This is a genomic window from Sulfitobacter sp. JL08, from assembly GCF_003352045.1.
Classification (GTDB): domain Bacteria; phylum Pseudomonadota; class Alphaproteobacteria; order Rhodobacterales; family Rhodobacteraceae; genus JL08.
The window spans coordinates 3,128,536-3,186,206 of sequence record NZ_CP025815.1 but is presented as its reverse complement, the minus strand read 5'-3'; the positions used below and the strand labels follow the sequence as shown (position 1 = coordinate 3,186,206).

Annotated in this window: 55 protein-coding genes (2 of these 55 only partly in view); 43 read left to right on the top strand and 12 right to left on the bottom strand. The window is 59.1% G+C overall.

Annotated elements, in window-relative coordinates; all coding sequences use genetic code 11:
• The 4 genes from C1J05_RS15695 to C1J05_RS15680 form a co-directional block, all read left to right on the top strand.
• Positions 1–2,193, top strand: the 3' portion of a protein-coding gene (locus C1J05_RS15695; protein WP_114871074.1) for an aminotransferase class I/II-fold pyridoxal phosphate-dependent enzyme. It extends 546 nt beyond the left edge of the window; only the last 2,193 of its 2,739 coding nucleotides appear in the window; its start codon lies off the left edge, out of view; the stop codon is at positions 2,191–2,193.
• Between the two features lie 13 nt (positions 2,194–2,206).
• Positions 2,207–3,667, top strand: coding sequence for a biotin carboxylase (locus C1J05_RS15690; RefSeq protein WP_114871073.1), 1,461 nt, complete (start codon positions 2,207–2,209; stop codon positions 3,665–3,667).
• An 18-nt stretch (positions 3,668–3,685) separates the two neighbouring features.
• On the top strand, positions 3,686–4,699 hold the full coding sequence (locus C1J05_RS15685) for a C45 family autoproteolytic acyltransferase/hydolase (RefSeq protein ID WP_114871072.1): 1,014 nt from the start codon (positions 3,686–3,688) through the stop codon (positions 4,697–4,699).
• Between the two features lie 163 nt (positions 4,700–4,862).
• Complete coding sequence (locus tag C1J05_RS15680; RefSeq protein ID WP_114871071.1) at positions 4,863–5,516, top strand: sugar transferase; 654 nt, start codon at positions 4,863–4,865, stop codon at positions 5,514–5,516.
• On the opposite strand, the gene C1J05_RS15675 is transcribed toward C1J05_RS15680, so the two are convergent.
• Together C1J05_RS15675 and C1J05_RS15670 are read right to left on the bottom strand one after the other, a co-directional pair.
• Positions 5,486–7,576: a DEAD/DEAH box helicase gene (locus C1J05_RS15675; protein ID WP_114872367.1), complete on the bottom strand. Its 2,091-nt coding sequence runs from the start codon at positions 7,574–7,576 to the stop codon at positions 5,486–5,488. The two genes, C1J05_RS15680 and C1J05_RS15675, sit on opposite strands and share 31 nt — an antisense overlap.
• Positions 7,577–7,823: 247 nt before the next feature.
• The gene (locus C1J05_RS15670; RefSeq protein ID WP_114871070.1) at positions 7,824–8,648 is read right to left on the bottom strand and encodes an IclR family transcriptional regulator; all 825 of its coding nucleotides are present in this window, start codon (positions 8,646–8,648) and stop codon (positions 7,824–7,826) included.
• Positions 8,649–8,859: 211 nt separating this feature from the next.
• Here C1J05_RS15670 and bhcA point away from each other — a divergent pair, with 211 nt between their 5' ends.
• From bhcA to bhcD, 4 genes are all read left to right on the top strand, one after another.
• A complete protein-coding gene (gene bhcA, locus C1J05_RS15665; protein ID WP_114871069.1) occupies positions 8,860–10,050 on the top strand; it encodes an L-aspartate--glyoxylate aminotransferase BhcA in 1,191 nt (396 codons plus the stop codon).
• 3 nt (positions 10,051–10,053) lie between these two features.
• Positions 10,054–11,016 carry a beta-hydroxyaspartate dehydratase BhcB gene (gene bhcB, locus C1J05_RS15660; protein ID WP_114871068.1) on the top strand — a complete coding sequence of 321 codons (963 nt, stop codon included), beginning with the start codon at positions 10,054–10,056 and terminating at the stop codon, positions 11,014–11,016.
• 12 nt (positions 11,017–11,028) lie between these two features.
• Positions 11,029–12,195, top strand: coding sequence for a 3-hydroxy-D-aspartate aldolase BhcC (bhcC, locus tag C1J05_RS15655; protein WP_114871067.1), 1,167 nt, complete (start codon positions 11,029–11,031; stop codon positions 12,193–12,195).
• A gap of 66 nt (positions 12,196–12,261) precedes the next feature.
• Positions 12,262–13,251, top strand: coding sequence for an iminosuccinate reductase BhcD (gene bhcD / locus C1J05_RS15650; RefSeq protein WP_114871066.1), 990 nt, complete (start codon positions 12,262–12,264; stop codon positions 13,249–13,251).
• Positions 13,252–13,257: 6 nt separating this feature from the next.
• On the opposite strand, the gene C1J05_RS15645 is transcribed toward bhcD, so the two are convergent.
• The gene (locus C1J05_RS15645; protein ID WP_114871065.1) at positions 13,258–14,274 is read right to left on the bottom strand and encodes a phosphotransferase family protein; all 1,017 of its coding nucleotides are present in this window, start codon (positions 14,272–14,274) and stop codon (positions 13,258–13,260) included.
• A gap of 103 nt (positions 14,275–14,377) precedes the next feature.
• Here C1J05_RS15645 and C1J05_RS15640 point away from each other — a divergent pair, with 103 nt between their 5' ends.
• The 6 genes from C1J05_RS15640 (at position 14,378) to C1J05_RS21750 (ending at position 21,197) form a co-directional block, all read left to right on the top strand.
• Complete coding sequence (locus C1J05_RS15640; protein ID WP_114871064.1) at positions 14,378–15,613, top strand: acyl-CoA dehydrogenase family protein; 1,236 nt, start codon at positions 14,378–14,380, stop codon at positions 15,611–15,613.
• Between the two features lie 65 nt (positions 15,614–15,678).
• The gene (locus C1J05_RS15635) at positions 15,679–17,520 is read left to right on the top strand and encodes a glycerophosphodiester phosphodiesterase (protein WP_114871063.1); all 1,842 of its coding nucleotides are present in this window, start codon (positions 15,679–15,681) and stop codon (positions 17,518–17,520) included.
• Positions 17,507–18,085, top strand: coding sequence for a hypothetical protein (locus C1J05_RS15630; protein WP_254684623.1), 579 nt, complete (start codon positions 17,507–17,509; stop codon positions 18,083–18,085). Before C1J05_RS15635 ends, C1J05_RS15630 begins: the two co-directional genes overlap by 14 nt.
• A gap of 48 nt (positions 18,086–18,133) precedes the next feature.
• Positions 18,134–19,117, top strand: coding sequence for a membrane dipeptidase (locus C1J05_RS15625; RefSeq protein ID WP_114872365.1), 984 nt, complete (start codon positions 18,134–18,136; stop codon positions 19,115–19,117).
• Between the two features lie 50 nt (positions 19,118–19,167).
• Positions 19,168–20,766 (top strand): hypothetical protein, encoded by a 1,599-nt coding sequence (locus C1J05_RS15620; protein ID WP_114872364.1) that lies wholly within the window; start codon positions 19,168–19,170, stop codon positions 20,764–20,766.
• On the top strand, positions 20,763–21,197 hold the full coding sequence (locus C1J05_RS21750; protein WP_205388974.1) for a DUF3726 domain-containing protein: 435 nt from the start codon (positions 20,763–20,765) through the stop codon (positions 21,195–21,197). Before C1J05_RS15620 ends, C1J05_RS21750 begins: the two co-directional genes overlap by 4 nt.
• Here C1J05_RS21750 and truA read toward each other — a convergent pair.
• The gene (gene truA, locus C1J05_RS15610; protein WP_114871062.1) at positions 21,194–21,985 is read right to left on the bottom strand and encodes a tRNA pseudouridine(38-40) synthase TruA; all 792 of its coding nucleotides are present in this window, start codon (positions 21,983–21,985) and stop codon (positions 21,194–21,196) included. The two genes, C1J05_RS21750 and truA, sit on opposite strands and share 4 nt — an antisense overlap.
• Positions 21,986–22,084: 99 nt before the next feature.
• Here truA and C1J05_RS15605 point away from each other — a divergent pair, with 99 nt between their 5' ends.
• From C1J05_RS15605 to C1J05_RS15580, 6 genes are all read left to right on the top strand, one after another.
• Positions 22,085–23,500, top strand: a complete 1,416-nt coding sequence (locus C1J05_RS15605; protein WP_114871061.1) for a YcjX family protein — start codon at positions 22,085–22,087, stop codon at positions 23,498–23,500.
• Positions 23,497–23,943 (top strand): GNAT family N-acetyltransferase, encoded by a 447-nt coding sequence (locus tag C1J05_RS15600; RefSeq protein WP_114871060.1) that lies wholly within the window; start codon positions 23,497–23,499, stop codon positions 23,941–23,943. The genes C1J05_RS15605 and C1J05_RS15600 overlap by 4 nt, the downstream gene beginning before the upstream one ends.
• Before the next feature lies 1 nt (position 23,944).
• A complete protein-coding gene (locus tag C1J05_RS15595) occupies positions 23,945–24,958 on the top strand; it encodes a YcjF family protein (RefSeq protein WP_114871059.1) in 1,014 nt (337 codons plus the stop codon).
• Positions 24,959–25,026: 68 nt separating this feature from the next.
• Complete coding sequence (locus tag C1J05_RS15590) at positions 25,027–25,737, top strand: VIT1/CCC1 transporter family protein (RefSeq protein ID WP_114871058.1); 711 nt, start codon at positions 25,027–25,029, stop codon at positions 25,735–25,737.
• Positions 25,738–25,930: 193 nt separating this feature from the next.
• Positions 25,931–28,834, top strand: a complete 2,904-nt coding sequence (gene ileS / locus C1J05_RS15585; RefSeq protein WP_114871057.1) for an isoleucine--tRNA ligase — start codon at positions 25,931–25,933, stop codon at positions 28,832–28,834.
• 103 nt (positions 28,835–28,937) lie between these two features.
• Positions 28,938–29,405, top strand: a complete 468-nt coding sequence (locus C1J05_RS15580) for a hypothetical protein (protein ID WP_254684622.1) — start codon at positions 28,938–28,940, stop codon at positions 29,403–29,405.
• A 23-nt stretch (positions 29,406–29,428) separates the two neighbouring features.
• Here C1J05_RS15580 and C1J05_RS22025 read toward each other — a convergent pair whose 3' ends face one another.
• On the bottom strand, positions 29,429–29,563 hold the full coding sequence (locus C1J05_RS22025; protein ID WP_302622779.1) for a hypothetical protein: 135 nt from the start codon (positions 29,561–29,563) through the stop codon (positions 29,429–29,431).
• 264 nt (positions 29,564–29,827) lie between these two features.
• Between C1J05_RS22025 and C1J05_RS15570 the strand changes: the two genes are divergently transcribed.
• Entirely contained in the window at positions 29,828–30,283 is a 456-nt protein-coding gene (locus C1J05_RS15570) for a methylated-DNA--[protein]-cysteine S-methyltransferase (RefSeq protein WP_114871055.1), read from the top strand.
• Between the two features lie 3 nt (positions 30,284–30,286).
• Here the strand turns inward: C1J05_RS15570 and C1J05_RS15565 are convergent, their stop codons facing one another.
• From C1J05_RS15565 to fsa, 4 genes are all read right to left on the bottom strand, one after another.
• Positions 30,287–30,988: a CDP-alcohol phosphatidyltransferase family protein gene (locus C1J05_RS15565; RefSeq protein ID WP_114872362.1), complete on the bottom strand. Its 702-nt coding sequence runs from the start codon at positions 30,986–30,988 to the stop codon at positions 30,287–30,289.
• A 145-nt stretch (positions 30,989–31,133) separates the two neighbouring features.
• Positions 31,134–32,054 (bottom strand): tyrosine recombinase XerC, encoded by a 921-nt coding sequence (locus C1J05_RS15560; protein ID WP_114871054.1) that lies wholly within the window; start codon positions 32,052–32,054, stop codon positions 31,134–31,136.
• Positions 32,051–32,758 (bottom strand): DUF484 family protein, encoded by a 708-nt coding sequence (locus C1J05_RS15555; protein ID WP_114871053.1) that lies wholly within the window; start codon positions 32,756–32,758, stop codon positions 32,051–32,053. Before C1J05_RS15555 ends, C1J05_RS15560 begins: the two co-directional genes overlap by 4 nt.
• A gap of 37 nt (positions 32,759–32,795) precedes the next feature.
• Positions 32,796–33,449: a fructose-6-phosphate aldolase gene (fsa, locus tag C1J05_RS15550; RefSeq protein WP_114871052.1), complete on the bottom strand. Its 654-nt coding sequence runs from the start codon at positions 33,447–33,449 to the stop codon at positions 32,796–32,798.
• A gap of 123 nt (positions 33,450–33,572) precedes the next feature.
• Between fsa and C1J05_RS15545 the strand changes: the two genes are divergently transcribed.
• Entirely contained in the window at positions 33,573–35,738 is a 2,166-nt protein-coding gene (locus tag C1J05_RS15545) for a primosomal protein N' (RefSeq protein ID WP_114872361.1), read from the top strand.
• A 10-nt stretch (positions 35,739–35,748) separates the two neighbouring features.
• On the opposite strand, the gene C1J05_RS15540 is transcribed toward C1J05_RS15545, so the two are convergent.
• Positions 35,749–36,807: a YeeE/YedE family protein gene (locus C1J05_RS15540; protein WP_114871051.1), complete on the bottom strand. Its 1,059-nt coding sequence runs from the start codon at positions 36,805–36,807 to the stop codon at positions 35,749–35,751.
• Between the two features lie 129 nt (positions 36,808–36,936).
• Here C1J05_RS15540 and C1J05_RS15535 point away from each other — a divergent pair, with 129 nt between their 5' ends.
• The 4 genes from C1J05_RS15535 to C1J05_RS15520 all read left to right on the top strand — a co-directional run bounded on the left by C1J05_RS15535 (position 36,937) and on the right by C1J05_RS15520 (position 40,887).
• A complete protein-coding gene (locus tag C1J05_RS15535) occupies positions 36,937–38,169 on the top strand; it encodes an MFS transporter (RefSeq protein ID WP_114871050.1) in 1,233 nt (410 codons plus the stop codon).
• Positions 38,170–38,172: 3 nt separating this feature from the next.
• Positions 38,173–39,561: an MATE family efflux transporter gene (locus C1J05_RS15530; RefSeq protein ID WP_254684621.1), complete on the top strand. Its 1,389-nt coding sequence runs from the start codon at positions 38,173–38,175 to the stop codon at positions 39,559–39,561.
• On the top strand, positions 39,561–40,442 hold the full coding sequence (locus C1J05_RS15525; RefSeq protein ID WP_114872359.1) for a 50S ribosomal protein L11 methyltransferase: 882 nt from the start codon (positions 39,561–39,563) through the stop codon (positions 40,440–40,442). Before C1J05_RS15530 ends, C1J05_RS15525 begins: the two co-directional genes overlap by 1 nt.
• Before the next feature lie 163 nt (positions 40,443–40,605).
• Complete coding sequence (locus C1J05_RS15520) at positions 40,606–40,887, top strand: hypothetical protein (RefSeq protein WP_254684620.1); 282 nt, start codon at positions 40,606–40,608, stop codon at positions 40,885–40,887.
• 117 nt (positions 40,888–41,004) lie between these two features.
• Here the strand turns inward: C1J05_RS15520 and C1J05_RS15515 are convergent, their stop codons facing one another.
• The gene (locus C1J05_RS15515; RefSeq protein WP_114871048.1) at positions 41,005–41,223 is read right to left on the bottom strand and encodes a DUF1127 domain-containing protein; all 219 of its coding nucleotides are present in this window, start codon (positions 41,221–41,223) and stop codon (positions 41,005–41,007) included.
• A gap of 333 nt (positions 41,224–41,556) precedes the next feature.
• Here C1J05_RS15515 and ruvC point away from each other — a divergent pair, with 333 nt between their 5' ends.
• The 17 genes from ruvC (at position 41,557) to folD (ending at position 57,577) form a co-directional block, all read left to right on the top strand.
• On the top strand, positions 41,557–42,063 hold the full coding sequence (gene ruvC / locus C1J05_RS15510; RefSeq protein WP_114871047.1) for a crossover junction endodeoxyribonuclease RuvC: 507 nt from the start codon (positions 41,557–41,559) through the stop codon (positions 42,061–42,063).
• On the top strand, positions 42,060–42,731 hold the full coding sequence (ruvA, locus tag C1J05_RS15505) for a Holliday junction branch migration protein RuvA (RefSeq protein ID WP_114871046.1): 672 nt from the start codon (positions 42,060–42,062) through the stop codon (positions 42,729–42,731). The genes ruvC and ruvA overlap by 4 nt, the downstream gene beginning before the upstream one ends.
• 40 nt (positions 42,732–42,771) lie before the next feature.
• Entirely contained in the window at positions 42,772–43,794 is a 1,023-nt protein-coding gene (ruvB, locus tag C1J05_RS15500; RefSeq protein WP_114871045.1) for a Holliday junction branch migration DNA helicase RuvB, read from the top strand.
• A 17-nt stretch (positions 43,795–43,811) separates the two neighbouring features.
• Positions 43,812–44,438, top strand: a complete 627-nt coding sequence (locus C1J05_RS15495) for a hypothetical protein (RefSeq protein ID WP_114871044.1) — start codon at positions 43,812–43,814, stop codon at positions 44,436–44,438.
• Positions 44,435–44,824, top strand: a complete 390-nt coding sequence (ybgC, locus tag C1J05_RS15490) for a tol-pal system-associated acyl-CoA thioesterase (RefSeq protein ID WP_114871043.1) — start codon at positions 44,435–44,437, stop codon at positions 44,822–44,824. The genes C1J05_RS15495 and ybgC overlap by 4 nt, the downstream gene beginning before the upstream one ends.
• Before the next feature lie 99 nt (positions 44,825–44,923).
• Positions 44,924–45,619, top strand: a complete 696-nt coding sequence (gene tolQ / locus C1J05_RS15485) for a protein TolQ (RefSeq protein WP_114871042.1) — start codon at positions 44,924–44,926, stop codon at positions 45,617–45,619.
• A gap of 3 nt (positions 45,620–45,622) precedes the next feature.
• Positions 45,623–46,090, top strand: a complete 468-nt coding sequence (tolR, locus tag C1J05_RS15480) for a protein TolR (RefSeq protein ID WP_114871041.1) — start codon at positions 45,623–45,625, stop codon at positions 46,088–46,090.
• A gap of 21 nt (positions 46,091–46,111) precedes the next feature.
• A complete protein-coding gene (locus tag C1J05_RS15475) occupies positions 46,112–47,221 on the top strand; it encodes an energy transducer TonB (protein WP_114871040.1) in 1,110 nt (369 codons plus the stop codon).
• On the top strand, positions 47,218–48,537 hold the full coding sequence (tolB, locus tag C1J05_RS15470) for a Tol-Pal system beta propeller repeat protein TolB (protein WP_114871039.1): 1,320 nt from the start codon (positions 47,218–47,220) through the stop codon (positions 48,535–48,537). The genes C1J05_RS15475 and tolB overlap by 4 nt, the downstream gene beginning before the upstream one ends.
• Positions 48,538–48,630: 93 nt before the next feature.
• The gene (gene pal, locus C1J05_RS15465) at positions 48,631–49,140 is read left to right on the top strand and encodes a peptidoglycan-associated lipoprotein Pal (protein WP_114871038.1); all 510 of its coding nucleotides are present in this window, start codon (positions 48,631–48,633) and stop codon (positions 49,138–49,140) included.
• Between the two features lie 6 nt (positions 49,141–49,146).
• Positions 49,147–49,977, top strand: coding sequence for a tol-pal system protein YbgF (ybgF, locus tag C1J05_RS15460; RefSeq protein ID WP_114871037.1), 831 nt, complete (start codon positions 49,147–49,149; stop codon positions 49,975–49,977).
• Positions 49,974–51,275: a tRNA lysidine(34) synthetase TilS gene (tilS, locus tag C1J05_RS15455; RefSeq protein WP_254684619.1), complete on the top strand. Its 1,302-nt coding sequence runs from the start codon at positions 49,974–49,976 to the stop codon at positions 51,273–51,275. The genes ybgF and tilS overlap by 4 nt, the downstream gene beginning before the upstream one ends.
• An 80-nt stretch (positions 51,276–51,355) precedes the next feature.
• Complete coding sequence (gene ftsH / locus C1J05_RS15450; protein WP_114871036.1) at positions 51,356–53,275, top strand: ATP-dependent zinc metalloprotease FtsH; 1,920 nt, start codon at positions 51,356–51,358, stop codon at positions 53,273–53,275.
• Entirely contained in the window at positions 53,272–54,057 is a 786-nt protein-coding gene (locus tag C1J05_RS15445; RefSeq protein ID WP_254684618.1) for a methyltransferase domain-containing protein, read from the top strand. Before ftsH ends, C1J05_RS15445 begins: the two co-directional genes overlap by 4 nt.
• A 90-nt stretch (positions 54,058–54,147) precedes the next feature.
• Positions 54,148–54,744, top strand: a complete 597-nt coding sequence (locus C1J05_RS15440; RefSeq protein WP_114871035.1) for an MOSC domain-containing protein — start codon at positions 54,148–54,150, stop codon at positions 54,742–54,744.
• A 170-nt stretch (positions 54,745–54,914) separates the two neighbouring features.
• Positions 54,915–56,591: a formate--tetrahydrofolate ligase gene (locus C1J05_RS15435; protein WP_114871034.1), complete on the top strand. Its 1,677-nt coding sequence runs from the start codon at positions 54,915–54,917 to the stop codon at positions 56,589–56,591.
• A gap of 92 nt (positions 56,592–56,683) precedes the next feature.
• Positions 56,684–57,577, top strand: a complete 894-nt coding sequence (folD, locus tag C1J05_RS15430; RefSeq protein WP_114871033.1) for a bifunctional methylenetetrahydrofolate dehydrogenase/methenyltetrahydrofolate cyclohydrolase FolD — start codon at positions 56,684–56,686, stop codon at positions 57,575–57,577.
• A gap of 3 nt (positions 57,578–57,580) precedes the next feature.
• Here folD and C1J05_RS15425 read toward each other — a convergent pair whose 3' ends face one another.
• A protein-coding gene (locus tag C1J05_RS15425; protein WP_114871032.1) for a PaaI family thioesterase crosses the window boundary here: on the bottom strand, positions 57,581–57,671 show its 3' end. 344 nt of this gene lie beyond the right edge of the window; the window shows 91 of its 435 coding nt (coding positions 345–435); its start codon lies beyond the right edge, outside the window; it ends in the stop codon at positions 57,581–57,583.

Below are 57,671 nucleotides of genomic sequence, written 5' to 3'. Positions count from 1 at the left end.
TACAATATTCAGGCCATTGTGGTGCGCCCCGGATTGGTCCTGCAATCCAAGGTCGACCAGCCGATTTTGACAAAATACCTGAACAATGCGGGCGGTCAGGAACAGATCGAGGCGATGGCACCGGAAGATATCGGGCCGGAACTGTGCCGGCTTATTGCGCGGGTGCGCCCCGAACTTGATGCCTATCTGGTCACTGAACGGTCTGTCGAAGATATCGCGGGACTTGATCTGGGGATATGCCGCCGCGTTTTCTATAATCAGGAAGATTTCATGGAGCTGCATCTGAACATCCTACGCGGTGTTCAGGCGCGAAATAAAACGCCGTTTTTCAACGCTTTGGTCGAATATTCGCGCCAGCCGACAGGTGTGTTTCACGCATTGCCGATCAGCCGCGGCAAATCGATCACCCGCTCGCACTGGATACAGGATATGGGCGCATTTTACGGGCCCAATATCTTCATGGCCGAAACATCGGCCACATCGGGCGGGCTTGATTCATTGCTGGAACCGCATGGTCCGATCAAGGAAGCGCAGGAACTGGCGGCGCGCGCGTTCGGTTCAAAGCAGACATTTTTTGCCACCAACGGCACATCAACCTGCAATAAGATCGTCGTGCAGGCCCTGGTTCGCCCCGGTGATATCGTTCTGGTGGACCGTGACTGCCACAAATCCCACCATTACGGCATGGTGCTGGCAGGGGCGCAGGTCTGCTATCTGGACAGCTATCCGCTGGACGAATTTTCCATGTATGGCGCGGTGCCCCTGCACGAAATCAAGCATCAGTTGCTGAAACTGAAAGCGGCCGGAAAGCTTGATAAGGTCCGTATGCTGCTTCTGACGAACTGCACCTTTGACGGCATCGTCTACAATGTTGAACGCGTCATGGAAGAATGTCTGGCCATCAAGCCCGATTTGATTTTTCTGTGGGACGAAGCGTGGTTTGCTTTTGCGCGCTTTAGCCCGACCTACCGCCAGCGCACCGCGATGAACGCAGCCAATACGTTGCGCGCAAAGCTGCGCAGCAACGACTATGCAGAAGCCTATGAAAAACAGCAGAAAAAGCTGAAGGACGCGGATGAAGAAACACTTCTGAAGACGCGCCTGATCCCGCCGCCCTATGCGCGAGTGCGGGTATATGCAACGCAATCCACCCACAAAACGCTGACGTCTTTGCGGCAAGGGTCGATGATCCACGTCAATGATCAGGATTTCAAAGGCGAGGTCGAACAATCCTTTCACGAAGCATACATGACGCACACATCGACGTCGCCGAATTACCAGATCATAGCATCACTGGATGTGGGGCGCAGGCAGGTTGAACTGGAAGGCTTTGAATTTGTTCAGCGGCAGGTCGAGGCGGCCATGTCCATGCGCCGTGCGATCTCGGATCATCCTTTGCTGCAGAAATATTTCAAGGTTCTGACCGCAGGCGACATGATCCCCGAAGCCCACCGCGAAAGCGGCGTGACCAGCTATTATGATACCGAACAAGGCTGGACCGACCTTTGGGATTGTTGGGAAAAAGACGAATTCGTGCTGGATGCCACCCGCGTTACCCTGTCTGTCGGAGGAACGGGTTGGGATGGTGACACGTTCAAGACCGATATTCTGATGGATAAATACGGTATCCAGATCAACAAGACCTCGCGCAATACGGTTCTGTTCATGACGAATATCGGCACGACGCGGTCCTCTGTCGCCTATCTGATCGAGGTTCTGGTCGAAATTGCCAAAGGTCTGGATGATTTGCTGGACGATGCCAGCCGGATGGAAAAACTGTCGTTTGAACGGCGCGTCCGGAACCTGATGGAAGACCTGCCCCCCTTACCCGATTTCAGCCGCTTCCACGATGCATTCCGCGCCGATGGCGTCACAACCGAAGGCGATATTCGCACCGCTTATTACCTCAGCTATGACGAGAAGAACTGTGATTATCTGGAACTGCAAGGCAGTTTGCAGGACGCGCTGGATGCCGGAGAGGAAGTGGTCTCGGCCAGCTTCATCATTCCGTATCCGCCGGGTTTTCCCATTCTTGTTCCGGGGCAGGTCGTCTCGAAAGAAATCCTCGCCTTTATGCGGGCGCTGGATGTGAATGAAATCCACGGCTACCGCGCCGATCTGGGGTTGCGCGTTTTCACACCCGATGCGCTGGCCCGGAAATCGAACAAAAAACTTTCCACCGCAGCCGAATAGAAAAGGAAACCATATGCCCGCGACCGTGCTTAAAAACATCTCGGAAATCCGCCGGTTCTTTCACCGCAACGAAGATCCGATCTATTTCATTTCGGCCACGAACTTCAACCTGCTGGGGCTGGATGAATGGGTGCGCCATTTCAAATACATCTGCTACATCGACTGCTACGGCGGCAAGCATCCCAACGTGTTTTGCCCGTCCGAACAGCCACATGCCGAATTCCAGTCGATCGAAGACATCAACAATTACCTTTTGCAGCACAAAGAGGTGATCGATTTCATCAAGCGCCGCGGCGGCAAGCCAAAGTTCGTGTTTCTGATGTTTGATGAGGAAACGGAACGCCTGTCCAAGGAACTGGGCGCGGACGTCTGGTTTCCCAAGGCCAAGCTGCGCACCTCGATGGACAACAAGATCGAAACTGTCCGCATCGGCAACAAGGCGGGTGTGCCATCCGTGCCCAATGTTCTGGCCGAAGTGAAAAGCTATGCGGATCTGAAAAAGACCTGTGAAAAGGCCGGAATCGGGCATGACCTGGTGCTGCAATCTGCCTTCGGGGATAGCGGCCACACGACGTTTTTCATCAAGTCCGAAGCCGATTTCTTGCGCCACGAGCACGAGATCGTCGGCGAGGGCGAGATCAAGATCATGAAGCGTATTGATTGCCGCGGTTCCGCGATTGAGGCCTGCGCCACCAAGGAAGGCACCATTGTCGGCCCGCTGATGACCGAACTTGTCGGGTTCAATGAACTGACCCCTTACCGTGGCGGATGGTGCGGCAATGAAATCCTGCCCACCGCCTTTCCCCCCAAGGTCCGCCAGAAAGCGCGCGAACTGACATTCAAATTCGGCGAACAACTGCGCAAGGAAGGCTATCGTGGCTATTTCGAACTGGATTTCCTGATCGACAAAAAAACCGGTGACTTGTGGCTGGGTGAACTGAACCCGCGTATCACCGGCGCGTCATCAATGACAAACCACGCTGCTTTTGCCCATGCGGACGCCCCGTTGTTCCTGTTCCACCTGCTTGAATTCTCGAAAAAGAAATTCCAGCTGGATGTGGATGAACTGAACTCGCGCTGGGCCAATGCCGACATGATTGACAGCTGGAGCCAGATGGTGATCAAGCACACGGATGACAGCGTGGATATCTGCACGCAATCCCCCGAAACCGGTATCTACAAGATGCTGGAAGACGGGCGTGTCGTGTTTGACCGTTTCGATTACCACCGCCGCGCCGTCGAATCCGAAAACGAAGCGTTTTTCCTGCGTATCCTGCAACCGGGTGATTACCGCTATGAAGGGGCCGATATCGGCATTCTGGTCACCCGTGGCCGGTCGATGACCAAAGGTTTCCAATTGAATGAACGCGCCAAGAAGTGGATACACGGGATCAAACAAACCGTTGCGGGTCGGCCGCTGCCGGTGGCCGAAGCGGGGCCGGCATTGGCAGATCCTGCGTTCAAGATCATGTAGCCCGGGAACCATCAATCAATGCTGTGGCGTGCCATATCAGAAGATCAACCCGGCCCGAAATGGGCCGGGCTTTTTGCTGAATACTGGCCCGACTACAAGCGTTGGTGGTTGAAAGAAGGCGAAGGCGTGCGACCAACCTACGCCCAAAGCCGGGCCGCTCTGGCAACGCACATGCCGGAAATCGTGCCATTATATGAAAACCTCTGTGAACTGGCGGGCGGCAGTGACCACGCTGCACGGTTCCTTAGTTTTTATCGCCCGCCGCCCTATCTTGCAGGATGCTCGCAGGCGATCTGGCCGGGGAAAGAACCAGTTCTTGTCCGCAACTACGATTACAATCCGAATGCCTTTGACAGCCTGTTGCTTAAAACGCGATGGCAGGGACGGCGGGTGATCGGCACCAGCGACGGCTTGTGGGGTTTGGTGGATGGCATGAACGACGCGGGCCTTGCCGTTTCGCTAACGTTTGGCGGGCGGCGGGTTGTCGGTGACGGGTTTGGCGTACCGCTGATCCTGCGTTACGTGCTGCAAACCTGCGAAACCGCGCAGGATGCGGGTGCGGCACTGGCGCGGATACCAACCCACATGAGCTATAATGTGACGGTTCTTGATGCAAAGCGGAACTATCTGACGGCCATGATGGGGCCGGACAGACCCGCCATGATCACCCATGCCGCGGTCGCCACCAACCACCAGGAAACAGTGGAATGGATCAGCCACGCGCGTTTCACCTCGACTGTGGAACGCGAAAGATACTTGTTGCAACGGCTGACCTTGCACCGCGATCCGCAGGATAAATTCATCGACGCCTTTTTAAAGCCGCCCTTGTATTCCACCGCGTTTTCGGCCGGATTTGGCACGCTTTACACTGCCGTCTATCGTCCACGTAAGCTTGAAATGGAAATCCGCTGGCCCGGCACGATCTGGCCCATGTCGATGGATGATTTTCAGGAAGGCGGTCGCCGGGTGCAGATACCGGGCGCGGCATCGATCGAATTGTTTGCACTTTCCGGTGGCGTCTTGAGAGTTTGATTGCCGGTGCCGTCTAAGATTGACCTGCGGCACCGATTGCCGTGATCAATGGCAAAGCGCGCAATGTCTCACAGAACAATAGCACGAACCCCCGGGAAACGACTGTGCTCGGGGGGTTCCCCGACACTAAGGCCGAACATGTGTCAGCATCGTGGAGCCTGTGATGTCGTGGCGTGAGCGGCTGTTCGATCTGACGATACTGGCGCTGCTCGCACCGTTTCTGATCATCGCCGTGCCTCTCATCAGTTTTCTGTTGCTTGTGACGCAGGGGCGGCCGGTGTTTTACCTGTCACGGCGGATGAAATCGCAGGATCAGCATTTTTCCCTGATCAAGTTCCGGACCATGCGCGCCTGCACTTCGGATGCCGGTGTCACCGGTGGTGACAAATTTGCGCGCATAACGCCGCTTGGGCGGCTGCTTCGTCAGACGCGGCTTGATGAATTACCACAAGCCTTGAATGTGTTGCGGGGCGATATCCGTCTGGTCGGGCCGCGCCCGCCGCTGCCCTGTTACGTGCGCAACAACCCCGATCTTTACGCCAAGGTTCTTAGTGCGAAACCCGGCATAACCGGTCTGGCCAGCCTGCTTTACAAGGATGCCGAGGCGCGCCATCTGGCCCGCTGCACGACCGCAGAACAAACTCACGCCGTTTACAATGCGCGGTGCGTGCCGCGAAAGGCAGCGATTGACCTGATTTATCAGCGCAACCGTTCTTTGTTGTTCGATCTGTACCTGATCCTGGCCACAGGTGCGGTGCTGTTTGGGGTCAAATTCCACGGGCGGCCTTATTTCCGGCGCGGTGGTCCGCCCTTGTAACCGCTGGGCTTCCCACCGGGTTTACCCGAAGGTTTTCCGGCTGGTTTGCCGAATGGCTTTCCGCCCTGTTTGCCCGCGGGCTTGCCGGGCCTTGCGCCGGGTTTGCCCTTGCCCGGTTTGCTGCCGGGGCGTTCAATCCGTTTTGAGGGATCGCTTGCATCAAATTTGGGGCGCTTGGGTTTGGGCGTGGCCGTAGCGGGTGCGGTGGCTGGCGCAGCAGGTCTTGGCGCCTCGGCCTTGGCCTTTTTGTGCGCGGGCTTGGCCGCGGGTGCGCGCTTTTCCGAAGGTTCGTTCCCCACTTTGCGGTCTTTTACCGGTTTCGCCGGCTGTGGGCGATCCGGTTTCTGGCGCGGTTTGCGTTCACTCACAGCGCCTTCGGGGCGTGATCGTTCAGGGCGCGGACGTGCCGGCATTTTATCCGTTGCCTCGCGTGCCGGGCGGGGCTCGCGCCGTTTGGGCGCGCCGCTGCTTCGGGCCGGGCCTGCACTGAAATCGGGGGCTTGCGCCAGTCGCGTTAATGTCGCCCCGCCTTCCACTTTCTCACCGGCTTTTCGCGCAAAATCGTCGGCGCGGGCCGCCTTGATCTCAACAAAGCTTTCGGACTGACGAATTCGGATCGCCCCGATATCGTCCTTGGTGATGCCACCCGCATTGCACAGAATTGGCAGCAGGCGGCGCGGCTCTGCATTCTGATCGCGCCCGCCGGAAACGGAAAACCAGACAGAGGGGCCAAATGCTTCACTTGGGCGCGGATCAGGGGCCCCGCCGGGATCGGCCAGTTCTTCCGGCGCAGACTGGCGTGCCTGAAACAATCTGATATAGGCGGCGGCGATCTGTTCGGCGTTGTAGCGTCCGACCAGTTCACCGACAAACGCGGCTTCGCCCTCTTCAACCGGCATGTCCCAGACGGGATCCTGCAAAAGCCGTTCTGCATCCCGCGCCTGCACGGCTTCGGCAGATGGGGCCGATACCCATTCGGCGTTGATCTTGGCCATTTTCATCAGCCGCTGCGCCTTGTTGCGCGATTTTGCCGGCACGATCAGCGCACTGACCCCCTTGCGTCCTGCGCGCCCGGTGCGGCCGGAACGGTGCAGCAGCGTTTCAAAGCTGGTCGGCAATTCGGCGTGGATCACCAGTTCCAGATTGGGCAGGTCAATGCCGCGCGCAGCCACATCCGTGGCGATACACACCCGCGCGCGTCCGTCCCGCATCGCCTGAAGCGCATGTGTCCGTTCGTTCTGCGTCAACTCGCCCGACAGGGCCACAACGGAAAACCCGCGATTGGAAAACCGCGTGGTCAACCGGTTCACCATTGCCCGTGTATTGCAGAACACCAACGCATTCGGTGCCTCGTAATACCGCAAGACGTTGATAATGGCGTTTTCCACATCGCGCAGGGCGACGTTCATGGCCAGATATTCAATGTCGCTGTGTTGGGTCTGCTCGGCAACCGTCTGAACCCGCACCGCATCTTTCTGATAGGTCTTGGCCAGTGTCGCGATGGATTTCGGCACTGTCGCCGAAAACATCAGAGTGCGGCGGTCTTGCGGTGCTTCGCCAAGGATAAATTCCAGATCCTCGCGAAACCCAAGATCCAGCATTTCATCGGCTTCATCCAGAACCACCGCCCGGATATTGCCCATGTCCAGCGATCCGCGCATGATATGGTCGCGCAAACGACCCGGTGTCGCGACAACGATATGTGCGCCGCGCTCCAGCGCGCGCCGTTCGTCGCGCATATCCATGCCCCCGACGCAGGACGCCATGACAACACCGGCCTTCGCATAAAGCCAGCTCAACTCGCGTTTGACCTGAAGGGCCAGTTCGCGGGTCGGCGCAATCACCAGCGCAAGCGGCGCGGCGGCGCCTTCAAAACGTCCGTCCGGCCCCAAAAGCGTTGGCGCAATCGCCAGGCCAAAGCCAACTGTTTTGCCCGACCCCGTTTGTGCCGAAACCAGCATATCCGCGCCTTCCAGATCAGGCGCTGTCACAGCCTCCTGAACCGGGGTGAGGGTTTCATATCCACGCTCTTGCAGCGCATCGGAAAGGGTCTGGATCACTTGGGGTTCCACAGGTTTGGCAAAAAAGGGCAGGGACACTCCACGCAGGATCGCCCAAGCGCCTTGCCCTAATGGGAATGGCGCGCGTTGTATAGGGGCAATCCGTCACACGGCGCTTTCACGCAGGGCCGACTAACGAAATTCAGTCAGCCGGACATTGGACAACGGATACTGTTCTTTTTGCTTCAAATACGGATCTTTTGCATCGGCGCAGGATGCCGGTGTGAAGATTGCGCAAACCGTTCGTCTAATCGCGGACCGGTGCGCCGCCGATGCTGGCGCTGATTTCAGCCGCCGCGCGTGCCACCTGTGCGCCAAAACCGTCAACCTGACGATCACCAAACCGGTTGCTGGGTCCCGAAATCGAAACTCCGGCAATTGGTTCGCCCGTTGCATCACAGATTGCGGCGCCGATGCAGGACATGCCTTCAAACCTTTCCTCGCGGTCAAATGACCAGCCGCGGGCGCGTGTTCTGGAAAGATCATCCAGCAGCAAGGTCGGCGTTACCAGTGTGCGCGCCGTGAATTCCTCAAGTCCGGCGGATTGCATCAGTTTCACCACCTTTGACTCGTCCAATGCCGCCAGGATCGCCTTGCCGGTGCCGGATGCGTGCATGGACGTGCGTGTCCCGTGATCAAAGAATGCACGCACCGGGTTTTGCGATTCAACCTGCCCGATAAAGACAACCTCGGATCCGTCAGGCACAGCCAGATTGGCAGTTTCTCCTGTCGACTGCATCAGCGCGCGCATTACAGGGCGGCTGATGTCCAGCAAGTTAGTGCGCTTCAGAAAAGACGTGCCGACACGGTAGGCTTCGATGCCGACCATCCAGGTTTGGGTGTCTTCGTCAAATTCGGCAAACCGGCGCTTTTGCAATGTGGTCAGAATGCGGTGCGTGGTGGCGGTAGGAATGCCCAGACGCATGGCAACATCAGTCAGCGACGCGGCATTCTGGCGCGACAGGGCATCCAGAATACCCAATGCACGATCCAGTGACTGCAAGGTCGAAGCAGAGCTTGCGGTAAATTGTGATTTGGGCCGCCCCCGTTGTTTTCTGACAGGTTCTGACATGGTGCGAATCCTTGCTGAAATCACGGTTGAGTCATGTTTTCATTTTTGAAAAATATTTTCAATAAAGATATTTTGACAAAAATGAAAATATAAAAAGGCAATAAAAACATCGCAATAAGTAAAAATTTTCAAAATGAAAAATGTTTTTGAGAAAATTGTGAAAAAGACAGGATCGGGTATCTTGTTCTGACCGAAACGAGGAGTTGGTAAGATGTCAGATCAGAACCCTGTGTTCATTCCCGGACCAACCAATATTCCGGATCGTCTGCGCCGTGCGATGCAGGTGCAGTCGCAGGATCACCGTTCGCCCGACTTCGTCAAGACATTCGCGCCGGTGCTGGAAAAAACCAAGGCCGTTTTCGGCACGACCGCGGGTCAGATCATTACCTTTCCTTCAAGCGGAACGGGGGGATGGGAAGCGGCTGTTACCAATACATTGTCCAAAGGCGATACGGTTCTTATCGCGCGATACGGCATGTTTTCGCACCGGTGGATCGATCTGTGTCAGCGCCACGGTCTCAACGTTCAGATCATCGAATGCGAATGGGGTGGGGGCGCACCTGCCGACAGGTTTCAGGCTGCTTTGCAGGCGGACACAGATCGCAAGATCAAGGCGGTACTGGTCACGCATAACGAAACGGCAACGGGCGTTGTGTCGGATATCGCAGCGGTGCGGCGTGCGATGAATGCAGCCGATCACCCGGCGATGTTGTTCGTGGACTGTGTCAGTTCTTTGGCGTCGATGCCGTTTGAAATGGATGATTGGGGCGTGGATATAGCGATCGCCGGCTCGCAAAAGGGCTTTATGCTGGCCACGGGCATGGCAATTCTGGCCGTCAGCCCCAAGGCGCTGGCGCATATGGAAACGGCCGATCTGCCACGCACGTTCTTTGATTTCCGCGACATGATGAAGGCCAATTCAACGGGGGGCTTTCCCTATACCCCGCCGCTGCAATTGATCTATGGCATGGGCGAAAGCCTGAACATGCTGTTCGAGGAAGGGCTTGATAACGTCTATGCGCGTCATCACCGTCTTGCCGAAGGGGTGCGCCGCGCTGTCGCCGCCTGGGGTCTGGACCTGGTTGCGCAATCGCCCGATCTTTACTCCGATACGGTCAGCGCGATCTATGTGCCGGACGGGTTTGACAGCCACGCGCTGGTTGAGCATGCGTTCAGGGCTTACGGCGTGTCCTTTGGCATCGGGCTGGGCGAAATGAACGGCAAGGCGTTTCGCATTGGTCATCTGGGTATGCTGACCGATGTCATGGTACTGTCCGGTCTGGCCACTATCGAAATGGCGATGGCCGATCTGGATTATCCGATCACTCTGGGCACGGGCGTGACCGCAGCACAGAATTATTTCAGACACTCGCGCGACAGCGCGCTTAAATCGGCGGCTTGACCCATGCTTGATACACCAGACCTGACCATCGAGGACGTGAAAGGGGCGCATGAACGCATACGCCCCTATATTCACCGCACCCCTGTTCTGACATCGACATATCTGAACGAGCGTACCGGCGCGCGGCTGTACTTTAAATGCGAGAATTTCCAAAAGGCCGGTGCGTTCAAGGTGCGGGGTGCCTGCAATGCAGTTTTCGGGTTAAGCGACGCGCAGGCGTCAAAGGGCGTGTGTACCCATTCCTCGGGCAATCATGCGCTGTCCCTTTCCTATGCGGCAGGACAGCGTGGAATACCGTGCAATGTGGTCATGCCGCGCACCGCTCCGGATGCGAAAAAAGCGGCTGTGCGCGGATATGGCGGCAAAATCACCGAATGCGAACCATCCACATCCAGCCGGGAAGAGGTGTTTGCCCGCGTTCAGGCGGAAACCGGTGGCGAATTCGTGCATCCCTACAATGACCCGCGCGTGATTACGGGGCAGGCGACCTGTTCGCTGGAGCTGATGCAAGAGGTCGAGGATCTGGACGCCATTGTCGCCCCCATCGGCGGCGGCGGCATGATTTCGGGCACGTGCCTGACATTGTCCAATATAGCGCCGCATGTCGAAATTTTCGCGGCAGAACCGGAACAGGCCGATGATGCCTATCGCAGTTTCAAAGCGGGGCACATCATTGCAGATGATGCGCCTGTAACGGTCGCGGACGGGCTGAAGGTGCCGTTAAAGGAAAACACGTGGCACTATGTGTCCAATTTCGTGACCGATGTTCTGACCGCAAGCGAGGACGAGATTATCGCCGCTATGAAGCTGACATGGGAACGGATGAAAATCGTCATGGAGCCAAGCTGCGCCGTTCCGTTGGCCGTGATTCTGAAAAACCCCGAAGTGTTTGCCGGCAAAAAGGTTGGCGTGATCATAACCGGCGGCAACGTCGATCTGGATAAACTGCCCTGGATCAAGGGCTAAGGAGGACAAGACATGAACAAGCAAGTGAACTTTGACGATCTTGAAGTTGGATACGACATCCCCGCGACCATCGGCATGGACGAGGCCGACATCCAGACCCCCTGCCTTGTGCTGGATCTGGACGCGCTGGAACGCAACATCAAGAAAATGGGCGATTACGCTAAATCTCACGGAATGCGGCATCGCGTGCACGGAAAAATGCACAAGTCGGTGGATGTCGCCCTGCTTCAGGAAAGTCTGGGCGGGTCGTGCGGTGTCTGCTGTCAGAAAGTATCCGAGGCAGAAGTGTTCGCGCGCGGCGGGATCAAGGATGTGCTGGTATCAAATCAGGTGCGCCAGCCTGAAAAGATCGATCGTCTGGCCCGCCTGCCGAAACTGGGCGCGCGCACGATCTGCTGTGTCGATGATATCGACAATGTGGCCGATCTGTCCGCAGCCGCCCTCAAGCACGGAACCGAGATCGAATGTCTGGTTGAAATCGATGTGGGCGCGGGGCGCTGTGGCGTTCAGTACGGGCAACCTGTTGTCGAACTGGCACAGGCGATTGATGCAGCGGATGGCCTGAAGTTTGCGGGCATTCAAGCCTATCAGGGCGCGATGCAGCATATGGATTCCTACGAAGACCGCCGCGGCAAGACCCAGATCGCAATTGATCAGGTGCGCGAAAGCGTCGATCTGCTGAAAGCAGCAGGTCTGGACTGTGATATCGTCGGTGGCGGCGGGACGGGCTCGTATTACTTCGAGAGTAATTCCGGTGGTGTTTTCAACGAATTACAGTGCGGATCTTATGCGTTCATGGATGCGGATTATGGCCGCATTCTGGACAAGGACGGCAAACGGATCGACGAAAACGAATGGGAAAACGCGCTGTTTATCCTGACATCCGTCATGTCCCACGCCAAGGCGGACAAGGCGATCGTCGATGCGGGACTGAAGGCGCAATCGGTCGACAGCGGTCTGCCCACCATCTATGGCCGCGACGATGTGGAATACGTGAAATGTTCCGATGAACATGGTGTAGTCGCCGACCCTGATGGTGTGTTGAAGGTCAATGACAAGCTGAAACTGGTGCCGGGCCATTGCGACCCGACCTGCAATGTCCACGACTGGTATGTCGGTGTGCGCAACGGCAAGGTTGAAACCCTCTGGCCGGTGTCGGCCCGCGGCAAAGCCTACTGACGCATCGTGGCTGCGCTGCTTTGGGCCGCGCAGCCGACCCTTTGAATATCCACGGAGAATTCCCCCATGAACAGCCCCACATCCGACGGTCTGCTGATCGTATCCGAAGACGTTTGCGCCAATGTTATCGGCCGCGACGATGCGTTCCGTGCCGTTGAAGACGTTTTTGGCGCAATGGCGCGCGGTGATGCCTACAACTTTCCGGTCATCCGCGAGGCGATCGGCTATGCTGACGCGCTTTACGGCTTCAAATCGGGCTTTGACAAGGCGGGTATGGCGCTGGGCGTGAAATCGGGCGGCTACTGGCCGGGCAATGCGGCCAAGGGCCTGACCAACCACCAATCGACGATTTTCCTGTTCGATCCCGATACGGGGCAATTGCGCGCGCTTGTGGGTGGCAATTACCTGACCGCGGTGCGCACGGCTGCATCGTCATCGGTTTCCATTGCGCATCTGGCGCGCAAGGACAGCAAGGTTCTGGGCATGGTCGGGGCAGGGCATCAATCCACCTTTCAATTGCGCGCCGCCGCAGAACAGCGCGATTTCGAAAAGGTCGTGGCGTGGAATTTCCATCCCGAAATGTTGCCGAACCTTGAAAAGGTCGCAGTCGAACTTGGGCTGGAATTCCAATCCGTCAGTCGCGAAGATCTGGGCGCACAGGCCGATGTGATCATCACCATCACCTCGGCGTTCGAGCCGTTGATGAAAAAAGACTGGATCAAACCCGGCACACATATCGCCTGCATGGGAACCGATACCGTTGGCAAACAAGAGGTTGATGCCGATCTGGTTGCGGCAGCAACAGTGTTCACTGACGAAATTGCACAATCGATTTCGCTGGGCGAGGCGCAACACGCCTTTGGTGCCGGCATGATCAATGAAAGCGACATCACCCCTATCGGCGCTGTTATCAACGGTGATCACGCGGGTCGCAGCAGCGATGACGAAATCACATTGTTCGACGGTACAGGCGTCGGGCTTCAGGATCTGGCCGTGGCGTCCGTGGCTGCGCGTTTGGCCCATGAACAGGGGCTGGCGACGCAGGTGGCGCTGTAAAGCGCGTCAACTGCTGGCAAGGTGTCGCGCGTCCCGGGCCATCACCTTGATCACATTGCGCGTCTGATCCGTGTCTTTCGGGTTGGACGCATTGCCATCCAGCGCGCGGCGCAGCACGCCTTGCAGGATTGCCAGCAGGCGGAAATACGAAAAAACCACATAGAATTTCCAGTTGTCAGGGCGGGCAATATTGCGCCGTTCACAGTATTGCGCCACATAATCCGCTTCTTCGGGCAGACCGGTGGCGGCGCGATCCACGCCGCCCAGCCCGCGAAAATGCCCTGTGTGGGGCAGTCGCCAGTGCATGCACTGATAGGCCAGATCGGCCAGCGGATGGCCCAATGTGCTCAACTCCCAGTCCAGCAGGGCAATCACATTCGTGCCGTTCCGTGAAAACATTATGTTATCAATGCGGTAATCACCGTGCACTATAGATGCGGCGCCATCGTCAGCGACCAGATTGTCCTCCAGCCAGGCGATCAGCCAGTCGGCATCGGGCAGGGGGGTGGTTTCGGCGGCCTTGTACTGGGATGACCAGCGCCCGATCTGGCGTGCGAAATAATTTCCGGGCCTGCCAAAATCCTGCAATCCGACGGCAACCGGATCAACCGAATGCAACGCGGCCAGAACCGCGTTCATCTGGTCATAAACTGCGCTGCGGTCCGGTTTGGTCAATTCTGGCAGGGCAGGATCCCAGAACACCCGCCCGTCGATATGCTCCATCACGAAAAACATCGTGCCAAGCGGTGTGTCTTCGCCGGACAGATGCAACATTTTCGGCACGGGTACATCCGTCCGTGCCAGCGCCTGCATGACGCGGTATTCCCGATCCACCTGATGCGCCGATTTCATCAGCTGGCCCGGCGGTTTGGCCCGCAGCACAAACTGTTGCCCCCCCGATCGCAGTCGGTATGTCGGATTGGATTGTCCGTCTGAAAATTTGTCGATGCTGTCCAGCGTCCTAAATCCGGCGACATGGGTGGCAAGATAGGTTTCCAGCGCGGCGTGATCGAAATTATGCATGGGGCCAGTCGGTTTCCGGTGATGGACAATGTGCCTTTCAGTCATCCATTATTTGGGTCAAAGGTAAAGACAGTCGCAGCACTACAGAAGGAAAGCCCGGTTTATGGATATGAATTTTTCGATGCGCCCCGAAATGCGCGACCTTCTGGGCCAGGTCACAGACATGATCCGCGACAAGGTGATCCCGCTTGAGCAGGAGTACCACGCCGAGATCAACAAGGGTGATCGGTGGACCTATACCACCCGTCAGGCGCAGATACTTGAAGGGTTAAAGGCCGATGCCAAGGTCGCGGGGCTGTGGAATTTCTGGCTGACCGACAGCGAAAAGGGCATTGGCCTGACCACCGTGGAATATGCCTATTTCGCCGAGGAAATGGGGAAAACCCCGCTTGGCGCCGAAGTGTTCAACTGTTCGGCGCCCGACACCGGCAACATGGAAGTGTTCGAACGCTACGGCACGCAAGAGATGAAGGATCAGTGGCTTGCGCCGCTGCTAGAGGGGCAGATCCGGTCTGCCTATCTGATGACGGAACCGGATGTGGCCAGTTCGGATGCGACCAATATCGCCATGTCCTGCGTACGCGACGGGGACGAATATGTTCTGAATGGTGAAAAGTGGTGGGCGACAGGCGCGGGCGATCCGCGCTGCAAGGTTTACATCGTCATGGTGAAAACCGCCGGAAACGAACAGCCCAAGCATCAGCGGCAATCGATGATCGTGGTTGATGCAGACAGCGACGGTATCGAAAAACTGCGCCCGATGGAGGTGTACGGCCACGATGATGCCCCCCACGGCCACATGCATTTCCGGTTCAAGGATGTGCGTGTGCCCGCACAAAACCTGCTGCTGGGCGAAGGGCGCGGGTTCGAGATTGCGCAAGGCCGACTGGGGCCGGGGCGTATCCATCACTGCATGCGCGCCATCGGTCAGGCCGAGGCCGCGCTGGAACAAATGTGCCGCCGTGCCCTTGCCCGCGAGGCATTCGGTAAAAATCTGGCCCAGCTGGGTGCCAATTACGACATTATTGCCGAATGCCGCATGGAAATCGAAATGGCCCGCCTGCTGTGCCTCAAGGCTGCGTGGTACATGGATCGCGGTGACAAACGTGCCGCCGCCCCGTGGATTTCGCAGATCAAGGTGGTGGCCCCGCGAGTCGCGCTGAAGGTGATCGACGAAGCGGTGCAGATGCATGGTGCGCAAGGGATTTCGCAAGACACGCCGCTGGCGCAGGCCTGGACCCATGTGCGTACCTTGCGGTTGGCTGATGGGCCGGACGCGGTGCATCGGCGACAAGTCGCGCGTGCGGAACTGCGCCGCTTTACACAGGAAAACGTCTAGGCTGGAATGACTTCACCAGGTATCAGGGCGTGGGGCATACGGTATGATGCAGACAGGAGACATACGTGACCCACTTTAATCTGGTCAAGGATTGCTATTCTTCGGCATGGCATCGCCGTCATCTTATCGTTCCCGTCTACATCGCACTGCGGCTGGCCGCCTATGCGGTAATCGTGCCCTTGTTGGGTGTCATGATCAATCTGGGCGTGTCTCTTTCGGATCAAAGCGCGCTGACGGATCAGGATATCGCACGGTTTTTGCTGACCCCTACAGGTTTCGTGGTGTGCATCGGGCTGGTCAGTATCCTGCTTCTGAACGAGGTGCTCAGCCTTGCTGTGATGACGGCGTTTTTGCGCGCGGAAAACGCAGGCGTCGCACAACCGGTCCGCACGGGTCTGGCCGCGATCCTCAGAAAAAGCAAATCGCTGATCCTGTTCTCTGTTTTGCTGGTGTTGCGGGTTACATTTATCGCGGTTCCGTTCTTGCTGGCGTGCCTGTTGGCTGTTGGCGTGTTCCTGTCCGAATTTGATATCAATTATTATCTGTCGGCCCGCCCGCCGGAATTTTACAAGGCAGCGGCAGTGATTATACCCCTGCTGCTGATTATGGGCTGGTTGCTGCTGTCGCAGCTTTCAGTCTGGGCTTTGTCGCTTCATTTTGTCGTCTTCGGTGAAACGTCACCGCGCGGTGCGTTTGGCATCAGCGCGCGCAGCATGGCCGGTGATAGGACCAAACTGATTGGCCAGATTGCGATCTGGGTCTTGCTGCGGGCCATCGCAATGGGTGTGCTTGCGCTGATTTTCGGCCTTGCGATTGGGGTGATCCCGATCCGTCTCGGCGCGGGATTGCGCACGGCGCTGGTTCTGATCCTTGTGCTGGCGGGTCTTTGGATGCTGATGCGTCTTGTTGTGGCGGGTGTGTCAGTTGGCGCGCTGGCCAAGCTTCTGAACCGGCATTTTGACAAAGTGGGCGGCGGTGCATCCCTGCCGGTGCCTGACACGCAAAAAACATCCGCGATCAAAAAGGCAGTACTTGCAATCATCGTGCTGGTGCCGCTTGGGCTGATCTCCGGCGCGTTTCTTCTGGACAGGGTCACGACAACGGACAGCATTGAAATCATTGCCCACCGTGGTGCGGCAGGCAGCCGTCCGGAAAACACGCTCGCCTCGGTCCAGAAAGGGATCGAGGATCGGGCAGACTGGATCGAGATTGACGTGCAGGAAACGGCAGACGGCGAGATTGTCGTGGTCCATGACAGCGACCTGATGAAGCTGGCGGGCGTCAACCTCAAGATCTGGGATTCGACGCTGGAAGATCTTGAGGAAATAGATATCGGAAGCTGGTTTGATCCCGCTTATGACGATCAGCGTACACCGCTTTTGCGCGATGTTCTGGAACTGGCCAAGGGCAAGTCAAAGGTTCTGATCGAACTGAAATACTACGGCCACGATATCGCTCTGGAAGAACGGGTGGCCCGCGTCGTCGAAGACATGGAAATGCAGGACCAGATTGCCATCATGTCGCTGAAGTATCCCGCGATCCAGAAAATGCAGGAATTGCGGCCAACATGGCGCACCGGCGTTCTGGCGGCCAGCTCTGTCGGCAATACGGCAAAACTGGATGGTGATTTCATCGCCATAAGTCAGGGTTTTGCATCGTCCAGTCTGATCCGGGCCACGCAATCTGCGGGCAAGGATATCTATGTCTGGACGGTCAATGATCCGCTGGACATGTCCAAGATGATTTCCAAAGGTGTGAACGGGCTGATCACGGATGAACCGGCGCTTGTCCATCAGGTGTTGGCGTTCCGCGCCGGGCTCAGCACGCCCGAACGGCTGCTCTTGTGGCTTTCCGAGGCGCTGGGGCTTGAGTTCAACACAAAGGCCTATCGCGATGATCAGCCTTAAGCCGTATCTGGCGCTGGCGGCCTGTCTGCTTGCGGGTGTCGCTGCCGCACAGACAGAAGATGAAGGCGGGCTGTCACGCAGTCTGGAATTGCCGGCGCACAAAGCGTTGCAATCCGTAATCGCCCGGAGCGACACTGAATTGGCCCTGTTCGCGACCGACGGGTGCAGTGGTGGCCTGTCACGGGTGTGGGATCTGGTGGCCGAAACCTTTCCCGATTTTCAGGACACCCACGACAATGAACCACCTTGGCAGGGATGCTGTGTGACCCATGATCGCGCCTATCACAATGCCGGCGAAGCGCAGGATGCGGCCGCAAGTTTCAGCGCGCGGTTACGTGCGGATCAGGCCCTGCGCGGTTGTGTGATCGAAACCGCCGATACGCGCATGGACGACCTGATCGCGCTTTACGATGTGGAAGAGGGTCAGGTGCGCTCGGCCTATAACACCATCGCAGGTGCGATGTATCTGGCGGTGCGTTTCGGTGGCGCACCCTGTTCCGGCCTGCCATGGCGGTGGGGGTACGGCTATCCGCAATGCTCGGTTCTGACCGGGGCGTTTGACTGATGTAATTTCCGTTTGCGTCCCTTTGATTTTCTGGTCAATGTTCCGGTCATGCCAGCCCCACTGATAGATAATCTGCAATACGCCAACTTTTCGCCCGCGATCTTTAAACAGATGCGCGTCGGCGGGGTTGATGCGGTGCACGTGACAATCGCCTATCACGAAACGTTCCGCGAAATGGTTCTGAACCTGGAACAGTGGAACCGCTGGTTTGAAACCCATTCCGATCTGATTTTCAAAGGCACCACGGCCGCCGATGTGGCCCTTGCCCAACAAACCGGTCGCACGGCGATCTTTTTCGGATTTCAGAACCCCAGCCCGATCGAGGACGATATCGGCCTGATCGAGATTTGCCACCAGTTGGGCGTGCGCTTCATGCAGTTGACCTATAACAATCAATCGCTTCTGGCGACGGGTTGTTACGAAGACGAAGACACCGGCCTGACCCGGTTTGGCAAACAGGCCGTGACTGAAATGAACCGCGTCGGGCTGGTTGTGGATATGTCGCATTCTGCCGAACGTTCGACGCTTGAGGCGATTGACCATTCCACGCGCCCGATCGCGATCACTCATGCCAATCCGCACTGGTGGCACGCGGCCCTGCGCAACAAATCCGATAAGGTGTTAAAGGCGCTGACAGGGGCAGGGGGCATGTTGGGGTTCTCCGTCTATCCGCACCATCTGGCGGGCGGACCGGCCTGCACACTGGATAGTTTTTGCAGCATGATCGCCGAAGCGGCGGATCGGTACGGTGCGGAAAACCTGGGGATTGGAACGGACCTGTGTCAGGACCAGCCCGACAGAATCGTCGAGTGGATGCGCGTCGGGCGCTGGTCAAAGGTGATGGATTACGGCGAAGGCTCAGCCAGCAATGCAGGGTTTCCGCCCATGCCTGACTGGTTCAACGACAACCGCGATTTCGGGAACATCCGTCAGGGTCTGGCGTCTGCCGGTTTTGCCGCAGACGAAGTTGACGGTATCATGGGCGGCAACTGGTTGCGGTTTTATGAAACATCATTCGGAGCGTTAGAGTGAAGGATTTTCCTGCTGATCCCGGTGTCCCGCTGCGCGCGCCGGATCAGGTGATGCGGCTTGAGCGCATGGGCGCATCTTTTCCGACGCGCCTGTCATTCCTGCGCACCCTGATGCGGCAGTTGCGCGACGAAGGTGCGCGCGTCACCCGCCCTGTCTGGTCGATTGACGCGGACGGGTTCGGCCATGCGGTTTATTCGGTTGATCTGGGTGGGTACACCTATTCGCTGGTTGCGGTATCGACCTATCTGCCACCCGATCAGCGGACAGATCGTGTTATCGCAACGGCGTGGGATACGTCTTATGTTCTTTATGACGGTGTGCCATCCGCGGACGAGGTTGCCCGCATCTGCCGCGCCGCCCCCCAGCAGGAGGCCGCGCGCTTTGAAGAGCGTGATCTGGTTCTGTCCCGCGCGAACAAGTCCGTGCGCCTGTTTGCCCATGTTGTCGACGCGCTGCGCGCGGGGCAGCAGCCGGATCAGACGATGATCCGCGACATCGGCTATCTGATGCGGACGACAGCCGTTTACGGCAATGGCAAATTCGGGATCGCGGACCGCGCCCGGATCGCGGATCGCCCCGGATTGGGCGGCCCGTTCATGGCCGAAATGCTGACCGTCTGGCTGATCCGTGGCTTTACCCATGATCTGGTCGAACATATGGGCGGTGCGCAACTGGATGTCGGGTTGAAACGGCATCTGGGCATCGGCAATTCCACCGGGCTGGGCATGGCGCCGTTTCTGGTATCCCATCCCTTGTTGCTGGATGCGTGGATGCAGGTGCGTGAAACCGCACTGGCCCGCGTGCGCAGCGTTGAATTCCTGAGTATAGAGCAGATAGAACATCTTTACAGTCTGGCCCCGCGCGTGGCTCAGCATCTGGCCGAATGGCAGGTGCCCGATCCGCAGGCGCAAGCAGCAATTGATGTTTTGCGCCGCGAATGGCCACAGGTCACCGCCAGCCTGACACCGGATGCGATGACTGCCGCCTTTCCGATTGATGCGCTGATCAAGGACAGTGCGCGCTGGTCCGTCGAGATGCAGGAACTGATTGTTGCCTTTGTACTGGAACCGTTTGGCGATCTTGTCGATGGGCTAGCCGATTGCATGGCCACGCCCTTTACCCCGCAACTGGACCCGCAAATGGGGCTGGATCAACTGCGCGATATCCTGAAAACCCGCTGGGATTGGGCGTTGACGCCGGATTACACGCAGCGCGAAAATTGCGCGCAATTCTGGTACGTGTCGGAAGAAAAGCTGGAGCCGCGCCTTGGCAACCGGTTTGCCGAAGACGGTGCCGATCTGGAAAGCCCGCTGGATATTGCAAGGCAGGTCAAGGCGTTGTGGGCCGATCTTGAAGGCGCGACTGGCGATGTCGCCGGCTTTCTTCGGGCGCATCCGCAACACCGGTCTGCGCTGCGACGGGTTCAGACACTGGAGCGCCACCCCTATGCGGAAATCCGCGACAACCTGATTGGTGCGCAGTGCCGCCCGATTGATATGCTGCGCTGCAAACTGTCCTTTTTCGGGGCGGCAAAATTCGATCCGAAATCGGATCGCTGGACACGGATCAATCTGGCGCAAGGCGCGCCGCTGTTTGATGAACTGTCCCGCGCCGATGATTGGTTCCTGCCGCATTTCGGACTGGTATGAAACGCTCGGTCAATGAAATACAGGGGCTTGTTCTCAAGGCTGCGCGCGGGGCGGGTGTGCCACTGGGTATCGCCGAAGACTTGTGGGTGGCTGTTCCGTTCATATTGAAAAACAATGCGCTGAGTGATGTTGTTGATGTGCTGGAAGGGGCGTCCTTTGTACCGTTGCAAGATGCCGTTTCGGCACTGGATGCGCGTCAATGCGGACAGGATGCAGTCGCGCCCTCCGGGTTGTTGCCTGCACTTTACGACGCCATGGCGGCGGCACGCGGGGTATTGCCGGACTGCAATACCGAACCGGCATCAGGCGCGCAGGATGTGTCTGGTCAGGTCTGGGCCCGCCTGAATGTACTGGCGAAACGCACCTATGTGCCCAGTTCGGAAGAATCGCGCGCCGCAGGTGCCGGTGCGGGCCTTACGGACAACGATTAAAACGCTGTTATATCAGTGCCCTGCGCAAAAGGATTCACGTCGTATTGGACCGAATGCAGATACAACCCATGCGGCGGGCACACCGGCCCACAGGCGCCGCGCGCGCGAGCATCAAGCGCTGATTTGACATCTTCGGGCTGCCACGATCCTGCCCCGACGCGTTCCAGTGTTCCGACAAAACTGCGCACCTGATTGTGCAGAAAGGATCGCGCCCGCACATCGAAATGCACCTCGCGTCCTGCCATCGTGGTGACCTGCCGGATATCCAGGCGATCCAGCGTCTTCACCGGACTGTCGGCCTGACATATGGTTGAGCGAAAGGTTGTAAAGTCATGGTTTCCAACTAGAAAGCCGGCAGCGTTTTGCATTGCTTCAACGTCCAGTTCATGCGCGACCTGCCAGACCAGACCGTTGAAATGGGCGCTGGGCGCGCGACGCATCAGGATGCGGAACAGATAGCGCCGTTCGCGTGCGGAAAACCGGGCGTGCCAGTCATCGGGCACGATGGCGCAGTCCAGAATGGCAACGGGCGCGGGTTTCAGATGGTAGTTCAACGCTTCGGACAGGCGGAACGGGTCCCAGTCCCGCTCCAGATCGCAATGCGCCACCTGGCCCAGACCATGTACACCTGCATCGGTGCGTCCGGCGGCAGCGATTGCATGATCACGCGGTTCCAGTTTGGCCAGCGCGGCCTCGATCGCGCCCTGCACAGACGGCTGGTCCTTTTGCCTTTGCCATCCTGCAAAAGGCTTGCCGTGATATTCAACTTTCAGTGCATAGCGGGGCATATCTGTGCCTTAAACTGACGGGACGTGCCGGGCAATCCCCACTGGTAACCGCGCCTGGCACACCCTATCTTGCGACAACGCAGAAACAGGGGCAGTAATTTGGTCATTTCAACGATTGCGGGCGGTATCTGGCGCGGCGTCGAAAACGTGCAGGATACGGTTTCCGAAACGTTTTTCGAACCTGTCATCAGGCTGGGCGTGACCGGTCTTGCCCGGTCGGGCAAGACGGTGTTCATCACATCGCTGGTGGCCAACCTGATGGATCGCGGGCGGATGCACGGCCTTATCGCTGCAGCCGAAGGCCGCATCAGCGCTGCCTATCTGCAACCACAACCGGACGATACGGTGCCCCGCTTTGATTATGAAACGCATATCGGGGCGCTCACGGCAAAAACGCCCCACTGGCCCGACAGCACCCGCGCGGTCAGCGAATTGCGCCTGTCTCTGCGGGTCCGCCCAAAGGGGCTGTTGTCGGGGTTGCAGGGGCCACGCACGGTGCACATTGATATCGTCGATTATCCCGGTGAATGGCTGCTGGATCTGGCGCTGCTGGACAAATCCTATAGCGAATGGTCCCGCGATGTACTGGATCGGATCAGGAACCGGCCACAAGCCGCAGAGTACATCGCGCAGATGTCGACCGTTGATGGTACTGCACCTCTGGACGAAATGCAGGCCAAAGCGCTGGCTGCCAGCTTTACCGCCTATCTGCAGGCCGCGCGGGGCGACGGGTTTTATGATTGCACGCCGGGGCGGTTCCTGTTGCCCGGTGATCTGGAAGGATCGCCGGTGCTGACATTTGCGCCGCTGCCGGATTGTGGCGCGATGCCGCGAAAATCGCTGATCCGTGAAATGGAACGCCGCTACGAAGCTTACAAATCGCAAGTGGTAAAGCCGTTTTTTCGCGATCACTTTGCGCGGATCGACCGGCAGGTCGTTCTGGTGGATGCGTTGGGCGCGATCCACAAAGGCCCGCAGGCGGTCGAGGATATGCGCCACGCGATGGCGGATTTGCTGTCCGCCTTTCGCCCCGGACGCAATGCGTTCCTGACACGGCTGCTGTTGGGCAAACGGGTGGAAAAAATCCTGTTTGCGGCCACCAAGGCGGATCATCTGCACCACACGCAACACCAAAGCCTGACCGCAATCATGGAGGCGCTGACCCGCGAGGCGCGGGATCGTGCGCGTTTTGCCGGAGCGCAAACAGCGGCGATGTCCATCGCGTCGCTGCGCGCCACGGTCGAGGAAACCCGCCAGCACAATGGCAAAGACCTCAATCTGGTGCGCGGTACCTTGCTTGAGACTGGAAAGCAGGCCGCGTTTTATCCCGGTGCATTGCCGCAAGATCCAGCGCATCTTCTGGGGCCGGCGCGTGACGGCGCGCAAAAATGGCTGGATGAAGATTATCAGGTGATGTCCTTTGCACCCGCGCCGCTGACCCTTAAACTAGGCGATGGTCCGCCCCATATCCGGTTGGACAGGGCGGCAGAGTTTCTGATCGGGGATATGCTGTGACGGTGTCTCTGGATGCGGCGCGGCCGCTGGATGCAGGTGCTGTTGGCGCGATCCTGTCACGGGCGACGGATGATGCGCCGTGGCTTCCCCGCGTGCACAGCCGTGCGCAGGAAATCCGCTTTGCGGCAGACATGATTGATGCGGGCTGGGTTCAGGTCGCACGTCGCAACGGGGCCATTGCCGGTTTCCTGTCGCGCAACGGGGCCGACATTCACGGGTTGTACCTTGATCCGTCGGTGCAGCGACAGGGCTTGGGGCGTGCGTTTGTTCAGGCCGCACAGGCGGTTGAACCTGCGTTGCGGTTGTGGGTCTATCAGGCCAACATGAACGCGCAGGCGTTTTACCGCGCGCTGGGGTTTTGCGAAACGCAGCGCACGGACGGGTCCGGGAACGATGCGGGGCTGCCCGACATCCGGTTTGAATGGCAAAGAGAGGCAGGCTGACATGGCACAGGGTCCGGTCTTGATCGAACTTGATGACAAACCGGTAACGGATGTTGCGGATGCACCGCCAGTGCCTGATCTGGGGGTGCCAACCCCGGACGGGCGCGCGATGCAGGCTGCGGCACGGCTGGCGACGCGCAAACCATCGCGTTTGGCGCGCTGGTTCTGGGGACTGTTGGCCGCGCTGGTCAGCGCGATGGTGTCGCTGGCCGCATGGAACTTTGTAACGGCGCTGGTGGCCAGCAATCCGCTGCTTGGCTGGGCCATGACCGGGCTGATCGGCGCCTTTGTTCTGGTGCTGCTGGCCATTGCCCTGCGCGAGGCGGCGGCGTTTTCGCGGCTGGCGCGTATCGACAGCCTGCGCCACGGCGCAACCCAGGCGCTTGCCGGGAACGATCTGGCGGCGGCACGCGATGTGGTTGGCAAACTGAACGCGCTTTACCGGCATCGCGATGATACAAGTTGGGGCCGTGATCGATTGGCGGAACGGCAGGGCGACCAGTTCGATGCAGAAAGCCTGATCGGGCTGGCCGAAGCCGAGGTTCTGGCACCGCTGGACATTGCCGCCAGCCGCGAGGTTGAGGCTGCGGCGCGACAGGTCGCCACCGTGACGGCGCTGGTGCCGATTGCGCTGGCGGATGTGGTTGCGGCTCTGACGGCCAATCTGCGCATGATCCGCCGCATCGCCGAAGTCTATGGCGGGCGGTCCGGCACCTTGGGAAGCTGGCGGCTGACTCGTGCGGTGCTGTCGCATCTGGTGGCCACGGGGGCCGTGGCCGTGGGCGATGACATGCTGGAACCGTTTCTGGGCGGGTCAATCCTTGGCAAGCTGTCGCGCCGCTTTGGCGAAGGATTGGTGAACGGGGCGTTGACGGTCCGTGTTGGTGTGGCCGCGATTGAGGTTTGCCGCCCGCTGCCCTTTACCCGCGCCAAGCGCCCGTCTGTGCGCGGCATTGTGAAACGCAGCCTGACCGGGCTGTTCGGCTCTGCCAAGGCCCCTGACGCCCCGGTTTGATCTGGCGCAGAGCGCGCGGTTGGCAAACTGGTCATAAACACCCCTGTTAGCCAAACAGGGGACCAGATATGCCGGATCACGGACATAGCCAGCACGAGATTGAAGCCCGCATCGAAAGCGCCACCGGCCACGGTGTGTTGCGCGATACGGTTTATGGCGCGATTGACGGCGCGGTCACGACCTTTGCGATCGTTGCTGGTGTTGCGGGGGCAGGGCTTTCGCCTTTTGTGATTGTCGCATTGGGGCTGGCCAATGTTCTGGCCGACGGCTTTTCCATGGCGGCGGGCAACTATTCGGGCACCAAGGCCGAAAAAGACAACATGCTGCGCCTGCGGGCGGTGGAAGAACGCCACATTGCCACCAATCCCGAAGGCGAAAGACGCGAGCTGCGCCATATCCTGTCCCTTAAGGGTTTAAGTGGCGATGTGCTGGAACAGGCCACCGATGAAATTGCCCGCCATCATGACAACTGGATCGAACTGATGCTCGAGGGCGAATACGGCCTGTCCAACACCATGCCGCATCCGATGCGCGGAGCGCTGGCCACGTTCGGTGCCTTTCTGGTGGCGGGCATGATCCCGCTGCTGCCGTTTCTGTTCGGCGTGCAGAACGCCTTTGTTGTATCCTCGGGCATGACGCTGGCGGTGTTCTTTGCGATTGGCGCGCTCAAAAGCAAATGGTCGCTTGAACCGTGGTGGCGATCGGGTATCGAAACCTTTCTGATTGGCGGGTTGGCGGCGGGCATCGCCTATTTTGTCGGGTCGTTGTTTCACGTCTGACGGTGCGGCATTGCGGGCCTCTGGACGCGGCGGATGCGCGGGCCTATAACGCGCCCATGACCCGCCCGACCGCGATCATTATTCGAATTATATCCCCCGGCGTTTGATCTTTCCAAACGGCCGGGACACAGGTGTTTGATCCTTCGCACCGCCCCTTTCACACATCAGACACTTCTATCCAAGGACGCCCGCCATGTGCGCCGACACGCCCCAGACACCCGATTACAAATCAACGCTGAACCTGCCCAAAACCGATTTTCCGATGCGCGCGGGCCTGCCCAACCGCGAACCCGGCTGGTTGGAGCGCTGGGAAAAAATCGGTGTCTATGACCGCTTGCGCGAAAAACAGGGGCGTACGCCCTTTACGCTGCACGATGGCCCCCCCTATGCCAACGGGCATCTGCATATCGGCCACGCCCTGAACAAGACGATCAAGGACATGATCGTGCGCAGCCACCAGATGATGGGCTTTGATGCGCGTTACATCCCCGGTTGGGATTGTCACGGCCTGCCGATCGAATGGAAGATCGAAGAACAGTACCGCCAAAAGGGCAAGAACAAGGACGAGGTGCCGATCAACGATTTCCGCGCCGAATGCCGCAAATTCGCCGCCGGTTGGGTCGATATCCAGCGCGAGGAATTCAAGCGTCTGGGCGTCACCGGCAACTGGGCCGATCCGTATCTGACGATGGATTTCCACGCCGAACGCGTGATCGCCGAGGAATTCATGAAATTCCTGATGAACGGCACGCTCTATCAGGGATCAAAGCCGGTGATGTGGTCACCGGTGGAAAAAACCGCACTGGCCGAGGCCGAGGTGGAATATCACGACAAGGAAAGCTTTACGATCTGGGTAAAGTTTGCCGTGCACAAGACGGACAATCCTGCACTTGAGGGCGCGCAAGTGGTGATCTGGACCACAACGCCGTGGACAATGCCATCCAACAAAGCCGTCGTATTCTCAAACGATATTTCATACGGCATCTACGAAGTGACAGATGCGCCCGAAGACAACTGGGTCAAGACCGGTGAAAGGTTTCTGCTGGCCGACAAGCTGGCCGAAGATGTCTTGGGCAAGGCGCGCGTTGAAGCTTTCAAGCGCGTTGGCGATGCGGGCGATCTTTCCGGCACATCCTTGCGCCACCCCCTTGCCGGCGCCGAAGATGGCAAGGGCGAATGGGATGACCCCCGCGATTTCCGCGCCGCCGATTTCGTCACCGATGACGAAGGCACAGGTTTTGTGCATTGCGCCCCGTCCCACGGGCTTGAGGAATACGAGCTTTACCGCGATCTGGGCATGCTGGGGCAGGTGATCACCTACAACGTCACCGAAGACGGCACATTCCGGTCTGACCTGCCGTTTTTCGGCGGCAAGGCCATCCTGAAGCCGAACGGCAAGGAAGGCGATGCAAACACCGCCGTGATCAACAAGCTGGCCGAAGTGGGCGGGTTGTTCGCGCGCGGCAAGATCAAGCACAGCTATCCCCATTCGTGGCGATCCAAGGCGCCGGTGATCTACCGCAACACACCGCAATGGTTCGCCGCCATCGACAAACCTGTGGGTGATGGGCAGGACACGTTCGGCAAAACCATCCGGGAACGTGCGCTGACCGAAATCGACAACGTCAAATGGACCCCGAAATCGGGCCGCAACCGGTTGTATTCCATGATCGAATCGCGCCCTGACTGGGTGTTGTCACGCCAGCGCGCATGGGGTGTGCCGCTGACCTGCTTTACCAAGGTCGGCGCGCTGCCCACCGATGATGATTTCCTGTTGCGCAATCCTGCAGTGAACATGCGTATCATCGAAGCGTTTGAAACCGAAGGCGCGGATGCCTGGTACGAAGACGGTGCCAAGGAACGGTTCCTGAACGGTATCGTGAACCCCGAGGAATATACCCAGGTCACCGATATTCTGGACGTGTGGTTTGATTCCGGATCAACCCATGCCTTTACCCTGCGCGACCGTGTCGATGGCACCAAGGACGGCATCGCCGATGTCTACATGGAAGGCACCGACCAGCATCGCGGCTGGTTCCATTCGTCGCTGTTGCAATCGGTCGGCACCACCGGGCACGCGCCTTATCGCAATGTGGTGACGCATGGGTTCACGCTGGACGAAAAGGGCATGAAAATGTCCAAGTCGCTGGGCAACACCATCGTGCCCGAAACCATCGTCAAACAATATGGCGCGGATATTCTGCGTCTGTGGGTGGCGCAGACCGATTATACCGCGGATCAGCGGATCGGGCCGGAAATCCTGAAAGGTGTGGCCGACAGTTACCGCCGGTTGCGCAACACCATGCGCTTTATGCTGGGCGCGCTGGATCAGTTCGACGAAGCGGATCGTGTTGATCCTGCCGACATGCCCGAACTGGAACGCTGGGTGCTGCACCGCGTGGCCGAATTGGACAAGGTTGTGCGCGACGGATACGCCGCTTTCGATTTTCAGGGCGTGTTTCAGGCGGTGTTTACCTTTGCGACAGTCGATCTCTCGGCGTTCTATTTCGATATCCGCAAGGATGTTCTGTATTGCGACGGCGACACCGATCGCCGCCGCGCCGCGCGCACGGTTCTGGATATCCTGTTCCACCGACTGACAACATGGCTTGCGCCGGTTCTGGTGTTCACCATGGAAGAGGTCTGGCTGGAGCGGTTCCCCGGCGATGACAGTTCGGTGCACCTGATCGATATGCCGCAAACACCTGCCGCCTGGGCAAACCCCGATCTGGCCGCAAAATGGGCCAAGGTACGCGCCGCGCGCCGTGCGGTGACCGCCGCGCTGGAAATCCAGCGCAGCGACAAGGTGATCGGCGCCTCGCTTGAGGCGGCACCGGTGGTCCATATCGAAGATGCCACCATGCTGGCGGCGCTGAAATCGGTGGCCTTTGATGATCTGTGTATCACGTCTGCCATTTCGCTTACCGCCGATCCTGCCCCTGCCGAAGCGTTCCACCTGCCCGAAGTGCCGGGTGTGGGGGTCGTTTTTGAAAAAGCGACCGGCGAAAAATGCCAGCGCTGCTGGAAAATTCTGCCGGATGTCGGCAGTCACACACATCCGGGTGTATGCAAACGGTGCGACAGCGCGCTTGCCTGATCACTGATGCGCCTTTCGGAATGTATATTGCATTTTCCGAAAGGCGGCGTCAGGCTGGTCTGACGCGATCCGGATAATCGCCAGATAATCGAAGGAATGCCCCATGTCCGACATGACTGACAAACAGGCGCTGAAAACCAAATTGCGCGATACCATGCTGGCCCTTGAGGCCGAAGAGCTGGAAACCGCCGTGGCCCATTACGAGCATTACCTGCACGAGGCGATGACGGACGAGCGTGACAATCCCGATCGCGAAGACATTGCACTGGCGCGCGGCAATGCCGATCTGGCCGCAGCTTTCGATCATCCGGTGCACACCCACCATGCCAAGATCGACGCGATTGAAAACGCCAACTTTTCCGTGACGGATGTAGTGCGTCCGGGTGCTGTTGTGGCGTTCAACAACCGCCATTTCATTGTCGTTGCATCAACCAAACGGTTCGACTGTGACGGGATCACCTATATGGGTATTTCCACCGCCAGTCCGATCTACAAGGCGATGGAGGGTCTGCAGGCGGGCGATACATTCACCCATAACGGTCAAACCTTCACGCTTCAGGATGTGATGTAGGCCCGCCTGCGATCGTTCCGGACCTATTTGACAGATTTACCTGCGATCACGGGCGAAGCCTTTGACGCTCCGGAGTTCGCGGTTGCCAGAACCTTGGGCTTTTCTGCCTTGGGTTTCTTGGCCTCTTTGTTGCCGCGCTTGTTGTTACCTTTGGACATGGTCATTTCCTTTTTGCTGGATCACCGAACGGCTTGTGCCCATCGGGTCGTTGCTCAGGAAGATCAGGGTTGCCTGACAATGGCTGTCAGGGCGATGATTTCGGATGAGGCAGCAGGTTTTTCGACAAACCGGAAACGCCCGGATCATCGAACGCCTGCGCAGGCATAATACCAGTGCCAAAGACGTCTTTCAACGAAGATCGCAAAGGCACAAAAACGCAGGTTCCGGATTGCGCCCGGCCATCAGGCACCGCACAATATGCCATGGCAACGCTTACCCTTGATACGCAATTCGGCCCGCTTGGTCTGGTCGAGGAAGACGGCGCGATTGTTGCGTTGAAATGGACATCGCAAAGCGTCGGCGCACCCTCCGCACTTTTACGCGAAGGAGTAAGCCAGCTGCGCGCTTATGCCGAAGGTCGTCTGACGCGTTTTGATTTGCCGCTAAAGGTGGTTGGATCGGATTTTCAGCAAGCGGTTTGTGCAGCGATTTCAGACATTCCGTTCGGGGATACCAAAACCTACGGTGATATTGCCAAGGCGCTTGGCGCGCCGGCGCAGGCTGTGGGCGGTGCCTGCGGGGGCAATCCGATCCCGGTTATCATCCCGTGCCACCGGGTGATGGGCGCCAAAGGATTGACGGGATTTTCCGGTGCCGGGGGTATAGAAACCAAAGTGGCACTGTTGCGGCACGAAGGGGCGGCAGGATTGTTGATCTGACGATCAGTCGGCCGCGTTTTTTTCCGGAATGATCTGCTGCGCGATGCCTGCAAATGTCAGGTAGACGCTGGTGATGACCAGCCCCCAATGGGCCCAGCTTTCGGGATGGAAATCAACCCAAGCGGCCCATCCTGCAAAAAACGTCCAGGCCAGCGCCATCGGCAGGGTCAGGGTGCGCCACCGTTCCGTGCGCACCGGATGCACGAATTTCAGCGGCAGGAACATCGCGATGGCGAGCGCGGTAACAAGGGCAAGCGACACCCAGAAATTCGGTTCCAGCGCAAAGATAACCAGCACAAGCATGTTCCAGCATCCGGGAAAGCCCGAAAAGGAATTGTCTTTTGTTTTCATGCGGGTGTCTGCGAAATACATGGCGCTGGCAAAGGTGATGACAATAATCGCGAACCAGCCGGTCCAGCCGTCCATCAGCCCGGATTTGAACAGTGCAAAAGCCGGAATGAACACATAGGTCAGATAGTCGATGATCAGGTCCATCAACACGCCGTCAAATTCGGGTGCATATTTCTTGACGTGGTATTTTCGCGCCAGCGGACCATCTATGCCATCTACCGCGAACGAGACGACCAGCCACAGAAACATCAGGTCCCATTTTTCATCGACGGCAGCCAGCATGGCCAACATCGCGAAAACAGCACCGGTGGCGGTAAGAAGGTGCACGGCAAGAGCTTGGCGTTGAGGTGTCATGCCGTCCGTCATGGCGCAAGCGCACCGGATTTGCAAAACGAAAACCGGACCAGACGGGCAATCTCTATCCAGAGGTTGCGCAAGAGGCACGGACAGGTTGCGTGAATGTGGATTGCATAGACCGGACAACAGGGGGGGACCCCATTCAGGCTTTGGGATGCGTCCGGTTATACACCTCCATCAGGCGCGCCGTATCGACCGCCGTATAGGCCTGTGTGGTCGACAGGGATGCGTGCCCCAACAATTCCTGTATCGCGCGCAGATCGCCCCCCGCCGATAACAGATGCGTTGCAAAGCTGTGGCGCAGGGCGTGCGGCGTCGCCGATGCAGGCAGGCCAAGCTGCATGCGCGCGGCCGCCATCGCTTTTTGTATGGCGCGCGGATTAAGCGGGCCGCCGCGCACGCCGCGAAACAGCGGTTGTTTCGGTTCCATCGGGTGGGGACACAGGCGCACATATGTGGATACAGCCTGACGCGCGGCATCGATCACGGGAACGACGCGTTCTTTTCCGCCCTTGCCGACAATGCGCAAGACCTTGGGCAATGGGACCTCTTTGCCGGACAGCCCCAAAGCTTCGGATATGCGTAATCCGCAACCGTAAAGCACAGTCACAACAGCAACGTCCCGCGCAGCGACCCAATCGCTCTGGCTTTGCAGTTCGACAGTGTCGATCATGGCGCGCGCCGCGTCTTCGGCCAGCGGGCGTGGCAGCTTTTTCTGGAATTTGGGCGATCGGGTGGACAATACCGCCGTGGGTTCAAACCCTTCGCGCGTCGCAAGCCAGCGATAAAAGGATTTCACCGCCGACAGCTTGCGCGCAAGGGATCGGGCACCTGTTCCCGTACTGCGCATATACGCCATCCAGGATCGCATATCGGCAACGTCGATTTGTGCCAATGCGCCTAGACCCTGGCTTTGCCCGTGATGTGTGCTCATGAAGGCAATGAATTCGCTGACATCGCCCCGATAGGCCGTGATCGTGTTGTCAGACGCGCCATCAAGCGATTTTTGTGTTTCCAGCCAACGGGCCAGACTGTCCTGTGCAGCGGGTGAAATCAGGGTCAAGACAACCAGCGGCGCATCGCACGCTCGAACACGCCCGCGAAGAATGCCAGCAGATCAGTGCCGTGCTGCGGGGTGAAATGGTGCGGATCTTCCGCCCCCATCACCAGCAACCCGGGCAGACGGCCTTCGCCAAAATCCAGCCTCAGCGCCGCTTCAGAGCGGATCCAGTCTGCCTGCTGCCCATAGATAAAGGGTGATGCATCCTGAACCTGGCGCAATGTGACCTGACGAGAGTTATCGCCACGACCATCGTTCAGGTAGCTTTCGATAAATCCGGGGGCCGCAACATTGAGAACTCCGTCCAGCCGCGCAACAGCGGGGTCAGCTTCGCACTGGACAGATTCCAGAACCAGCTTGATCGCGTCCACCCGCAGAATTTCGGCCACCTCACCGCCCAGATCCCGCAGAAAGGTCTCGAACTCGACCGGATCCAGCAGGCGCAGGATTGCGCGGTGAACCTGATTTGTACCGGCCAGATTTTCATAGGCCGCGGCAATCACGCTGCGGTGGGTGTCTTCCAGCCGGTCCAGCCGCGCTTCCAGCCGTTCCATTGCGATGCCGCGCAAATCAATGATGTTGCCGCCCATCGATTTTTCATTCGCAGCGACCAGGGCCTGCATCACATCCTGATCATCCAGAATTACATCAGGCTGAGACATGATCGTTTTACGCAAAGCATCTTCTATTTTTGGCTGTCCACTCATACCGACCTCTTACCGATTTGTTTGGCTATAACACGACTTACAGGATTTTTTGACCTGTTTTTTCCCAATCTGCCAAAAAGGCGTCAAGGCCGGACTTGGTCAACGGGTGATCCGCCAGCTTTTTGATCACGGCAGGCGGGGCGGTGATGACATCAGCCCCGATCAGCGCGCTTTGCGTAATGTGGTTCACCGTCCGGATCGATGCCGCCAGAATCTCGGTCTCGTAGCCGTAATTGTCATAGATCGTGCGAATGTCCGCGATCAGGTCCATGCCGTCCAGATTGATATCGTCCAGCCGCCCGATAAAGGGGCTGATGAATGTCGCACCAGCCTTGGCCGCCAACAGCGCCTGATTGGCCGAAAAACACAAGGTCACGTTCACCATGTTGCCTTCGCCCGACAATGTCTTGCACGCTTTTAGGCCAGCCCATGTCAGCGGCACCTTGACGGCAATGTTGTCTGCGATCTTGGCCAGCTTGCGGCCCTCGGCAATCATGGCGTCTGCTTCGGTCGCGACGACTTCGGCGCTGACAGGACCATCGACCAGATCACAGATTTCCTTGGTCACTTCCAGGATGTCGCGGCCCGATTTCATGATCAGCGACGGGTTTGTCGTGACGCCATCGACCATGCCCAGATCGTTCAGTTCGGCGATTTCGTTGATTTCGGCGGTGTCGACAAAAAATTTCATGGGCAGCGGTCCTTTGATGGGTTGGCGTTGGCTTGCGATGGCTTTACCTCATGACGTGCGACGCTGAAACCCTGAATTCTTGAACGAGGCCGCGTGACCGATCCGCAATTCTTTGACGAAGGCATGCTGGTGGGGGTGTTGACCGCCCAGCCGCTGGATCGGCTGCTGGATTACAAGGCACCCGAAGGTGGCTGTCAGCGCGGCGCCTTTGTCGAGGTGCCGCTGGGCCCGCGCAAGGTGCTGGGTGTGGTATGGGGGCCGGGCAAGGGCGATTATGATCTTGCAAAAATCCGTTCGGTCATCCGGGTGCTGGATGCCGCCCCGATGCGCGAGGAAATGCGCGAATTTCTGCGCCGCGCGGCCGATTATACGCTGACGCCAATGCCCGCCATGCTGCGGCTTGCCACGCGGGCACCGGGGCTGGGCGATCCGCCGTCGATGCGCAAGGTGTACCGGCGCGGGACCGGTTTGCCCGATCGCGCCACGGCAGCGCGCAGCCGTGTTCTTGACGCGCTTGAGGAATATGGCGGTCTGGCCTTTACGCTGAAGGAACTGGCCGAGGTGGCAGGCGTATCAACATCCGTTATCAAAGGGCTGGCTGTGCAAGGCGTGGTGCGCGAAGAAGACAGCCCGCGCGACATGCCGTTCGCGCGGCTTGACCCCGCCTTGCCCGGAAAGGCGCTGACCCCGGATCAGGCGGCGGGCGCTGCAACGCTGAAACAGGCGGTGCGGGCGGAAACCTACGGCACCACATTGCTGCGCGGCGTCACCGGATCGGGCAAGACCGAGGTTTATCTGGAAGCGGTGGCAGAATGTCTGGCGATGGGGCGGCAGGCGCTGGTGCTGTTGCCCGAAATTGCCCTGACAGCCGAATTTCTGACCCGCGTGCAGGCGCGTTTCGGGGCGCAGCCTGCCGAATGGCATTCCGGCGTCACGATGACGGAACGGCGCCGCACATGGCGCATGATCGGGCAGGGGGGCGCGCAACTTGTCGTTGGTGCGCGCTCGGCCCTGTTTCTGCCGTTTCAGGATCTGGGCCTGATCGTGGTCGATGAAGAACATGATACATCCTACAAGCAGGAAGACGGGGTGCTGTACAATGCGCGCGACATGGCGGTTTTGCGGGCCTCTATTTGCGGCGCGCGCGTGGTGCTGGCCAGCGCCACACCGTCGCTGGAAAGCTGGACAAACGCGCAAGCCGGAAAATACGACAAGCTGGAACTGACGACGCGGTTCGGAGAGGCGGTGATGCCCGACATGCGCGCCATCGACATGCGAACGGAAGCCCTGCCATCCGATCGCTGGATATCACCCAGCTTGCAATCCGCCGTGCAGGACCGTCTGGCAAAGGGCGAACAGGCGCTGCTGTTCATCAACCGGCGTGGCTATGCGCCGATCACCCTGTGCCGTGCGTGCGGCCACCAGATCGGATGTGATCACTGCGATGCGCGCATGGTGGAACACCGCTTTCTGAAACGTCTGGTCTGCCATCAGTGCGGCGAAAGCAAACCGATCCCCGACAAGTGCCCGTCTTGCGATGCAGAAGACCGTCTTGCCCCCGTCGGCCCCGGGGTAGAGCGGCTGGGCGAAGAGGCGGCGGCCTGTTTCCCGGACGCACGCATTGCCACGCTCAGTTCCGATATGTACGGCAGTGCGCGCGCCCTCAAGGCCGAGATCGAGGCGATTGCCGCCGGGCAAGCCGACATCATCATCGGGACGCAACTTGTTGCGAAGGGGCACAATTTTCCACTTCTGACTCTGGTGGGCGTGATTGATGCCGATCTGGGGCTTCAGGGGTCCGATCTGCGCGCCGCCGAACGCACGTTTCAGCTGATGCGGCAGGTCGCGGGGCGATCCGGGCGTGCAGACAAACCGGGCACGGCGCTTTTGCAGACCTACCAGCCGGACCATCCGGTGATCCGCGCGATTCTGGCGGGTGATGAAACAGGGTTCTGGACGGCCGAAGCAGCGGAACGTGCGCAGGCCGGTGTGCCGCCATTCGGGCGCATGGCGGGCATCATCCTGTCATCGTCGGATGTGGCGCAGGTCTTTGATCTGGGCAATGACATGGCCCGGCGCGATGCGCCCCTGCGCCGGATCGGGGCGCAGGTGTTCGGGCCGGCGCCCGCCCCGATTGCGCGTATCCGCGGGCGTCACCGCGTACGCCTGCTTGTCAAGGCAGACAAGGGCGCGCCGTTGCAACAGGCGGTCAGCGAATGGATCGGCCAGTTCCGCCTTAAGGGCGATCTGCGCCTTGCCGTCGATATCGACCCTCAGAGCTTCTATTAAGTTATTTATATCAGGCGGTTGCCAGATGCTTCTGATCAATCAGGTAATCTGTCGCCATCGCGCCGATCCACATGCAGAACAGGGCCAGCCATGCTGTCGCGACAAAGATCGATCCGCCGGTAACACCTGCACCGATGGCACAGCCTCCGGCCAGCATACCGCCAAAGCCCATCAGCGCCGCACCGATCATCGCCTTGCGCATCACCAGCGCGTTGTCAAAGGCCTGCCAGCGCAACTCGCGCGTCAGCGCGGCTGATATCAATGCGCCGATAAAAACGCCTGGCACCAGGCCGATGTCGAATTCCAGCACGGCATTGCGATCCAGAAAATACATTAACGTATGGGCTGAAGGGCCTGTAAATGTGGCACTTTCGATCTGCACAGGTTCAAAGGCCACCTGCGACAGCCCGAATGTCAGAACCCACCCCACGGCAACGGCAAACCCGACGCCCGAGGCAAACACAAGCCTGCCAAACCCGATCCTGTTACGGCGCGAGATTTCCAGCGCCAGAACCGCCAGTGCGATGCCCATGACCAGACCCATGTAATCCGGCATACCGCTGGTCGACAGCAGATCAACATTTCGCCCGCCCGGCGTAACCCATAGCCCCGCCAGATATTCCCGCGCCGGTGTCAGCCATCCGCCAAGGCTCATCTGGGCGATCACCGCAAAGATCAGGCCAGAGACGATCGAACGCATGTTGCCGGTGGCGGCCAGCACCAGCAACCGCCCCGAACAGCCACGCGCCAGCACCATTCCGATGCCGAACATCAGTCCGCCGATAATCGCGCCTGACCAGCTTCCGGCGACAGCCATCATGCGGGCGTCCTCGGCGCGCATCAGGCCCGTCAGGCTGGCACCCTGAACCCAGACCAGAGCGGTTGAAAACGTCAGCAACCACACTGCAACAGCAGGCCCCATGGACCCGCGGGCAAATTCGACCGTTGCCGCGCGCAGGCAAAACCGCGACCGGTGCGCGGCGATGCCGAATGTCAGCCCCGTGATCATTCCGAACAACGCCGCTGTCGGCGCCTCTCCAATCCGTTCCACCAGTGCAATCAGGTCCATATCCGGCCTCGTTTTCCGCATAAGCTTTCTTGAATGTGTACACCACAGTGCGCCCCTGCCACTTTGATGCAGATCAGATGTGCGATTTTGCCCCTCGTCAGCGCGACCGGATCGGCCTAATAGACATGCATGGCCCGCATTGTACCCCTTGCCGATGCTCGCGCATTGCCGCTCTGGCGTCGTCCGACGACACTGCTGTTTCTGATGGCGGCGGCGATGCCGATTGCCTTTGCAACATGGTCGGCACTGCTGAACAATTTCGTGATCGAGGTTGCCGATTTTGACGGCTCGGACATCGGATTGTTGCATACCGTGCGCGAAATTCCGGGGTTTCTGGCGGTCGGGGTGATCGCGATCATCATTTTTATGCGCGAACAGGTGCTTGGCCTTGTGTCATTGATCCTGCTGGGTGCGGCCACAGCGATCACAGCGTGGTTCCCTTCTCTGGGCGGTATCCTGACCATCACGATGCTGTCCTCGATCGGGTTTCACTATTACGAAACGGTCAACCAGTCGCTGCAACTGCAATGGCTGCCAAAAGACCGCGCGCCACAGGTGCTGGGCTGGCTGGTGGCGGCAGGGTCTGCGGCCACGTTGTTTTCCTACGGTCTGATCGTGTTGCTTTGGGAGCCGCTGGGGCTGACCTATAACATCGTGTACATGCTGTCGGGCGGGTTGACGGCGGCAATCGCGCTGTTCTGTTTGCTGGCCTATCCACAGTTCGAGGCGCCGAACCCCCAGATCAAACGGCTGATCCTGCGCAAACGCTACTGGCTTTATTACGCGTTGCAATTCATGTCGGGCGCGCGGCGCCAGATTTTTGTGGTGTTCGCCGGTTTCATGATGGTCGAAAAATTCGGCTTTGCCGTCCACGAGGTGACGGCGCTTTATCTGATCAATCTGCTGGCCAACATGGTATTTGGCCCGTTCATGGGCAAGGCCGTGGCCGTCTTTGGGGAACGCAACACGCTGTGCTTTGAATATGTCGGTCTGATTATCGTTTTTCTGGCTTATGGCGGCATCTATTTCTTTGGCTGGGGCGTTCTTCTGGCGGCGACGCTCTACGTGGTCGACCATCTATTTTTTGCGCTGGCGCTGGCGCTGAAGACCTATTTCCAGAAAATCGCCGATCCGGGCGATATTGCACCTACCGCCGCCGTGGCCTTTACCATCAATCATATCGCGGCGGTGTTTCTGCCGGTGGGCTTGGGGCTTTTGTGGCTGTTGTCGCCGGGGGCGGTGTTTGCGCTGGCGGCGGGTATGGCGGGTGTTTCGCTGATCCTTGCGATGATGATCCCGCGCCACCCCGAACCGGGTAACGAAACGATCTTTTCCCGGTACGTACCGGCTGCGGCCGAATAAAACATGGCTCAGGGCCGGTTCCTGACCGGGTCCACGATGGGCCATGTGTCGCGGATGACGGCCACTGGTGCACTTGGCATCACGTTTGTCTTTCTGGTCGATGCCGCCAATCTGTTCTGGATTTCCCAACTGGGCGATGCGCGTCTGGTGGCGGCGATCGGGTTTGCCTTTGCGATCCAGTTCTTTTCGGTGTCATCGGGCGTTGGGCTGATGATTGCGGCCACGGCACTGGTGTCGCGTTCGATCGGACGGGGCGAACAGGCCGAAGCGCGCCGGCAGGCGGGCAGTGCAGCGGCGTTCGGGTTTGTCATGCAGGCGCTTCTGGCGGGCGTGGTGATCTATTTCCGCTACGACATCCTGGAACTGGCCGGCGCCACCGGAGAGACGCTGGATCTGGCCGCGCGGTATCTGGCGATGACGCTGCCATCGCTGACCTTCATGGTGATCGGGCTGGTGGCCAGCGGCGTGTTGCGGGCCGAAGGGGACGGGCGTCGCGCGATGTATGTCACATTCTGGTCCGGCACCGTTTCCATCTTTGTTGATCCCTTGCTGATCATCGGACTGGGTTTGGGGCTGGACGGGGCCGCGATCGGGCTGAACATATCGCGGATCGTGCTGGTGACGGCGGCGCTGTTGTTTGCGACACGGGTGCATGATCTGATCGCATGGCCCGATATGCACGACATGTGGCGCCACCTGCGCCCGTTCGTGGCCATTGCCGCGCCCGCAATCCTGACCCAGATGGCAACGCCGTTCGGCAATTACGTTCTGACCTCTGTCCTGTCGCAATTCGGGGACGATGCCGTGGCAGGCTGGGCCGTCGTCAGCCGTCTGACAGTGGTGGCGTTTGGCGGGATATTCGCGCTGGCCGGGGCCATCGGCGGTATTTTCGGGCAGAATTTCGGCGCGGGTCACTATGACAGGCTTGGCACGATTTTCCGCGATGCGATGGTGTTTTGTGTCCTTTATACGCTGGCGGTCTGGTCAGTTCTGGTTCTAAGCGGGCCATTGATCGGTGCGGCGTTCGGCCTTGCGCCGAATGGTCTGGCGGTGCTACGGGCGTTCACCCATATCGGCGCGGGCGCTTTTGTCTTCACCGGCGCGTTCTTTGTTGCCAATGCGGCATTCAACACCTTGGGCAAACCCGCCCGCGCTACCCTTCTGACATGGGTGCGTGATGGTGTGCTGACCCTACCGGCCGCGATTTGGATGGCCGGTATCTTCGGGGCGACCGGCGTTATCTATGCGCAGGCCGTTCTGGCTGTTCTGGTTGGTTTGCTTGCCGCCCTGTGGGGCTGGCACTTTGTCCGGAATATCGGTACTGCACCCCCCGAGCTTGATCTTGAAACCCGCCGCGGATGGCGGGATATCAACCGCTTCCGGAGACGCTGATGCCCACCTATACGGCTTTGACCACACTGACAGGGAAATCACAGGCCGAGGGGCTGGGTGAAGCGATGGAACGGCTGGTGCCTGAACCCACCGGCATCGGCGTGTTCGAGGTCGAAGACGGTTCGGGTTTGTGGGAAGTCGGCGGTTACTTCACGGATAAGCCGGATGAAAGCGCACTTGCCCTGATGGCGGCAGCGTTTGATGCGAAGCCTTTTGTCGTGTCCGAATTGCCGGAAACCGATTGGGTCGCTCATGTACGACGGGAACTGAAACCCGTGGTGGCGGGGCGGTTTTTTGTCTACGGTAGTCACGATGCCGATCAGGTGCCAACCGACCCCGATGTCGAACCGTTGCTGATCGAGGCGGCGATGGCCTTTGGGACGGGGCACCACGGAACGACTTTGGGGTGCCTACGGGCGCTGGACCTGCTGGCGCAGAACGGGTTTGTCGGAAAATCTGTTGTCGATATTGGCTGCGGCACGGCGGTTCTGGCCATGGCGGCTGCACGTATCTGGCCCGATGATGTGCTGGCCAGCGATATCGATCAGGTGGCGGTGGATGTGGCCATGGCAAATCTGCGCGCGAACGGGCTGGAAGGCCGGGTGCGCTGTGTCGAGGCCGCCGGCTTTGATCACCCCGATATCGCCGCACGCGTGCCGTTTGATCTGATCTTTGCCAATATCCTGAAAGGGCCGCTGGTTGCGCTGGCGCCTGATATGAATAGATACGCCGCGCCAGGTGCTTATGCGATTCTGTCCGGTATTCTGAACGAACAGGCCGACGAAGTGATTTCTGTTTATTCACGCAACGGCTTCAATCTGGTGTCACGGGACGAGATTGTTGAATGGACAACGCTCACTTTGCGGAAAAACACCGACTAGTGCCTTGATTTGACCGCATTTCAACGATTTGCCCCTTTTTTGCCACAATTACAGATTATGCATAATCCGTAAGTTGAGGTTTGATTGTTCGAGGGTTTTCATGGTTGACGCACATGTTGAATTTAACAAGCGCTTGCGAAAGATCGGTCGCAAGCATCAGGCTATGGAGCGCGGTTATACAACCAAGCTGCGGTCTGATGGTCTTATTGTTGCGCAACCTGTCCGGCCCCGGATACAGGTGCCAATCAAAGGCATCGCCCTTTTGCTGATCGCGTTCTTCGGTTTCAAGGGGTTCTTGCTGGCGACGCTTGGGCCAACCACCTATGATGATCGACTGGCCAACCTGCGTGAGGGCACTTTTGTCGAAAAAGTCGGCGCCTGGGCCATGCAGGCGGATGGTGCCACCAAATTCATCGCAGGGCATCTGGGACCGATCCTGCGATAACGCGTTACGCGTTTCAGCCCCTGCAAGATTGTAGACCTTAGAAAATGGAAAAGCCGCGTGTCTTGATCAGACAACGCGGCTTTGAATTTTTTCAGCCGGATACTGGCTGGGACGTTTTCAGATGCGGGCTTGCGAATTTGCAACTACATCAATGTCGCCACGGACCAGACCGATATCGTCCAGTTCACGATCCGACAATTGTGCCAGAGAGTTGCGGGTTACGCGGGCATCGTTCCATGTGGCAATCATGCCCAGAACGGTGGAGACTGCGGAACCGATGCGAGCTGCAAAGCCGGCGGAGCCGTATGTGGTGCGGGTTGTGTCAAAAGCGGCCATTTCTCGTTTCCTTCTATCAAAGTGTTCGCTGTTGTTTTTGTTCGTCTGAGGGGCATGTAGGGGGGGCTATTGTTTTCGGCAAGCTGTGTTTCTGCATGTGCGATATGCAATGGCTGCATGGCTCAGAATGTGGCCTAAACCGCCGTAATCTTTACAAAAATTAACCTAAGTTGGCGTCGTTTTTGTGCTTTGGAATGGCGAATCTGGCCGCTTGGGTCGCGCGCGCTCGCGCAAATGTCGTTTTTGGCCAGTGGCGCGAAACGCTTGGCGTTTGTTCGCCTTTCGTGCTAGTGCATCAAAAAAGCAACAAATTGACCGAAGCAGGGGGCAGACATGCGGGTGATTGGGATTGATCCCGGACTCCGAAATCTTGGATGGGGCATCATTTCCGTTCAGGGCAGCCGGCTGAGCCATGTCGCAAACGGTGTCTGCCGGTCGGATGGAACGGATCTGGCGCAAAGATTGCTGTCGCTGCACACACAGCTTTCTCTTGTGATCGCGCAATACGCCCCGGACACGGCGGCGGTGGAACAGACATTCGTGAACAAGGACGGTGCAGCGACCCTGAAACTGGGGCAGGCGCGCGGCATCGCCATGCTTGTTCCTGCGCAGGCCGGTTTGCCTGTCGGCGAATATGCCCCCAACACCGTCAAGAAAACCGTTGTCGGGGTAGGGCACGCGGCCAAAAATCAGGTGGATCACATGGTGCGGATGCAATTGCCCGGGGTCGAGATCGCCAATGCCGATGCCGCCGATGCGCTGGCGATTGCGATTTGCCATGCCCACCACGCAAAATCAGCCGGCGTTCTGGCTGCCGCGATAGTCAAGGCCAGCGCATGATCGGTAAACTGACTGGCCGCATCGAATACCGCGCATCCGATCACCTGCTGATTGATGTACGCGGCGTCGGATATCTTGTGTTCTGTTCGGATCGCACCCTGGCAGGTTTGCCCGCCACGGGCGAGGCGGTTTCGCTTTATACTGATCTGGTCGTGCGAGAAGACCTGATGCAACTGTTCGGATTTCCCACATTGGTGGAAAAGGAATGGCACCGTTTGTTGATGTCGGTACAGGGGGTCGGGGCCAAGGCTTCGCTGGCGATTTTGGGAACGTTGGGGCCTGACGGCGTCGGCCGCGCGATTGCGCTGGGGGATTGGAATGCGGTCAAGGCGGCCAAGGGCATCGGGCCAAAGATCGCGCAACGCATCGTTCTTGATCTGAAAGACAAGGCCCCCGGCGTCATGGCGATGGGCGGCACCATGGCCGCCGCGCAGGGCACCCAACCCGCCCAGCCCGAGGATGAGGTGATCGAAGCGGCTCCCGTTGCGGCCCCTGCATCGCAAGGGTCGTCCTCTGCACAGGCCGAAGCGCTGTCGGCGCTGTCCAATCTTGGTTATGCCCCGAGCGAGGCGGCGGGCGCGGTGGCGCAAGCCGCCGGACAAAGCCCCGAGGCACAAACACCTGATCTGATCCGTGCCGCATTGAAACTGCTGGCACCAAAGGGCTAGGGTGAATGGAGTGCACACGCCCCCTGGATCGAACGCCCCGATGACGCAAACAGACCCCATTCTGCGCCCCGAACCGCTGCCCGAAGACAGCGACCGCGCCCTGCGTCCGCAATTGCTGGATGATTTCGTCGGTCAGGCTGAAGCGCGGGCAAATCTGCGCGTGTTCATCCAGTCGGCCAAAATGCGTGGCGAGGCGATGGACCATACCCTGTTTCACGGCCCGCCCGGATTGGGCAAAACCACGCTGGCGCAGATCATGGCGCGCGAACTGGGCGTGGGGTTCCGGATGACATCGGGGCCGGTTCTGGCCAAGGCCGGTGATCTGGCGGCGATCCTGACCAATCTGGAATCGCGCGATGTTCTGTTCATCGATGAAATCCACCGCCTTAACCCGGCCGTCGAAGAGGTGCTTTATCCAGCTCTGGAAGATTTCGAACTGGACCTTGTCATCGGCGAAGGCCCGGCAGCGCGCACCGTGCGTATCGAATTGCAGCCCTTTACGCTGGTCGGGGCGACTACGCGCATGGGGTTGCTGACAACGCCCCTGCGCGACCGCTTTGGCATTCCGACACGGTTGCAGTTTTACACGGTCGACGAACTGCACCAGATCGTCACACGCAACGCGATCAAGCTGGGCGCGCCCGCGGACGAGGCCGGCGCACGCGAGATTGCCAAACGTGCGCGGGGCACGCCGCGCATTGCGGGCCGGTTGCTGCGTCGTGTGGTTGATTTTGCCGTGGTCGAAGGTGACGGCACTGTCACGCAGGAACTGGCAGACCGCGCCCTGACACGGCTTGGGGTGGATCATCTGGGCCTTGACGGGGCCGACAGGCGCTATCTGCGGCTGATCGCGGAAAACTACGCCGGTGGACCAGTGGGGATCGAAACCCTGTCGGCGGCCCTGTCCGAAAGCCGTGATGCGCTGGAAGAGGTGATCGAACCGTTCCTGCTGCAACAGGGCTTGTTGCAGCGCTCGCCGCGCGGGCGGATGCTGGCCCCCAAGGCGTGGGCGCATCTGGGGCTGGCCGCGCCAAAGGGCGGCGGCGATCTGTTTGATACATAAAGACCAAGAGGACCGGCGTGACACCAGAAGAAATTGAAGCCCTGTTTACCCGCGCGGACGGGCAATTTGCCTTTGCGCGATGGGGGCGGCCGATTGCGCCCGTGATGTTCGGGGTGCAGGACGAAACGCTGGGCGTGTTCAAGGGCGCGCTAGAAGCGATCATGATGCTGGCGGGCCATCATATGGCCGAAACCGATCCGGAACTGGGCAGCAACCTGATGGTGTTTTTCATGGCCGACTGGGACGAATTGCTGGGCGTGCCCGATCTTGACCGTCTGGTGCCCGATCTGGCCCCGCTGGTTGAAAAGCTGAAGGCCGTGTCGGCCAATCAATACCGGATTTTCCGATTTGACGAACAGGGCGCGATCAAGGCCTGTTTCGTGTTCCTGCGCATGGATGAACATCTGTCGGCGGTTCCGGCAGATACGCTGGCGCTGTCCCAGATGGTGCAATCTGTCCTGTTGTGGTCGGATCGTGCGTTTTCCGATTGCTCGCCGCTGGCGATCCTGCCGAATGGCGCGTCGGTGTTGCGCCCCGAAATCGGTGCCCTGATCCGCGCGGCCTATGATCCGATGCTGCCGCATGCGGCGCAGGATCAAAGCTTTGCGTTGCGCCTGTTTGCACGGCTGGAAGCACCGCAATGATCCATTCCTTTCCGATCCGCGTCTATTACGAAGACACCGATATGGCGGGCATCGTCTATTACGCCAATTATCTGCGGTATATCGAACGGGCGCGCAGCGACTGGGTGCGTGGCCTGGGCATTGACCAGCGCCAGATGAAAGACCGCGACGGTGTCGCCTTTGCCGTGCGCCGTGTCGAAGCGGATTACCTGATGCCCGCAAGGTTTGACGATGATCTGGTGGTCGAAACCGCCACGCAGGCCGTGACAGGGGCGCGGCTGGTGATGAAACAGGATGTGCGACGCGGCGCCGATCTGTTGTTTTCGGCTGTCGTGACGATTGTTTGCCTGTCCGACAGCGGCCAGCCTGCACGTTTGCCAGCAAACATCCGCTTAATGCTACATTAACACGGGCTTGTGACGCTGAACTGTTGGCAATTCATTGCGCTATGCAGTAGCGTGATGCGGAATAAGGCCGCCCAATGGCCACCAACAAAGAGCAGGCAAATGGAAGCAGAAACGCTGGCACTGGCGCAGGAAATTGATTTTTCCATGTGGGGCCTTTTCGCGCGCGCCACTTTTATCGTAAAACTCGTGATGTTGATGCTGATTGTCGCCTCGTTCTGGGCGTGGAGCATCATTATCCGCAAAATTCTTGATTACCGCGCGGCACGCGCCGAAGCGGCGGCGTTTGATCGTGCGTTCTGGTCCGGTGAGCCGCTGGACGGGCTGTTTGAAAAGATCGGGCCACAACCGCGCGGCAGTTCGGAAAAGATTTTTGCCGCCGGTATGATGGAATGGCACAGGTCGCACCGCAATGATGGCGGATTGATCGCGGGGGCCACGGCGCGCATCGACCGGTCGATGGATGTGGCCATCAACAAAGAGGCCGAAGATCTGCAGCGCGGGCTTCAGGTGCTTGCCACCGTTGGATCGACCGCCCCGTTTGTCGGGCTGTTCGGAACCGTCTGGGGTATCATGAACGCCTTTATCGAAATCGCGGAACAGCAAAACACCAACCTGGCCGTCGTCGCCCCCGGCATCGCCGAGGCGTTGCTGGCCACCGGTCTGGGCCTGCTGGCAGCGATCCCGGCGGTAATCATGTACAACAAGCTGAGCGCGGACAGTGACCGGATCATTCAGGGTTACGAATCCTTTTCGGATGAATTTGCCACCATCCTCAGCCGCCAGTTGGACAGTTAGATCATGGGTGCAGGTGTTCAGGCCCCACAAGGCGGCGGGCGGCGGCGGGGCCGCGGCAACCGTACCCGCCCGATGGCGGAAATCAACGTCACGCCCTTTGTTGATGTGATGCTGGTGTTGCTGATCATTTTCATGGTGGCCGCGCCGTTGCTGACGGTGGGTGTGCCGGTGGAATTGCCCAAAACCGCCGCAGGTGCACTGCCTGCGGATCAGGAAGAGCCGTTGACCGTCACATTGACGGCAGATGGCATCATCCAGATACAAACCACCGAAATAGCGCGCGACGCACTGGTCACCAAACTGCGCGCCATTGCGGCAGAACGCGAAAGCGACCGGATATTCCTGCGCGCGGACGGGGCGGTGCCCTACAGCGAAGTGATGCAGGTGATGGGCGCGCTGAATGCGGGCGGGTTTTCCAATATCGGGCTTGTAACCGATATCGGCGGCCCGTCACTCGACAGCGGCAGTTAAGGCTGCCGCGTGAGGTCTGGAATGGATAAGGCCAACTATATCTCGGGCGCGGGCCATATCGGCCTGATCAGCTGGGCGTTGTTCGGCGGGATTTTTTCCGCCGAACCCCTGCCGTTTCAGATCACCGAAGTGTCGATGATTTCGGGGGCTGAATATGCCGCGATGATCGCGGCGCAGGACGCCCCGCAATCCGCAACCGAAGTGGCGCTGCCGCAAGCGCCGGATGCCGGCACCGGCGCCCCCGAAATTGCGTCTTCCCCGGACGTAGCAACGGATCAGTCCGCGCCGGCCCCGTCAGAAACGCCGCCGCCGGATGAAGTGCCCGTGCCCCTAGCCCCGCCATCGTCGCCGGAAACGGTTGTGGAAGACACACCCCCGACACCACCGGCCCCGCCCGAGGATGTGGCGGTTCTGGCCCCCGAAGTGGCGGAACAGGCCGTGCCGCGCCCCGCAGATCGCGTGGCCCCCGAACCCGTGGCCGAACCCGAGCCCGAGGCGACACCGTCCGACACGACGCAAGACGCCGTAACAGCCGAAGAAACCGGCGAAACCGTGCAGCAGGAACCGCAAGAGGCGACAGCCCCGGAAGCGGCGACAACCCAGATCGTGACCGAAGCAACAGCCGCGCCTGCGCGCTCGATCCGGCCACCGTCCAACAGGCCGTCCGCACCCGCCCCGACACCAACACCGACACCCGCGGCGCAACCCGCAGCCCCCAGCGCGCCCACTGAAAACACCGAAACCGCCGTGAACGCGGCGCTGGCAGAAGCGCTGGGTGGCACGACGGAACCGTCCGTGCCCAGCGGCCCGCCGCTTTCGGCAGGCGAACGGGATGCGCTGCGCGTTGCCGTTTCAAATTGCTGGAACGTCGGATCGCTGTCGACGGATGCATTGAACACAACGGTCGTTGTTGCAGTCAGCCTGTCCGAGGATGGCAAGCCGCAAACCCCGTCGATCCGGATGCTCAGCAGTTCGGGCGGATCGGCGGCGGCGGCCGATCAGGCCTTTGGCGCGGCGCGGCGCGCTATTATAAGATGTGGCGCAAACGGCTTTGAACTGCCGGCTGAAAAGTATAGTCAGTGGCGTGACATCGAAATGACGTTTAATCCGGAAGGAATGAGGTTGAAATGATGCGACTTCTTGCGACCCTCCTGTTGTGTCTAAGCCTGTTTGGCTTGCCCGCCTTTGCCCAGAACGGCCCCTTGCGGATTGAAATCACCGAAGGCGTGATCGAACCACTGCCCTATGCGGTGCCCAATTTCGTGGCAGAATCCGGCGCGGCGGGCGAATACGGTGCCAACATCGCCCGCGTGATCGCGGACGATCTGACCGGCACGGGCCTGTTCCGTGAAATTCCGGCCAGCGCCTATATCTCGCAGATCAGCGATTTCGCGGCACCGGTTCAGTATGCCGATTGGAAAGCGATCAACGCGCAGGCGCTGGTGACGGGCGCGGTAAACGTGTCGGGCAACACATTGACCGTCAAGTTTCGTGTCTATGATGTGTTCTCGGGGGCGGAACTGGGCAGCGGTCTGCAACTGGCCGGTACCGTGGACGGTTGGCGCCGCATTGCACACAAGGTTGCGGATACGGTCTATAGCCGGATCACCGGCGAGGGCGGCTATTTCGACAGCCGCGTGGTGTTTGTTTCGGAAACCGGCCCCAAGGATGACCGCAAGAAAAGACTTGCGATCATGGATTATGATGGCGCCAATGTTCAGTACCTGACCGGCAGCGAAGCCATCGTTCTGGCGCCGCGCTTTTCCCCGAACGGCGACAGAGTCCTGTATACCAGCTATGAAACCGGATTTCCGCGTATCTATGTTCTGGATGTCGGCAACGTGCAGCGCCGCGTGTTGCAACAACAGGACGGCACGATGAGCTTTGCGCCAAGATTTGCGCCCAACGGCCAGACGGTGGTTTATTCGCTCACCCAGGGCGGCAACACGGATATCTATACTTTGGATATCGCCAGCGGGGCCGGGGCGCGTCTGACCGATGCGCCATCGATCGAAACCGCCCCCAGCTATTCGCCTGATGGCACCCAGATCGTCTTTGAAAGTGACCGGTCCGGTTCCCAGCAGCTTTATGTCATGCCCGCCGGCGGCGGCGAAGCGCGCCGGATCAGTTTTGGGCAGGGGCGCTATGGTACGCCGGTTTGGTCGCCGCGCGGCGATCTGGTGGCGTTTACGAAGCAGAACAACGGGCGCTTTCACATCGGTGTCATGCGGCTGGATGGCAGCGAAGAACGTCTGCTGACGGCGTCGTTTCTGGATGAAGGCCCGACATGGGCGCCCAATGGCCGCGTTTTGATGTTCACGCGCGAAACCCAGGGCGCCGGGGGGCGGGCATCGCTCTATTCTGTTGATATTTCGGGGCGAAACCTTAAACCCGTGCGCACACCGGAAGGGGCGTCAGACCCGTCGTGGTCGCCCCTGCAAAACTGAAAGCCGTACTGTTGTCACCGCGTTCACAAAGCATGGCAACTGTGCTAGTAAAGACCAAAAGAAAAAACGTAATCTCATCATGAGGCGAGCAAAATGAATTTCCTTTCCAAAGCAGTTGTATTGACCGCAGGTCTGGCCCTGGCCGCCTGTACCAATCCCAACCGGTTCGACAACGCGGGCGGCAGTGGCCTGAACGGTGCGGGATCCAATGCGGCGGGCAGCGTGTCCGATCCGACATCGGTTGCCTATTTCCAGCAGGCCGTCGGCGACAGGGTTCTGTTCGCTGTCGACCAGTCGACCATTTCGCCGGACTATATCCAGGTGTTGAACGGGCAGGCGACCTGGCTGACCACGAACTCTGATTATGTCGCCGTGATCGAAGGCCACGCCGATGAACAGGGCACACGCGAATACAACCTTGCGCTGGGCGCACGCCGCGCCAACGCAGTGCGCGAATACCTGATTTCGCGCGGTGTCGCTGAAAACCGGCTGAAGGTTGTCAGCTACGGCAAGGAACGCCCGATCGAAGTGTGCAGCGACGAGGCGTGTTATACAAAGAACCGGCGCGCCGTGACGGTACTGTCATCCGGTCTGACAGGATAATTCGTTATGCGTGCTGTTGTCGTCGCCCTGATGTTCTGGATCACCGCACTGCTACCGCAGCACGCGGCAGCACAGGATCAACAGACCCTGGCGGATATCCGTCAGGAACTGTCGGTGCTTTTCGTCGAGGTGCAGCGCCTGAAACGCGAATTGTCGACAACCGGATCACCCAGCGTCGATGTGTCGGGCGGTTCGACGCTGGACCGGTTGAACAACATCGAATCCGAATTGCAGCGCCTGACGTCCAAGACCGAACAGCTTGAATTCAGGGTTAACAGTGTCGTCACGGACGGAACCAACCGGATCGGCGATCTGGAGTTTCGTCTGGTCGAACTGGAAGGCGGAGACGTCAGCCAGTTGGGCGAAACAACAACGCTGGGTGGGGGCGAAATGCCGCAAACACAGGGGAGTGTCGCACCATCGACAGCCCCGCAAACGCCGACCACCGAACTTGCGATGGGCGAACAGGCCGATTTTGACAAGGCAAGCGAAGCCCTTGCCGCCGGAAACTATCAGGCTGCGGCAGATCAGTTCAAAAGCTTCAGCCAGACCTATCCCGGCGGGCCGTTGGCCGCGCAGGCCGCGTTAAGCCGCGGCAAGGCGCTGGATGCGCTGGGCGACACAAGAGAGGCCGCGCGCGCCTATCTGGAAAGCTTTACAGGAAATCCGACCGGTCCGCTGGCGCCCGAAGCATTGCTAAGCCTTGGCACAGCCCTCGGCGGGCTGGACCAGAAAAACGAGGCATGTGTGACCCTGTCTGAAGTGGGCGTGCGGTTTCCGACATCCCCGACCGTAGCGCAGGCCCAGCAACAGATGCAGGCCTTGGGCTGCCTTTGACAAAAAACACACCGCATAGACCGGATAGTGACACGTCCGGATTGCTGGGCGGTGTGTCGGCGCATTTCCTGCCCAATCCCCCCGAACGGCTTGGGGTTGCGGTATCGGGCGGGGGCGATTCCGTTGCCTTGCTGCATCTTCTATCGCGGATTTGCCTGTCGCAGGGGACCAGCCTGTTTGCCGTCACGGTTGATCACGGGTTGCGCACAGCATCTGCGGACGAGGCGCAAAGCGTGGCGCATCTATGCGAGGCACTGGAAATTCCACACACGATCCTGCGTTGGTCCGGCTGGGATCATACTGGCAATCTGCAGGATCAGGCCCGACGCGCACGTTATCAGATGATGACAGACTGGGCGCGCAGCAACGACATACCGGTTCTGGCACTTGGGCACACATCCGATGATCAGGCGGAAACGGTTCTGCTGCGGCTGTCGCGTGCTTCGGGTGTGGATGGGCTTGCCGCGATGGCGGCGCGCCGGGTTCACAACGGGGTGACACTGGTGCGCCCGTTGTTGGATGTATCACGTGCCCAGTTGCGCGATTATCTTGATCAGCATGGTCTGAAGTGGGTCGATGACCCCAGCAATGATGATCCGCGTTTTGACAGGATCAAAATGCGCAACGCGCTGCAGGTTCTGGCTCCGTTGGGCATCACCGCCCCGGTGCTGGCGCAGGTGGCCGAACAGATGGGCAAGGCGCGTGATGCGCTGGACTGGCACAGTTTTCTGGCGGCGCGCGAAACCAGCCATGTTGTTGACGGCGACATTGTCATTGATCTGAAGCAGTTTCGCACCCTGCCCGAAGAAATCGCCCGCCGCCTGCTGGTGCGCGCGGTGATGTGGGTCAGCGGATCCGAATATCCGCCGCGCCGGGCTGCGATGTCCGATCTGATCGCGGCAATCCGCGCCGGACGCCGCTTTACACTGGATGGCAGTATCGTGTCGCGCCATCAGGGCAATATCTGGATCAGCCGCGAATATAATGCGGTGCGCGACCTTGCGGCGCACCCCGATGAAACCTGGGATCAGCGCTGGCACGTGGAAGGCCCCGAAACCGAAGGCAACACGCCGCCCGATACGGATGATATCGAGGTGCGCGCCCTTGGGCAGGAAGGTCTGGCACAATGCCCCGACTGGCGCGAAACCGGCCGACCGCGGGTGGGATTGCTGGCCTCTCCGTCGATCTGGCGCGGCGATGATCTGTTGTCGGCCCCGCTTGCAGGACGTGCGGAAGGCTGGCACGTGGCGTTGTCGCGCAGCGGAGAAGAGTTCTTTGCGGCGCTATTATCGCATTGAAGAAAGCTGAATGATCTCTATCTTAGCCAAGTGCTTGCGTGTTATGCGGATCGCGCGATTGAATATTTAGGAGAGTTCCCTTGGGCAACCTACGCAACGTCATATTCTGGGTCGGTCTGTTTTTTCTGATTCTGGCGCTTTTCAACATGTTCAACGGCTCTGGAACAACGATGCAAAGCCGCGAGATGAGCTATAGCGACTTTGTCACTGCCGTCGAAGCAGGCGATGTGACCAAGGTTACGCTGGATGGCGAACAGGTTCGGTTCGAACGCACGGATGGCCAGAACTACGTTGCGATCAAGCCGGAAGATGCTGAAATCACAGGGCTTTTGATCAATGCGAACATTCCTGTCCGCGCCGAACAGCAACAGCAATCAGGCTTTCAGACCTTCCTGATGTCGCTGCTGCCCTTCCTGCTGCTGATCGGTGTCTGGATTTACTTCATGAACCGGATGCAGGGCGGCGGCAAAGGCGGCGCTATGGGCTTTGGAAAATCCAAGGCCAAGATGCTGACGGAAAAACATGGACGCGTCACATTTGATGACGTTGCTGGCATCGACGAAGCCAAGGAAGAACTGGAAGAAATCGTCGAATTCCTGCGCAACCCGCAGAAATTCAGCCGTCTGGGCGGAAAAATTCCGAAAGGCGCGTTGCTTGTCGGACCTCCGGGTACGGGTAAAACCTTGCTTGCGCGGGCGATCGCCGGTGAGGCGGGCGTACCGTTCTTTACCATTTCGGGGTCTGATTTCGTGGAAATGTTTGTGGGTGTGGGTGCCAGCCGGGTGCGCGACATGTTCGAACAGGCCAAGAAAAACGCGCCCTGCATTGTTTTCATCGACGAGATTGACGCCGTCGGTCGCCACCGTGGTGCCGGATATGGCGGCGGCAACGATGAACGCGAACAGACATTGAACCAGTTGCTGGTGGAAATGGACGGGTTCGAAGCCAACGAAGGTGTGATCATCATCGCGGCGACCAACCGCAAGGATGTGCTTGATCCTGCCTTGTTGCGTCCGGGCCGGTTTGACCGTCAGGTCACAGTTGCCAACCCCGATATCAAGGGACGCGAGAAAATCCTTGCGGTCCACGCGCGCAAGACGCCGTTGGGCCCTGATGTGGACTTGCGGATCATCGCGCGCGGAACACCGGGATTTTCGGGCGCCGATCTGGCCAATCTGGTGAATGAGGCCGCGCTGATGGCGGCCCGCGTCGGGCGCCGCTTTGTCACGATGGAGGATTTTGAAAGCTCCAAGGACAAGGTGATGATGGGGGCCGAGCGCCGCTCTATGGTGCTGACGCAAGACCAGAAGGAAAAAACAGCCTATCACGAGGCAGGCCATGCCATCGTGGGCCTGAAGCTGACCAAGACCGATCCGGTTTACAAGGCCACGATCATTCCGCGCGGTGGCGCGTTGGGCATGGTTGTTTCGCTGCCGGAAATGGACAAGTTGCAGATGTTCAAGGATGAAGCCCGCGAAAAGATCACCATGACAATGGCGGGCAAGGCAGCCGAAATCTTCAAATACGGGGCCGAGTCGGTTTCAAGCGGTCCGGCAGGCGATATCCAGCAGGCCAGCGCCTTGGCGCGGGCGATGGTGATGCGCTGGGGCATGTCCGACAAGGTCGGAAACATCGACTATTCCGAAGCGCACGAAGGCTATTCCGGCAACACGGCGGGATTTTCGGTATCGACCAAAACCAAGGAAATGATCGAGGAAGAGGTCAAAAGCTTCATCGCGGAAGGCTATGAAAACGCCTACAAGATCATCGAAGAAAACTCCGAAGAGTTCGAGCGTCTGGCGCAGGGGTTGCTGGAATACGAAACTCTGACCGGAGAAGAGATCAAGCGCGTGATGCGGGGTGAACCGCCACAGGCCGGTCCGGATGAAGATGACAAACCCGATTCCGGCAGCGCGCCCAGCGTGACAGCCATTCCAAAAGCCAAGAAACGCAAAAAACCGCCCAGTGACGGCGGGTTGGAGCCGGAACCTTCGGCTTGAACGAAGAACGGAAAACAGACTGGAACCCCGAAACCTATGACAGGTTTCGGGGTTTTCGTTTGCGCCCCCCGATGGATTTGCTGCACACGCTTGGCGCTTTGCCCGAAGGGGACATTGTCGATCTGGGGTGCGGTGCGGGTGTGGTTGGGAAAGCGCTGGCGTTGCGCTATCCCGATCATCGCCTGATCGGGGTGGACAATTCGCCAGCGATGCTGGCGCGCGCGGAACAGACCGCAGATTATACCGATCTGGTCCGCGCCGACATTGCCACATGGCAACCGCGCCAACCCGTTGCCCTGATATTTTCGAATGCAGCCCTGCAATGGATCGGGTCGCACGCGGATGTTTTGATACAGCTTGTCTCGGGCCTGAAACCGGGTGGGGTGCTGGCCGTTCAGATGCCGCACCAGAATGCGGCCCCGTCCCACCGGATGTGGTCGCATTGTTTTGCCCGGCTGTTCCTGAAACGCCCACTGCCCGCAACGCCCGGAATTCTGGCGCCACAGGATTACGCCGATCTGTTGTCCCCGTCGGGTGATTTCCAGATGTGGGAAACGGATTATTATCAGGTGCTTCCCGCCAGCAGGCAGGGCCATCCGGTTCGCCTGTTCACCGAAAGCACTTTTGCGCGCCCGTTTCTCGATGGGTTGAACGGGGCGGACCACAAGGCCCTGATCAATGCCTATGACGCGGAAATGGAAACGGCCTATCCTGCGCGCAATAACGGTTGTGTCACTTTCGTGTTCCGGCGCCTGTTCTTCACGCTGACAATGCACGCCTGATTACGAAAAGAGCTTCTGTTCGACAGATTGGCTTGAAGTGGTAAATGGCGCGTTGCACTGTGCACAAAATCCGCATCCAAAGGACACGTAATGCCCGCTCTCAAACTGACGAAATTTTCTGCAACCATCACGTGGCTGGGCAATGTGCCTTTGACGTCAGACGATTTGCGCGCGGTTCCGGTGCAATCGCTGAATGCCATATTCCCCGGCGTGGACGGGCAACGCCATGGCGGTCAGACCCGCGCCGGCTGCACCCGCACCTCGGCCCAGTATGCGCCGGGCACGGAAATCCGCAACGTGCGCCAGTTCACCATTCTGTCGGCCGAGGAACTGAACCAGATCGCGGCAAAAATGGGTGTGGATGCGCTTGATCCGGCCTGGCTGGGCGCGTCGATGATCATCAGGGGTATTCCTGACTTTACTCATGTTCCCCCGTCATCGCGATTGCAGAACCAGCACGGAACGTCCCTGACGATCGACATGGAAAACCGGCCCTGCATCTATCCGGGCAAGGAAATCGAAAAAGACAGGCCGGGCCACGGCAAGGCGTTCAGATCAGCGGCTGTGGGATTGCGCGGTGTGACCGCCTGGGTCGAACGCGAAGGGCCGCTGCACATCGGTGACACGGTGGTACTGCATATCCCCGATCAACCGGTCTGGCCGCATCTGAACGCCGCGCGCACCTAGGACAAGACACAGGCACAAGACAAAGGCCAAAATGTTTCCGAAAAGAAACGCTTTGGGCGTGCCCCGACGTTCTTCACTTCGGAAATGTCGGAAATACGACCTGCGCGACCTGCGGCAAACGCTATTAGGCTACAAGCAAATATGCCTGAACCGCGCCAAAAGGGATTCCCATGAGCTTTAAGACCGATATTCAGATTGCCCGCGAAGCGAATAAAAAACCGATTAACGAAATCGGCGCCAAGCTGGGAATTTCCAGTGATGATCTGCTGCCCTACGGCCACGACAAGGCCAAGGTCAGCCAGTCCTTCATCAATTCCGTACAGGATCGTGCCGATGGCAAGCTGATCCTTGTCACCGCGATCAACCCGACCCCCGCAGGTGAGGGCAAGACAACAACAACCGTCGGTCTGGGCGACGGGTTGAACCTGATCGGAAAGAACGCGGCCGTCTGTATCCGCGAGGCATCGCTTGGCCCGAACTTCGGGATGAAGGGCGGCGCTGCGGGTGGCGGATATGCGCAAGTTGTTCCGATGGAAGAAATGAACCTGCATTTCACAGGCGATTTTCATGCGATCACATCGGCCCATAACCTGCTGTCGGCGATGATCGACAACCACATCTACTGGGGCAACGAGCTTGAGATCGACACCCGTCGCGTCGTGTGGCGCCGTGTTGTCGACATGAACGACCGCGCATTGCGCCAGATCACAGCCAGCCTTGGCGGTGTCTCCAACGGCTTCCCGCGCGAGGCCGGGTTTGACATCACCGTCGCGTCCGAAGTGATGGCGATCCTGTGTCTGTCCAAGAACCTGAGCGATCTGCAGGAGCGCCTCGGCAACATGATCGTGGCCTATCGCCGCGACCGCAGCCCGGTTTTCGCCCGTGATATCAAGGCGGACGGCGCAATGACCGTGCTGCTGAAAGACGCAATGCAGCCAAACCTTGTGCAGACGCTGGAAAACAACCCCGCCTTTGTGCATGGCGGCCCGTTCGCCAACATCGCACATGGATGCAACTCGGTCATTGCGACCACGACAGCGCTGAAACTGGCCGATTACGTCGTGACCGAAGCAGGGTTCGGTGCCGATCTCGGGGCTGAAAAGTTCATGAACATCAAATGCCGCAAGGCCGGCCTTGCGCCGTCCTGCGTGGTGATCGTGGCCACAGTGCGTGCGATGAAAATGAACGGCGGCGTGAAAAAGGCCGATCTTGGCACCGAAAACGTAGAGGCCGTGAAAAAGGGGTGCCCCAACCTTGGGCGACACATCGAAAACGTCAAAAGCTTTGGCGTGCCCGTCGTTGTGGCGATCAACCATTTCGTGACAGATACCGACGCCGAAGTGCAGGCGGTGAAGGATTATGTCGAGGCCCACGGATCCGAGGCGATCCTGTCGCGCCACTGGGAAAAGGGCGGCGAAGGTGCCAGAGATCTGGCAACCCGCGTGGCGCAGATTGCCGATGCGGACATGGCCAACTTCGCTCCGATCTATCCCGACGACATGGGATTGTTCGAAAAGATCAACACCGTTGCCAAACGGATTTACCGCGCCGACGAGGTTCTGGCTGATCAGAAGATCCGCACACAACTGAAGGATTGGGAAGCGCAAGGATACGGCAACCTTCCTGTCTGTATGGCCAAGACCCAGTACAGCTTTACCACCGATCCCGATCGGCGCGGCGCGCCCACAGGGTTCAGTGTTCCGGTGCGCGAAGTGCGCCTGAGCGCGGGTGCCGGGTTTATTGTGGTGATCTGCGGCGAGATCATGACGATGCCGGGCTTGCCGCGGGTACCGTCTGCAGAAAACATCAAGCTGAATGCTGATGGTGATGTCGAAGGATTGTTTTAAGAAAACAATGGACGCGGCGCAGGGCGACATGCTCGCGCCGCGTCCTGCCTTCGGCGAAAGTATTTTTAAAAAGATGAAGCGGAGAGTGGACGATGGGAGCGACTGTCATTGACGGCAAGGCATTTGCGGCGACCGTACGCGGCAAGGTGGCCGAGCACGTTACCCGGTTGAAAGCGGACCATGGGATCACACCGGGGCTGGCGGTGGTGCTGGTGGGCGAAGACCCGGCAAGCCAGGTCTATGTGCGTTCCAAAGGCAAGATGACTGTCGAAGTTGGCATGAAATCGGTTGAACACAAGCTGGATGCCGACACGTCCGAAGCCGATTTGCTGGCCCTGATTGGCAGCTTGAACGCGGATCCGGACATTCACGGCATTCTGGTGCAATTGCCGCTGCCCAAGCATTTGGATGAGGATCTGGTGATCAATTCGATCGATCCGGCCAAGGATGTGGACGGGTTTCACATTTCCAATGTCGGCCTGCTGGGTACCGGGCAGAAATCCATGGTGCCCTGCACTCCGCTGGGCTGTCTGATGATGCTGCGCGACTATCACGGATCGCTGTCCGGTATGGACGCGGTGGTAATCGGGCGATCAAATATCGTGGGCAAGCCAATGGCGCAATTGCTGTTGGGGGACAGTTGCACCGTCACGATTGCGCACAGCAGAACGAAAAACCTGGCCGAGGTCGTCAAACGCGCCGATATCGTGGTGGCCGCTGTCGGACGGCCCCAGATGGTGCCGGGCGACTGGATCAAACCGGGGGCGACCGTGATCGATGTGGGGATCAACCGGATCGACAAGCCGGAGGGCGGCACGCGGTTGGTCGGTGATGTCGATTACGACAGTTGCGCGGCGGTTGCCGGGGCGATCACGCCGGTTCCCGGGGGCGTTGGCCCGATGACCATCGCGTGTCTGCTGGCCAACACCGTCACGGCCTGCTGCCGCGCCAACGGGCTGGACGAGCCCGAGGGGCTGACAGCGTAACAGTTACGCAGATGCGGTCGCGCCGGATACGGGCACCATTGTGCCCTGCAGAATGGCAATCAGTGTTTCCACCCCGTCGGCAATGGCGTGCACT

Excerpts from the sequence above, each read along its gene's own strand:
- C1J05_RS15540 (WP_114871051.1), bottom strand. The coding sequence starts at position 36,807 with ATGGACCTGATTGCACTGGTGGAACGGATTGGAGAGGCGCCGACAGCG.
- C1J05_RS15435 (WP_114871034.1), top strand. The coding sequence starts at position 54,915 with ATGAGCTTTAAGACCGATATTCAGATTGCCCGCGAAGCGAATAAAAAA.
- C1J05_RS15570 (WP_114871055.1), top strand. The coding sequence starts at position 29,828 with ATGGCAACGCTTACCCTTGATACGCAATTCGGCCCGCTTGGTCTGGTC.
- fsa (WP_114871052.1), bottom strand. The coding sequence starts at position 33,449 with ATGAAATTTTTTGTCGACACCGCCGAAATCAACGAAATCGCCGAACTG.
- C1J05_RS15520 (WP_254684620.1), top strand. The coding sequence starts at position 40,606 with ATGGAGCGCGGTTATACAACCAAGCTGCGGTCTGATGGTCTTATTGTT.
- C1J05_RS15640 (WP_114871064.1), top strand. The coding sequence starts at position 14,378 with ATGGATATGAATTTTTCGATGCGCCCCGAAATGCGCGACCTTCTGGGC.
- ybgC (WP_114871043.1), top strand. The coding sequence starts at position 44,435 with ATGATCCATTCCTTTCCGATCCGCGTCTATTACGAAGACACCGATATG.
- C1J05_RS15680 (WP_114871071.1), top strand. The coding sequence starts at position 4,863 with ATGTCGTGGCGTGAGCGGCTGTTCGATCTGACGATACTGGCGCTGCTC.
- C1J05_RS15685 (WP_114871072.1), top strand. The coding sequence starts at position 3,686 with ATGCTGTGGCGTGCCATATCAGAAGATCAACCCGGCCCGAAATGGGCC.
- bhcC (WP_114871067.1), top strand. The coding sequence starts at position 11,029 with ATGAACAAGCAAGTGAACTTTGACGATCTTGAAGTTGGATACGACATC.
- folD (WP_114871033.1), top strand. The coding sequence starts at position 56,684 with ATGGGAGCGACTGTCATTGACGGCAAGGCATTTGCGGCGACCGTACGC.
- pal (WP_114871038.1), top strand. The coding sequence starts at position 48,631 with ATGAATTTCCTTTCCAAAGCAGTTGTATTGACCGCAGGTCTGGCCCTG.
- C1J05_RS15475 (WP_114871040.1), top strand. The coding sequence starts at position 46,112 with ATGGATAAGGCCAACTATATCTCGGGCGCGGGCCATATCGGCCTGATC.
- C1J05_RS15630 (WP_254684623.1), top strand. The coding sequence starts at position 17,507 with ATGATCAGCCTTAAGCCGTATCTGGCGCTGGCGGCCTGTCTGCTTGCG.
- C1J05_RS15565 (WP_114872362.1), bottom strand. The coding sequence starts at position 30,988 with ATGACACCTCAACGCCAAGCTCTTGCCGTGCACCTTCTTACCGCCACC.
- ruvB (WP_114871045.1), top strand. The coding sequence starts at position 42,772 with ATGACGCAAACAGACCCCATTCTGCGCCCCGAACCGCTGCCCGAAGAC.
- C1J05_RS15530 (WP_254684621.1), top strand. The coding sequence starts at position 38,173 with ATGGCTCAGGGCCGGTTCCTGACCGGGTCCACGATGGGCCATGTGTCG.
- tolB (WP_114871039.1), top strand. The coding sequence starts at position 47,218 with ATGATGCGACTTCTTGCGACCCTCCTGTTGTGTCTAAGCCTGTTTGGC.
- C1J05_RS15590 (WP_114871058.1), top strand. The coding sequence starts at position 25,027 with ATGCCGGATCACGGACATAGCCAGCACGAGATTGAAGCCCGCATCGAA.
- C1J05_RS15515 (WP_114871048.1), bottom strand. The coding sequence starts at position 41,223 with ATGGCCGCTTTTGACACAACCCGCACCACATACGGCTCCGCCGGCTTT.
- C1J05_RS15545 (WP_114872361.1), top strand. The coding sequence starts at position 33,573 with ATGCTGGTGGGGGTGTTGACCGCCCAGCCGCTGGATCGGCTGCTGGAT.
- C1J05_RS21750 (WP_205388974.1), top strand. The coding sequence starts at position 20,763 with ATGAAACGCTCGGTCAATGAAATACAGGGGCTTGTTCTCAAGGCTGCG.
- tolR (WP_114871041.1), top strand. The coding sequence starts at position 45,623 with ATGGGTGCAGGTGTTCAGGCCCCACAAGGCGGCGGGCGGCGGCGGGGC.
- ileS (WP_114871057.1), top strand. The coding sequence starts at position 25,931 with ATGTGCGCCGACACGCCCCAGACACCCGATTACAAATCAACGCTGAAC.
- bhcD (WP_114871066.1), top strand. The coding sequence starts at position 12,262 with ATGAACAGCCCCACATCCGACGGTCTGCTGATCGTATCCGAAGACGTT.
- C1J05_RS22025 (WP_302622779.1), bottom strand. The coding sequence starts at position 29,563 with ATGTCCAAAGGTAACAACAAGCGCGGCAACAAAGAGGCCAAGAAACCC.
- C1J05_RS15580 (WP_254684622.1), top strand. The coding sequence starts at position 28,938 with ATGTCCGACATGACTGACAAACAGGCGCTGAAAACCAAATTGCGCGAT.
- C1J05_RS15690 (WP_114871073.1), top strand. The coding sequence starts at position 2,207 with ATGCCCGCGACCGTGCTTAAAAACATCTCGGAAATCCGCCGGTTCTTT.
- C1J05_RS15670 (WP_114871070.1), bottom strand. The coding sequence starts at position 8,648 with ATGTCAGAACCTGTCAGAAAACAACGGGGGCGGCCCAAATCACAATTT.
- tolQ (WP_114871042.1), top strand. The coding sequence starts at position 44,924 with ATGGAAGCAGAAACGCTGGCACTGGCGCAGGAAATTGATTTTTCCATG.
- C1J05_RS15525 (WP_114872359.1), top strand. The coding sequence starts at position 39,561 with ATGCCCACCTATACGGCTTTGACCACACTGACAGGGAAATCACAGGCC.
- C1J05_RS15645 (WP_114871065.1), bottom strand. The coding sequence starts at position 14,274 with ATGCATAATTTCGATCACGCCGCGCTGGAAACCTATCTTGCCACCCAT.
- C1J05_RS15535 (WP_114871050.1), top strand. The coding sequence starts at position 36,937 with ATGGCCCGCATTGTACCCCTTGCCGATGCTCGCGCATTGCCGCTCTGG.
- C1J05_RS15620 (WP_114872364.1), top strand. The coding sequence starts at position 19,168 with ATGCGGCTTGAGCGCATGGGCGCATCTTTTCCGACGCGCCTGTCATTC.
- C1J05_RS15625 (WP_114872365.1), top strand. The coding sequence starts at position 18,134 with ATGCCAGCCCCACTGATAGATAATCTGCAATACGCCAACTTTTCGCCC.
- bhcA (WP_114871069.1), top strand. The coding sequence starts at position 8,860 with ATGTCAGATCAGAACCCTGTGTTCATTCCCGGACCAACCAATATTCCG.
- ybgF (WP_114871037.1), top strand. The coding sequence starts at position 49,147 with ATGCGTGCTGTTGTCGTCGCCCTGATGTTCTGGATCACCGCACTGCTA.
- C1J05_RS15555 (WP_114871053.1), bottom strand. The coding sequence starts at position 32,758 with ATGAGTGGACAGCCAAAAATAGAAGATGCTTTGCGTAAAACGATCATG.
- ruvA (WP_114871046.1), top strand. The coding sequence starts at position 42,060 with ATGATCGGTAAACTGACTGGCCGCATCGAATACCGCGCATCCGATCAC.
- bhcB (WP_114871068.1), top strand. The coding sequence starts at position 10,054 with ATGCTTGATACACCAGACCTGACCATCGAGGACGTGAAAGGGGCGCAT.
- C1J05_RS15595 (WP_114871059.1), top strand. The coding sequence starts at position 23,945 with ATGGCACAGGGTCCGGTCTTGATCGAACTTGATGACAAACCGGTAACG.
- C1J05_RS15440 (WP_114871035.1), top strand. The coding sequence starts at position 54,148 with ATGCCCGCTCTCAAACTGACGAAATTTTCTGCAACCATCACGTGGCTG.
- ruvC (WP_114871047.1), top strand. The coding sequence starts at position 41,557 with ATGCGGGTGATTGGGATTGATCCCGGACTCCGAAATCTTGGATGGGGC.
- truA (WP_114871062.1), bottom strand. The coding sequence starts at position 21,985 with ATGCCCCGCTATGCACTGAAAGTTGAATATCACGGCAAGCCTTTTGCA.